The sequence below is a fragment of the Legionella worsleiensis genome, from assembly GCF_001467535.1.
In the GTDB taxonomy this organism is placed as follows: Bacteria; Pseudomonadota; Gammaproteobacteria; order Legionellales; family Legionellaceae; genus Legionella; species Legionella worsleiensis.
The window spans coordinates 57,672-115,342 of sequence record NZ_LNZC01000003.1 but is presented as its reverse complement, the minus strand read 5'-3'; the positions used below and the strand labels follow the sequence as shown (position 1 = coordinate 115,342).

The following is a 57,671-nucleotide window of genomic DNA, read 5'->3' as shown; positions in this document are numbered from 1 at the left end:
GGCGTAATCGTATTGAAATTATAGACGCAACCCAACTTCAGTAACCTATGACACACAAGGTATGATCTCCAATACCTGCCTGTTTCGCTCACTGCTAATTTGCCAAAACGCCATATGAATTTTCAGGTTCAGCATTTAAATCGCTTGGTAGTTGCTCTTTTTCTCGTCCCAAAAGCCTGAGCGCTTTCCCGGACAGGACATAATTTTCAATGTGTTCCAAACTCATATTTTTGGTTTCGGGCATATAAAAATAGGTATAAATCAGTCCAAGAAAACAAATGCCGGCATACAAAGCAAAAGTATAATCAATACCTAACAGTTTTTGTAGAACAGGAAAACTAAAAATAACCAAGGTGTTAAAAGTCCAATTACTCATAGCCGATAATCCCATACCCGCACCACGTACATGCAAAGGAAAAATCTCTGCCATTGCTATATGCGGTATAGGGCCAACGCTTATAGCAAAAGAAAAAATATACACGGTCAGGCACACTACAGACAAATAAGGCAACCACGCCACCTGATTTATGGAACACAGGCATAAGGCAACAAGACTGCAGCATGTTCCGGCAAAACCGGCGAGTAACAGCTTGCGACGCCCGACTTTATCAACACAAACAAGAGCAATGATCGTCACAAGCAGATTAACCAATCCTATACCCATAGTCGCTAATATCTGACCTGCTGTACTGTTTATCCCTAAATTTTTAAAAATTTCAGGAGCAAAGTAAATCACAACGTTGATACCGCTGAGCTGTTGCAGACAAAATAAGACCATTCCGAGCATTAACACGGGCAACAAAGGTTTCTTGAATAATAAAAGCCAACTTGTTTGCTTGGGCTCTTTTGCCAAGGTCTGTTCAATTTCCATAAGCTCATGCTCTATATCCAGACTCTGGCGCAGTTTTTTTAATGCCTTCACAGCACCATCACGTCGTCCTATGCTGTATAGCCAACGTGGCGATTCAGGCAGAAACAAAATACCAATACTCAACATCAAGGCAGGTACTGCGCTGGAAGCAAACATAATGCGCCAGGCCTGATGCTCAATCAACAAATAATTAACCGAATAGGAGCAAACGATGCCCACAGTCATCGCTAATTGGTACATTGCAACTACCGCTCCCCGAGCTTCAATCATTGCAGTTTCAGCCAGATACAAAGGGGTCATTACTGACGCCATGCCTATGGCAAGTCCAAGAATCAATCGAGATAAAACCAGAAAAGAGATTGAGCAGGCAAGTCCTGCACCCAAAGCACCAATGAAAAACAACAATCCGGCTACAGACAATAAAGAGCGTCGACCAAATCGCTTTGCTCCTTTTGATGCCATAAACATACCGATGAGCAAAGAGCCGAATAGTGCGCCACAAGGTAAAGCCGAAGCCATAATACCAATATGCGTGGCCGTCAAATCAAAATGATTTTGTACCAGATCCAGGGAACCGGCAATAATTCCCTCATCATAACCAAATAAAAATCCAGCCAAAGAACCAATAATTGCGACCATCCAAGCCATAACCCACTCCTTAAATCAATTTTTGCAATACGCCTGAAACGACATCAGTTTTTGCAAAGACACCATTAATGTCCTCTAAAGTCATCATCACCCTACCGAGCATCAGAAGCTGTTAACGAGAGGCATAATTGGGTGATATGCGACCATGCGTTATTCTCTATTGCCTCTTCTGGAACTACCCATGAGCCACCAACACAACGCACATTAGGTAAAGAAAGATAATCTCTATAATTCACCTCGTTGATACCACCTGTAGGACAAAAACAGGCCTCCGGGAATGGGCCATAGACAGCCCGTAACCATGAAACACCGCCCACCGCAGCAGCAGGAAATAATTTAAAATGACGATACCCCAATTCCCAACCGGCCATCAGCTCAGAAACACTGGCAACCCCTGGAATCAAAGGAATTGAGGATTGCTGTCCTGCGGCCAACAGCGCCTGCGTTTGTCCTGGGCTGATAGCAAAACACGCACCAGCCTGAGTAACTAAACGCAATTGTTCAGGGTGAATCACCGTCCCTGCGCCAATTAGGGCATCAGGAAAAGTTTGGGTCAATAATTCAATGGCATCCAAGGCAGCGGGAGTTCTTAACGTCACCTCCAATACCTTGATTCCGCCAGCCAGTAATGCAGAAGCCAAAGGTATGGCCTTATCCAAATTTTTTATCACAATGACAGGTATAACCGGTGAGGCAGAAAAAACCTGCTCTGCGGAACGATCATCACGAAACGACATCGTATTCTCCTTGGATTGAGTAACGCAAAGATGCGGCAGCTCCCAATATTCCGGGTTGTTCTGCGGTAATCACATAAGTAGGAATGAGGGCATTAAAAGCAGAAAAACGTCCTTTATCCTCAAAACACGTTCTAAAGTGACTGTGTTTCAGCAATGAAAGCAACCGGGGCACAATTCCACCCGCTAAATAAACCCCGCCAAACGCACCATATGTTAAAGCCAGATCACCAGCATAACGCCCCAAACAAATAAAAAATTGCTCCACTGTCGCCTGAGCAACTGGACAACTCTTGTTTAAAGCCAATGAAATAATGTCTGCAGCCTTTAAAGGCGCCTTATCCTGTCGGTGATAAGCCGCCAACGCATTGTACAAATTCTCCAAACCATGCCCAGAGATCAACCGCTCCAGTGATACGTGGGAATAATGATTTTTTAAATAAGTATAAATAAACCATTCTTGTTCCGAGGTTGCACCCCAATCCGCATGGCCTCCTTCACCGGCATAAGCGATATAAACTGAATGGTGAGGAACCAGGTAGGCAACGCCTAATCCGGTTCCTGCACCCAAAACCACACGGACTTTGTTCACATCCTGAAATCCTGCACCAATTTGCATCTGCTCATGAGCAGCCAAATAGGGTAAGCTCTGTGCTATGGCTGTAAAATCATTCATCACTTTAAGCTCAGTTAATTGCACGTTTTTTTTAAATTCAGCAATAGAAAATTGCCAATGACCATTGGTCATAGAAATAAAATCATCAAGCACAGGACAGGCAATAGCAATAGCAGCACGCTTAAGATGGCATAAAGCATGCTGCTTCTGATACGCAATAAATACAGACTCTGGGGTGGGAAAGGAAGCACAGGAATAAATTTCAATTTTATCCATCTGTAACGTCACTAAATTAACTCGACCAAATCGAGCAAAAGTGCCGCCAATATCCGCAACTATAGCGTAGGTGTTTAAATCATCAACGTTCATGGTGATACTGTTGTCCCTGAAACAAACTGCATGCCCCCTGCTCTGCTCCGGTAAACTGAGCCCTTAAACTACCAAAAAGCTCACGCCCCATCCCCTGCATGCTTTGCGGTGAAGAAGGCTTTGCATCCATTCGCATGGCTAAAACAGCATCATCAACCAACAGCTGCACAATACCCTGCTCACTATCGATTACCACCATATCACCTGTTTCTATTTTAGCAAGGAGCCCACCATCCAAAGCTTCTGGGGTTACATGAATGGCGGCAGGTACTTTACCCGATGCGCCTGACATTCGACCGTCTGTAATTAATGCCACGTGATATCCTCTGTCCATTAAAATCCCCATCCTGGGAGTTAATTGGTGCAGCTCCGGCATACCACAGGCTTTAGGCCCTTGAAATCGAACCACAACCACACAATCTTTGTTTAATAATCCTTCATGAAACAAACGCTCAAACTCTTCCTGGCTGGAACAAACAACAGCAGGCGCTTTAATGACGCCTTTACCTTGGGCTATTCCTGAAGTTTTGATTACAGCTCGTCCTATATTGCCGCTTAAAACGGTTAATCCCCCTTGAGGTTTGAATGGACGGGACACTGAAGTCAATACATCCGTATTGGCTGATTCTTCAGGGCCATCCACCCAAACGAGTTGATCATTATCTAAAAGGGGTTGTCGTGTGTACTTATCCAAACCAAAACCAACCACGGTATTCACGTCTTGGTGAATCAAACCAGCATCCAGCAACGTGCGGATAAAATACGCCATTCCACCAGCCTGTTGAAAATGATTAATATCTGCTTGACCATTGGGGTAAATCCGCGCAATTAAAGGAGTCACTTGCGAAAGTTGGGCAAAATCATCCCAATTAATGACATAACCCGCTGCAGAAGCAATAGCAACAAGGTGCATGGTATGATTTGTTGAACCTCCAGAAGCCAGTAAGCCTACTATCCCATTGACTATGCTCTTCGCATCAATCATTTGCCCTATAGGCATGTAGTTATTTGTTAAGTCGGTTATTTGCACCACCTGAGCTGCTGCGGCTTTAGTGAGTTCATCTCTGATTGAGGTACCAGGATTGACAAAAGAAGAACCAGGTAGTTGCAATCCCATCAGTTCAATAATTAATTGATTGGAATTGGCCGTTCCATAAAAAGTACAGGTTCCTGGAGAATGATAGGATTTGGCTTCTATATCCAATAATGCGCTCTTGTCTGCTTTTCCTTCAGCATACAACTGACGCACTCTGGCTTTTTCCTGATTGGGTACACCAGAGGGCATGGGCCCTGCTGGAACAAATACGAAAGGTAAATGCCCAAAACTTAAAGCAGCCATCAACAAACCGGGGACAATTTTGTCACATATGCCCAATAACAAACCGCCATCAAACATGTTGTGCGACAAAGCAATGGCGGCTGACATGGCAATGACATCTCGGCTTAGCAAGCTTAATTCCATGCCAGGCTGCCCCTGTGTAATGCCATCGCACATGGCAGGAACCCCACCAGCGAACTGAGCAACGCCACCAGAAGCCGCAACCGCATTTTTAATTATTTCAGGAAAAGAGACATAGGGCTGATGGGCGGACAATAAATCATTATAAGCAGAAATAATGGCAATATTGGCTTTTTTTAAACCTCTTAAATTGGTTTTATCCAATTTGGCACAGGCAGCAAATCCATGCGCCAGATTACCGCAATGAAGAGTGCTGCGGTGTGGTCCTTTAATTCGTGCCTTGGCAATTCGTTCCAGGTACATATCTCTGGTTTGCGTACTACGCTTTATTATATTTTGTGTAACCTGCCCTACAACATGGTGCATATCAGTTCCTTAACGAGGTGCATACATGACCTTAACTGTTACATTCTGATTATTAATAAAAGCACTTATTGGCATGACCTGCGGATCAGTATTGATCAATGCCTGGGTTAATACGGTACGTTTATTATCGCCAATCAGGTAAACAAAAATCATTCGGCTGTTTAACAATCGCTTTTTAGACAGGCTGATTCGCTGATGCGGTGCGGTTTTAGGATGAATCACCTGCACCGATTGCGCCTGTTCATCAAGCGCTGACGCCAACTCATCACTACAGGGAAATAATGATGCCGTGTGACCGTCTTCACCCATCCCTAAAATTACGGCATCAAAAGTCGGTAGCGCATCTATCTGAGCTGTTACAAAGCGAAGATTTTCTGCCAGGGAACTCTGTTCATCATACAAACTGATAAACCTTGCCTGATGCGCCTTTTCACGTAACAGCAGGTCAACCACCAATCGTTCATTACGAGAGGAATCATCACTAGCAACACAACGTTCATCCGCCAAAGTGATTATGACTTTATCCCAAGGTAGCTCTTTTTTTGCCAACAACTTAAAAAACGCAACTGGCGATTTACCGCCAGAAACCACAAGATAGGCTTTGCCCCTCAAAGCAATAGCCTGGCATAAAATCTGTTGAATTTTATCAGCCAAGTCATGGTTTAACAGGTTTTGATCGCTAAAACTATAAAATTCCATTCGTGTCATCCCAAATGTGTGCCTGCCCATCAAATAAGGCTCTTACTGCTTCAGGCCCCCACGTTCCCGACGGGTAAGGGTGTAATGGGACACGCACGGCATCCCATGAGTTTTTTATGGCGTCTATCCATTTCCAGGCTTGTTCTATTTCTTGACGACTGACAAATAAATACTGATTGCCTAACATCACTTCCAGAAGCAGCCTTTCATAAGCGTCTGCAATACGTGGGGTGTTAATGAACTGATTAAAATTCAGATCCAGTTTGCTTTCCGCCAAAGATAAATTTTCTTCAAGGCCGGGCACTTTGCTCATAATACGCAACTCAAGACCTTCGTCCGGCTGTAATCGTATAATCAACTGATTTGGCGGAACTTCCTTTTGAAATTGATTAAAAATATTGTGTGGTTGATGTTTAAAATAGATAACAACCTCACTTTGTTTTTTTGCCATTCGTTTACCAGTAAGTAAATAAAATGGGACACCAGACCAACGCCAGCTGTCAATGTAAGCCTTAATTGCCACAAAGGTTTCGGTGACCGAATGCGTGTCAGCGCCCGACTCCTCCAAATAGCCCTTGAGTATTTTATGATGCACTAAATTCCCGGTATATTGGCCACGCACTGTATGATCCAAGACATTAGTTGCATTGATTAATCGCAATGATTTCAACACTTTTAATTTTTCGCTGCGAATATCTTCAGAAGAAAGGCTCAATGGTGGTTCCATAGCGACCAAAGATAAAATTTGCAACACATGGTTTTGCAACATATCTCGTACTTGCCCGGAATGATTGTAATAGTCCCAGCGTCCCTCCACACCTATTTGTTCTGCTACAGTTATTTCAACTTTATCTATAACTCGATGATCCCAGTTAGATGAAAACATTGAATTAGCAAAGCGTAACACCAGAAGATTTAAAACAGTCTCTTTACCCAGATAATGATCGATACGATAAATTTGATCTTCAGAAAAAAACTGCGCCACCTGATCATGAATTTGCCGAGACGAGGCAAGATCATGGCCAATGGGTTTTTCTAACACGATTCGAGAGGACTGTTGGGTTAAACCAATGTGAGCCAATCCGTGACAAACCTGGGTATATAGAAACGGAGGGATAGCAAAATAGGAAATAACTGTTTTTAATGATGGGCTAATCAATTCTTTTAATTTTTGATAACCCTCGATTTCAGTTAAATCCAGGGAACAATAACTAAGTTTGGCGCTAAATCGAGTCCAGACCGCCTCATCTATCACTTCAGTTAACAGCGCTTCGACTCGATTGCGAAGTAAGGCAACACATTCTGCTGTCTGAAGTGGCTCTCGTCCACAGCCTATGATTCGGGTTTGGCGATGAAGCAAGCCCGCACACTCCAGGTGATACAGTGCTGGCAACAATTTTCGACAGGCAAGATCGCCCAAAACACCAAATAAAATTAAATCACAAGGGCTATGTGCCGCTGCATTTTCCTGCATGTGTTATCCTAAACATAATAATGACCTACTGTTCATATCAGGAGCAATCAAAACGTCACTAATTCATATCGTTTTGATTTATTGTGAACACTAGAGGCGTCCCTGGTAAAACAAAAAACCTCGGCATCACCATCCAGACCAGATGACTCGGAATGATAATCGAGACTTAACGAATTGCTTGATTGTACATTACTGTATTCATGCGTCAATCCTGAATCCCCTAATGTGAATCCAGACACATGCAGTCTAGTGCAATTTAATTACTGCCATCTCCAACGTGATGAAAAACTGCCAGAAATGATGCAGAGGAAAAAAAGGGAGCACATTGCAAAACACAAATTTTGTGCTATATCAAATAAATAGACTTTATTAATTAAATTTCAACATACTGAAAGCACCATAAACAGAAGATCATCATTAGGAGCAAATAATGCTTAATAAACGATTTTCAGAACGACTTAACAAAGAGCTTGATAGTATTGGAGTTCCTGAAGCTACCCCTGAACGCATAGAAGTTCTTGCCAAATTAATCAAAATACCCAAATTTAAAGCCGAGGCATTGCTGAACGGCATTACAAGCCCAGATGAACCGGTATTACAAATACTGGCTCAAGAGCTTGAGGTTAATGCGGACTGGTTGCTGGGTAAAAGCGATTCAAAATCAGGGGCACACTGAATACCTATCCGTGAAAACGATGGTTTAAGCTGATCGGTTTTGCGTGTTTTTCTATATATTCGATAATTTTGCCGGCAATGTTAATGCCAGTTGTCTTTTCTATGCCCTCAAGTCCAGGTGATGAGTTAATCTCCAAAACCAAGGGGCCATGGTTTGAACGAATCAAGTCTACACCTGCAACTTTTAAGCCCATGGTTTTTGCCGCACTGATGGCAATTGCTCGCTCCTGAGGGGATAATTTTACTTTAACACCTTTACCACCCTGGTGCACATTAGCACGGAACTCCCCTTCTTTTGCCTGACGCTTCATAGCGGCAACGACTTTTTCACCAATTACAAAGCAGCGTATGTCTGTTCCTCGAGATTCTTCTATAAATTCCTGAACCAGAATATTGGCATGCATTTCTTTAAAGGCATTAATAATACTCACCGCAGACTGGTGACTATCAGCCAGAATAACCCCCTTGCCCTGAGTACCTTCCAGTAATTTAATCACCAGAGGCGCACCACCAACCATATGGATTAAATCCTCAGTATCATCAGGCGATTGAGCAAAACTGGTTAAAGGCATGGGTATCCCTTTGCGTGCCAGAAGCTGTAAGGAGCGAAATTTATCTCTTGAGCGTGAAATCGCTATAGATTCATTCAGAGTGTACATGCCCATAGTTTCCATATGGCGCAAAACCGCCGTTCCATAATAAGTAGTTGATGCACCGATTCGTGGAATCACCGCATCAAACTGAGGAAGTGAAGCCCCCCCCCTATAGTGAACTTTAGGATTTGAAGCCGCAACATTCATATAACAATACAAGGGATTGATGATTTTAACTTCATGACCAGCCGCTTCCCCTTCCGTTTTTAAGCGCTTGTGCGAGTACAAATGTGGGTTAGTGGCTAAAATTGCAATTTTCATGAATCAATGGTTCCTCAATTATTTTTTTTAAATATTAAATAAAGCCTAGCTTAAATAGTTTAAATTCTCATCCCGATTTAACGAGACCAAAGAATGAAACAGAATACGCAGTGAATTTATCAGGCTGAACTGCTACATCAAAGATGTCTGTTATACCGCTAGGAGACTAACAACATATAGTCCCTAGCTAATAAGTTTGCATGATGTGGGGTGGTAAAAAAGGCGTTTAATTCACCCTGGGGATTAAACAGCATGACCGCTCCGCTATGTTGAATATCATAGTTAGCAGAATCACCACTGTCTTTGTTGATTATTTTTGCATACGCTATACCCATTTCTCGGGTCATGGATTTGATAGTAGCTTCGTCTCCTCGTGCGCCGTAGAATGAATGGTTAAACGAATGAACATAACCGCTCAATTTAGCCAGACTATCCCGTTCAGGATCTATGGAGATCATGACTACTTTAGGTAATTTCTTAACCCCTTTTTCCTCAAGAATGCGATACATTTTACCTAACTCAGCCATGGTCGTTGGGCAAAGATAACCGCAATTGGTAAACCCAAAAAAAATCAAAGTCCATTGACCTTGTAAGCTGTTGTTATCAAAAGGAGTATCATCCGTACCGGTCAAACTGAATTGATTGATGGGTCTGGGATTTTCAAGATAGGTTCCATGAAATTGAGCCACGTCAATTTTCTTCTTAAAATGCAGATGTTGTGAGACAAAAATACCAGTGAATAAACTGGCCAGGGCCAATAAAATGGTAACAGTTAAAGTAACACCTTTTATTTTAATACTCATTTTAACCCCTTAAAGATAGTGATCTATCAATAAAAAAACAAACAACACCATCAAGTACACAATAGAAAATCTAAAGGTTTGCATTGCAACGACAGGTTGCTCGGTATTATATAGTTTGTGTGCCCAAAACAAAAATCGAGCACCCAGCAATACGGCTCCTGCCAGATAGAAAAGACCGCTCATGCCTACAACAAAAGGCAAGATACTCACCACTAACAACAAAATTGTATACAAATAAACATTCAGTTTGGTGAATTGTATACCATGTGTTACAGGGAGCATAGGGATTTGAGCATGTTGGTATTCTTCATATCGATAAATCGCCAAAGCCCAAAAATGCGGTGGTGTCCAGGTAAATATAATCAATACCAGTAGAAGGGCTTGAGGATCGAGTTGATTGGTCACCGCAGTCCAGCCCAATAACGGAGGTGCAGCACCTGCTAAACCGCCTATTACTATGTTCTGTGATGTTGCCCGTTTTAAATATCCGGTATAGACACCGGCATAACCGATTAGCGTCACAAAAGTAAGTAGTGCGGTTAATTGATTGACAAAAAAACCTAAAACAGACAAACCCGTAACACCGATAATTACAGCAAATGCAAGTGCCTGAGCAACCGAAACACGGCCGTGAGCAACTGGTCTTTTCTTAGTTCTGGCCATAATGGAATCGATGTGTCTGTCCACCAAATGATTTATGGCTGCAGCACTCCCCGCACACAAACCAACGCCAACAAGCGTTAAGGCAACCAAAGACATTTCAATCCAACCAGGAGCAGCCAGGTACATACCAACAATTACTGTTAACAACATCAGTAGCACGACCCGCGGCTTACAAAGCTCTATATAATCACGCCAATCGGCACTTGGCTGGGTCACCAGCTCAGCAGTCATAATCCAACCCCTTTCGTGTAAAGTGCAACAAGTTAAAAACGGTAGCCAATAACAATGCTGCAACTCCATTATGAGCAACTGCCACCGACAAGGGCAGTAAGTACAGTACGTTCAAAACCCCAAGGCAAAATTGAACGGTCACCAAAACAATAAGAATCAAAGCGCCAATTTTCAAATATCGTGAATGGGACTTCAGCAAAATCAATAATGACAGCAGCATAATATAGGCGGCAGTCAGCACAGCCCCTATTCTATGAACAAACTGGATGCTTACCCTGACCTCATTATCCAGAACACCGCCTTGATAATTAGCACCAACAGGCGCAAATAAATTAAATCCCTGAGCAAAATGCAGCTCTGGAAACCACTGGCCATTACACATTGGAAATCCAATACACGAAATACCCGCATAATTCGAACTGACCCAGCCACCCAGAGCAATTTGGCAAAAGACAATCAGTGCTCCAAGACCAATCCAAAAACGCCACTGGGTCAAATCCTGCCCTCTAAAAGAGCTGATTTGCAAGCGAAACCGACACAAACAGGTAAAAATAAGCATGCCCCCTAAAAGGTGCCCCATTACGACCACAGGCAGAAGTTTCAAAGTAACTGTCCACATACCCAAGGCCGCTTGAAAAACAACCAAAAGCATCAAAATCAACGGAACATGCCAAGGAATGAATTCCCCTTGCATTTTTTTGCGCAGCACGCTTATCCCTATAAAAAATAACAGCAATGCCAGTGAACCCGCAGCGTAACGATGAGCCATTTCAGTCCATGCTTTCCCGGTCTCAATGGGCACTTGTGGAAATTGGGTTTGCGCTTCTTGCAATCCAGCCTGAGCAGAAGGTAAGACCAGCTTGCCATAGCATCCCGGCCAATCAGGACAACCAAGTCCCGCATCCGTTAACCGGGTGTAGGCACCGAGCATAACGACAAATAAAGCGAAAAAAATACTTACTGTAGCGGCAATTCGTATCAATTTAATGTTCATGAGTTGAGTCTCTCTTCTGTTCTGTTGTACTTAAGAGCAGTTTCAAATCTTTGTAAATATCGTCAGGATTTTGTCCCGTCTTATAACTTAAAATCACATAATTATCCGGATTGGCAATAAAGACCTTGGCATCAGAAGGCAGCGAAGCCAATTTAGCCATGTCTTTAGCAGGAAGTGTCGTCACATGAATATCCTGTTCTTTAAGCAGCGGCTCTAATGCCTCTGCCGCCCCAGATGATTGCTCATCCAAAACCAGCCATTCATCCACCTGATATAATTTGCGTCCCAAAGCCAAACGGACTCGAGCCAAAATATTTAATTGCTCCAGACAACTTTTTTTACAGCCATCAGGGCTGATCAGGAGCAGACGCCATTTTGATTCACCCTCGAATTGACTTAAGGCAATAGGCTGTGCCAATAAAGTCCCTTTGTTTACCTTGGATGATCCCAGCCAGGAAGGATGCTGATAAAAAAAATAGGCAGTGACCCCTGGCGCAGCAAACATAACCGTTAACAAAAACAAAACAAAATACTTAGTGACGTGCTTCTTCATTTTTTTTCTTCAGATTGAGTGCTACGAATATAATAAAGATAACCAATGCCATGGCAAACCATTGCAGCGCATAGGCTAAATGTCGCTGCGGAGGCATGGATACTATCGCCCATTCACGCACAAATCCATATGCGTCTTGCTTGTCGAGACGAATAATAAACGGATAGACCTTTTTTTGCAAAAGGTGGCTCACTAATTTTGCATTTAAAAGTTCAAGAATTATCATTCCATGCTCTTTTTTTTCAAATTCCGGCCCTAAAACCCATTGTTTTTTCCCGGGGTAATAAACACTGCCTCTCACCTCTATTTCGCCTTTAGGGGTTATAATTGCAGGAAAAGAACGTCGGGTAATGTCGCCTGCAATCCAACCCCGGTCAACCAAAATGACCGTTCCATCACTTCGTTGTAAAGGAGACAAAACATTGTAACCAAACTGGTGTTGATAATGCTGATTATCCAGTAAAAATACATCCGGCAAGTAAGTTCCGGATAGTTGAATACGTTGATATTGTTTGGGCATAGGACTATTTCCTTGCCAAGATAAAGGCTCTTGTTTGGCCAGAGCTTCCTGAGCCATCATCATGGCTGATTTTTCATTGGCTCTATCGATTTGCCACAAACCTAGCCAAACAAAAACAAACATAAAGAAACATGTTAGAACAATCATTAACCAATTTGGGGTGAAACGAAAGCGAAAACAGGTTAAACTTGGCATAATTAATCACTTGCTCACAAAGGTTGGCTAACTTCCGACTGAAGACAGCAAATACGGGAGTATAACAAATGATCACCAAACTCTTCATCATCTTTGTAATGATAATTATTGCCGGGTCTTTGGCCAGTGGCTTTTTTTTCCTGATTAACGATGCTGGAAACTCCAAACGTACCGTTAAAGCATTAACGCTGCGAATTGGTATCTCATTGTCCTTATTTCTTTTTTTGTTTGTTGCATTCCGCTTGGGTCTTATTGCGCCGCATGGTATTTAATCACTTAAAAGAGCATGCACTTATTCGAAAAAAGACACAACACCAACTATACTCTAAGTTAAATGAATACCAAGCGACAGGAACAATAATGATGATCCTGCTTTTCTTGCTTTATTTTTTTATTGGACTGCAAATCCTTTTTAAACCGACAAAGACCATACCCATCCAGTTTATGTTGTGTTTATTATTAACCTGCATCAGTTTTAATTACCACAGCAACCTGGTGCCCTTATGAACAGATACAAGACCTTGCATCTTTGGGGTAACAGCTTGGGTTTGTTGGTGATTTGCATTATTTTAATCTTTGCATTCGCAGATCAGCTTTTGCGGCATTCGTTACCCTGTCCTTTGTGTTTACTGCAAAGAATTTGCTTTGCCGGCATAGGATTATGCCTGATGATGAATCTACGCCTTGGCATAAGAGCCTCACATTATGGCTTGATGCTGCTGCAAGCCTTATTAGGTCTTGCCATAGCGACTCGTCAGATCTTTATTCATCTAGGACCTGATACCCCAGGTTATGGAGAACCTTTTCTTGGTATGTATTTTTACACTTGGTCTGCGCTTATTTTTCTCTTCATCATTGGTTTCATCGCTATCGCCCTTCTCTTCGAACAGGGCTTAGACAGGCAATTTAAAACAACCAACAAAGGGATAATTGCTTTGACTTACCTGTTTCTTATCTTGATTCTTGCCAATGGAATCAGTACATTCTTAGAATGTGGTCCGTATGTCTGCCCGGATAACCCGACTGTCTACTATTTTTTTAAGTGATCGCCCAAGAGTTTAAGGAAGCATTATGCGTTTTTTAATAATCAGTTTTATTCTTTTTTTCAACACTGTTTATGCAGATACGATAAACAATTACATGAATATCGCAAACAACATACCGCAAATGGAAATTAAAGCAGATCCTCAGGCCCAAGCCTGGGCTCGATCAGCTCGCCATGTCCTTAATATCACATGTGAAAGCATTGCCGAGACGTTAATTCAGGCTAATGAAACAGCAAAAAACCAGGGCAAACCTATTTTTTGTTTACCGCCCGGAAAACAGCTTAATTCCATAGTCATGAACGAACTGATTCAACAAACATATAAAGAACTATCCAGCCAGCGTAGTGACAAGGATACAATGACGGTCTCGCAAGTTGCTTTACTCGGTATAAGCAAACAATTCCCCTGCCAACAAAGCCCCGCAGACAAACAAATGGCGCATGTTGCCGCCTTATTATCGCACTAAATAACCGGCACAGGAGCACTCAAACGGCATTAAACCAACTCCTGTGCTCCTGAGGCAACATCATTTTAAGCTGGGCTTAAAATTACTTGCTAAACTCTTCAAAGGCCTCTAAAGCTTCTGCGGCATACATCAAAGATGGCCCGCCTCCCATATAAACTGCCATGCCCAACATTTCCAGTAATTCTGCTCTGGTCGTTTGTAATTTAATCAACGTTTGCGCATGAAAACCAATACATCCCGGGCATTGTTTTGCAACAGCCAGAGCCATGGCAATTAATTCTTTGGTTTTTTTATCCAACACACCGTCTTTTGTTGCTGCCTGCGATAAAGCACCAAATCCGGCCATCAATTCAGGCATTTCCTTACGCAACTTACCCAATTGAGTAGTGATATCCTGTGTAATATGAGTGTATTTATCTGACATTTAAGACGCTCCTTTTCTGTTTGTAATATTCCAGCGTCTTTAATTTACCGCAATACGACAGCAAGCAAAAGGCAATTTTAAACAAGAACAGGAAACCTGCGGCAAAACTACGGGCAAATAGCTGATGAAATACCAGCGAAACATAAAAAAGAGTAACACCACAGGTCATCCTGAACGCAGCGAGGGATGACCTGTGGTGTTACAAAAAAGAAAGAAACAACTACGGATAAAATACTACAGCACCGCTTGGCTTAAAGTTTCCCGAGCCAAGGTCAAACGCCGTTCAACCTCACCCAACTCAGCGTGCAAAGCCAAAATGGCCGCTGTATCGCCGCTTCGCTTCAAGTGCTCCAGCGAACGAGCCATGGCTTGTTGTTGTTGGGTCAAAACATGAATATCCTGCTCCAGACTTTGAATCCACTGTTGGCGAGTGCTTAACATTTTTACGCCAAAAGAGGCCTGTTGCTCCGGCTTTATTTTTCGGCTTTTTATTTGGCATAGGGAAACCAGCACATTAATTTTCTGTTTAATACGCTCCGCCAAAAACAAAGCGCTGCGTTCATTTTTTTGTTGAGACAAGGCCTGGATGTCGGCTTGAATTTCTTTAACACATTCAGCACCTGTCAATTCAAACCCGACTTTAAATAAACCGCGAGGCAAATTGCTAGTGGAAATAAACGAATTAAGTGTACTGATTTTCCATTCCAACTCAGGAAGCCGTGAACTCAACTCGTTTAATAATTCATCTACGTGGTTCATAGGTTGGCTGGCTTAAGCTGTGACTTCTGCATCTACAGCGTGTTTTTTTCCCCAGGAACTGATAAAAGGCGGTGCACACATTAAGAATAAACCAATAATCAAAGTCAATTCATAACGAGCAGTACTCCCTACATTAATCCCTTCAGGAGGAATAAAACTCACTGCCAGCGTGGTCAGAACGCCGATGATGCCAATTCCCGAAACAAACGATAACCCCATCATTCCGCCAGGAATTTTGAAAGGACGATGATGATTAGGCTGACTGATTCGCAATTTGATTGCAGCGATAAACATAATAAGATACATCAACATGTACAGTTGCGCTGCCAGCGCCGTCAACAACCAGTAAGATCCATTAACGCTGGGCATAAATAAAAACAAAGCGGACAAAACGGTGACTATCAGAGCTTGCGCAATCAACATAACCGCTGGGGCTCCTCTGCTGTTCGTGCGCTGAAATAATTCAGGTAAATTGCCATCCTCAGCAGCAACGAGCAGCCCTTTGGTCGGAGCAATAATCCAGTTACTCACGCCCCCAAGGCCACCCAAAACGAGCATGACCGCTACTACAGGCATCATCCAGCTCATGTTATATCGTGAAAAAAACGCCTCAAATGCCTGCATAATCCCTGCAACCAGATTAATATCTTTTCCGGGCAGCACCACCGCTATTGCCAAAGAACCAAGGATTAAGGTACTTAAAATAATTCCTACAGAATAAACCAAGGCTTTAGGAAAGGCATGTTGAGGATTATTTACGTCATTGGCATGTACAGTGGCAATTTCTATTCCACAAAAAGACATGATTATCGCTGTTAAAGAAACCCACATTGATTTATCAGCCAAGTGAGGAACAATACTGGGCATATCGAAGTTAATTTGTAGCGGGTTCCCCTGAGTGATCCATACAACACCAAGACCAATAATAAGTGACATGGGTAATAGCAATCCAGCAAGAGAGCAGAAACTGCTGAACATTGCAGAAGATTTCATGCCTCTTAAGTTAAGTACCGTAGCACCCCAAAAACAGGTGACAATGACGGCCCAAAGAAAAGAAGGATTACTGGTGAGGGCAGGATTAATTAAATAACCAATAGTTCCCGCAACAAAGGACAAAATAGTAGGATACCAAATAACATTTTCTATCCATTGCAACCATATGGCTAGAAAACCGGTTTTTTTGCCAAAAGCTTCTTTAACCCAAACATAAATACCGCCCTGCTTTGCCCAGCCGGAAGCCAATTCTGCGGACACCAGAGCCGTAGGAATCAAAAAAAATACAGCGCCCAACAGAAAATAAAAAATTAACTGGCTGCCAAACAAGGCAGTAGCAGGTAAATTTCGGATGCTGTCTACCGAACCAACGGTAATCATGGTCAAACTAAAAATGGTAAGTGAGTGCTTTTTATTGCTCATTGCATTCCTTCATTGCAGCTTATTTGGCATCAAAAGCTTATTATACAAAACCAAGCTTAAGGAAACCTTAATAATCGCATAAAAAATAAACAAAACCCAGCCCCAAATCGGCCAGAAAATTAAGTGTTACGCAACATGAATCAGATGTACAGCTCATGAATGGTTTCAGCACCAAAGTTCAGGCTTAAACGCAGATAACGCAGTTTCATAAGCCAAGTTGGTGATCTAAAAATCATCATAGCAGTTTTTTCACTGAAACAGAATCGGCTAAAGCCCCAATTTCAGAGCTGTCCCGTTAAAAAGGAGCACCATCTCACACAAAACAAGGAGTGCCTGAGATAGTGATCACACTCCACGCCAGAAATGACACCGACTGCTCATTAATGCTTGAACCTACACGATTCATGGGCTTAGTCATCACCATAAGGGCTGAAAAAAATTCACCCACCCTAAGTATGCTGCATGGAAACGCTTGACTGAATTTCATCTTGATTACCAGAATAATGCATAGAGACAGGATTAACAGCGTTTTTTTTAAAAAAATACACCTCTGACTGTGAGACTGAGCTGGGCTTCTGAATTGGTGCACATAGGCTTAATGCCCGGGTATTTGTTTTTTTCTCGAGCAGTTTAATAGCAAGATGATGATTATTTTTGTACGCATGATCAAGGGCATTCAACCCTTTTCTATCTCTTAGGGTTACAGAAGCCCCATGTGCCAAGAGTAAACGAAAAACTGCATGATAGTATGTCGTATTTGATGCCCTACATGCATACATTAAAGGCGTCCGCCCTTTACTGTCGACTGAGTTAATCGCAATTCCCTTTATACGCAACAAATCTTCCATAATGGCAAAGCCACTGTACTCGCATGCCAAATGAAGCAAGGTAACCTTGTTACATGCGATGACGGTATTAATCCTGTGAGCAATTAAAGGGAGCATCATTTTGAAAATATTATACCTGTTTAACTGCAGAGCAATCGCTATAGGGCAATTGCTGGTTAAGTATTTTTTAGCTAAAACAGGCCATTTCAATCTTAGGCATTGATGAACGGCATACATGTCACCCTGAAAAACAGCCAAGCCCAAAAAATAAACACGCTGTTCAAAAGACCATTTATGGCGAAAAGGAAATAGCGGAGGAACGGAAGTAGATAACTGTACAGTCAACCCGGATGAACTGTCTGATCCAATAAAATCAAGACTAAACGCTACTCGGTTTCCCGTAAGGTATTGAGAACTGGCTTGAAAAAACTCATCAACAAGTTGGCAGGTGTCTAATTCGAAATAGGGGTTTTGGGTGTCTTGTTCGTATAACTGGTTAATATCCATAAATTGCCACCGACGCCCTAACCGCTTAAATCCCATAGAATGGCCAATGGTATTGATAAGTACTGCCGTATTTTCACTTAAACCGCAGTGCACCAGGCGAGTAATATAGTCCATCATTTCCTGTCTGCCATTAAAAGCACACGTTTTATAAAAGACTCGTTTGACAGTTGAATGCTTGCCTCTAATGCGATTGATAATAGCATCTACGTCAGGCTGCTTGACCCGCTTGCCATAGTCTATTATGTACGATTCAGGATCCTGCGCCTTAGATATTTTGAGACATAATTCGGGTAAGGAAGAAATCAGTAATTCCTCTTCGGAAATAGAATCGCCAATCCTCTTTTTGTGAGCGATCCTGTCCAAAACCTGAGGTAAATCAAAATGATGAAGCCCTAACAAATGCAGCTTCCTGTAAAAAAGCGCTTCATTTCCTTCAGCTACAGCAAGAGCCCAGTTTAGCGTGAAGCCATAACACACTCCCGCATAATCCCTACGCAAAAGCTTTAATAGCAACGCAGCCAGATCATTATGACTTAAGGACTTGGAATGATGAGATTTGGATGAACGCTCATCCTCAGGATGAAGTAATAGAGCAATTATCTTCGTTAAAAACGTCAACTGCATGCGCAACAATAGGTAAAAAACAAGCAACATCGTTCAACTCAACAATTACTCTTATGGGATGCTCTGAGTATACCGCAGGGATTTAATTAACGAGTAAGAAAAAAATGGAACCAACCAGTAACCAGTCTGCCGCATCCCCAAAAAAGAAAGGAATCTTAAGGGTAAGCACTGAACCGTATTCGAGAGCGTTTACTACTTACTCGATACAGTCCAGGCTTCTGCTAATACTTTATTATCTGGTTCGGCAAGAACGTTGCGACTCATCTGAATCGACAGGTTCCTGATTCGCTCTCTCCATAGAACGAGTACCCAGCTTTGAACTTGTTGTCAAACGAGCAAAAGGAGCAGAATGATGCTGGACTTCTTCGGTCTGAGCAGAGGACTGGGATGCATCCGGTTTAGCCGGAAATAAAATGGCCTTAAGAGTATTTATGTTGGTGTCTCTTCGATCCCGTTCTTCGGTTTGTTTTAATTCAGTGGCACGCTCTTGCTCATCCTTTAAAGCCGCAGCGCTTGAATCAGAGGCGCTCATCATGAGGCTTCCGGCTAGCCCGCCAGTAACTCCGCCAACAATTACGCCAAGAGTAACACCTAGAAACACTGCAAGTGGCCCACCAAAAACCAAACCGCCAACCAAAGCACCGGTTAATATACCTAAAGCAATAGCCAAAATTACTGAACCAGCAATTATTGCAGCGCGAGCAATATCCACATTTTTTCTGCTTAACTGGATATCAATAGATACGGTGTTCACATGATATCCAGACTGAAAATTGGCTTTTGCTATTTTGGCTTTAAATTCCTCGGCTGTTTCATTTTTATACCATACCAAGGGTATATTTAAAAGATTCAAGGACTGATGCTCTGAGGATAGCTTACCCAGGTTCTTAAACTCGGGGTCTGCCTGATATATCACGGGAATGATAGGTAGTGTTGAATTGAAATTGTTAATTTTCAAAAATTGCTCAATCTGCGCACACAGTTGTGGTGAAGTTGTATCAAACTCATCTGCCGGGAAGCAGACAACAATTCCTGCTGGCTGGGTATGAGATGGGGAACTGGATTCCTGCGCAAAAGACACTGGTGTAACCGACAATTCACTGTTGATCGATTGGAAAACCTCGACTACCTCTTCGGCGTTTTCATGATTTAAAACAAATAATTCAGACATAATTTTTTTCTCCAAAAAAACGGTTAAACAGCTAAAACCCCAACAGCAGGATCATGTTCACCAGCTGCATGAGTTATTTCACTCAACATGTTCATTAATCCAATTCCGGCAAGCACAACCAGAGCTGGAACCAGCAAAATAATTGCCGCAATCATACACGTCCCTGATAGTAACCACAGTCCTAAAGTACCTAAATCCTGTTTTTTAACCTCCCAATACCCCTTCGTTGGCGTAAAAATAAAACTCATACCTCGTGTTCTGGAACGAAACTGCGCACAGTCGTCCTCCTTATTTTCCTCATAGACCACCAAGGGATCCATCAAGCGCAAAGGCCTTGGGGCAAGTGGTTTATCAGGGGTTCTATCCAAAGTCATACTGATGTTATTCTTGGTTTCAGCCTGCTTCAAAAATACTGTGTCAGCAGTTGCCATGGTCACGTGATCCGAGGTCATGCACATCAAAAACATACCGTCCAGAGTTGTATCACCGTGAATGCAACGTTTTTCAACGATCAAGGTATAACCGTAAAGAATTTGCACACCAATCATCTCCAGCTGCGTGTGCCGGTCATTCCATTTAGCCAGGGTTACAAATCCGCAACTATCGGGAGCAAGAGGCGTAATTGTTTGAGCAAACTGATGAAATTCAAGAAAGGCACCGCCCCCGGTCTTAACTTGCTCTTCAGCGTAATCTGTATCGTAATGATAGGTCACCGCACAATACTCATCGTCTATATGCAACTGCTCTGCGGTTATTTGAAAAGGCTTATCATTAGGAACCAGGCGGGCTTTAAAAGGGGATAAATCAAGGCCTACAGGGTTAAAAGACTTAAGCTTAATGTCTTCTACGCCCGCAATTTCCAAAATCCCGGAATTAGGAAACAAATTACCGCCAAAAACTGAAGAGCTTGGGTATTCAGCCATTTTGGCGCTGATTGTTTCCTTGTCAAAACCACTAAACCATTGTGCGTTTACTCGGGTTATCGCATCATTCGGAACCGCTTGGACGGGATTAGGTGTGGACGTACCCTGTTCATCAAGAGGATGTTGCGTGAATCGAGGTATGAAATTAGCGCCTATGTCTATGGTATACCGATACAGGTCGGAACGGTCTAAATCACCAAAATAATCAGCAGGACCAACCATACCCGCTCCAGGCCGCCCTCTGACTGCAACGAGATTGTTCATTTTTTCTTCAGAAAGCCAGGCATACTTACGTCTACCCCAAGGTCCGGTGTGTTGTGGCAAATACTGTGCATACAAAGGGTCATGGACTCTACACGCCAACGTCCCTGCTTCCCCTTTTAAACACAATAAATCGGGGGGTGAGCCTTTTTGAGCGTTCCTGGCATCATTTTTTGCAGCTTTGCTTTCAAAAAACGTAAAATTATTGGACATCAATTGGGTTCTTGTGCAATGTAAACGCCTTGATTGTACATAAATAAAGCACGGAGATCAAACCTTTTTAATACATAGTGTACAGGCAAAAACAGTCTGAATCGTTTTAAGACGAGCATACATACGACTGGGAAATGATGCAAAAAGGCATCTTTCCTTGGCCACCTGACTGGCAAGGCAGCTGCACCTGTTTAATACCCCCCCCCTCTTAGTCACAGAGGAATGTGAGAGGGTATAAACATACGCCAGGCGATTCTGTTAAATCAGCAGGTTTTTTTGTCATGAACTCAGGTCTATGCTATAGTTTCATTTTTTTGCGAGTGCTTGATTATTATGTTTGATAATTTAACCGAACGGTTGACCCGAACCTTTAAAAACCTGCGCGGACAGGGCCGATTAACTGAAGAAAATATTCAACAGGCTCTGCGTGAAGTCAGGTTATCGCTCATAGAAGCCGATGTGGCCTTACCGGTTATTAAAGAGTTTATCGAACAAGTAAAAGAAAAAGCGCTGGGCCAGGAGGTTATGGCCAGTTTAAATCCTGATCAGGCGTTTATAAAAACGGTACATGATGAACTGATTCATATCATGGGCGATGAGCGTGCCGAGCTTGATTTTAAAACCCAACCTCCCGCAGTATTCCTCATGGCAGGTTTGCAAGGCTCAGGTAAAACAACCAGCTCCGCCAAACTGGCTCGTTATTTAAAAGATACCGAAAACAAAAAAGTCATGCTGGTGAGTGTTGACGTCTACAGACCGGCCGCAATCGAGCAGCTCAAAGTTCTTGCCGAACAGGTTGGCGTTGCATTTTTTGCTGCTGAGGCTAACGAACAACCTATAGCCATTGCGCAAAAAGCATTAGATACGGCAAAAAAACAGTACATGGACGTGGTTATTATCGACACGGCCGGACGTCTGCACGTTGATGCAGAAATGATGGCTGAAATCAAAGGATTACACCAATCAGTCAAGCCAATTGAAACCTTGTTTGTTGTAGACAGCATGACGGGGCAAGACGCAGCAAACACGGCAAAAGCGTTCCATGAAGCACTGCCATTGACCGGTGTTATTTTAACCAAAACAGACGGTGACGCCCGAGGTGGGGCTGCGCTTTCAGTAAGGCAAATTACCGGGCAACCCATCAAGTTTATCGGGAGTGGGGAAAAAGTTGAAGCCTTGGAACCCTTTCATCCAGAGCGTATCGCCTCACGAATACTGGGTATGGGAGATATCCTGACTTTAATCGAGGAAGTCGAACGCAAAACAGACAAACAGGCCAGTGAAAAGCTGGCCAAAAAATTAAAAAAAGGCAAAGGATTTGATTTAGAAGATTTTAAACAGCAACTGCTGCAAATGAATAATATGGGCGGAATATCCGGGATGATGAGCAAGTTGCCAGGTATGGGGCAAATGCCTCAGCAGGCGTTACAACAGGTCAATGATAAAGCAATGGCACAAACTGTCGCCATTATCAATTCAATGACCCCCAAAGAAAGACGAATTCCTAAAATAATTGTCGGATCGCGAAAAAAACGCATCGCTCTGGGATCTGGAACGCAGATTCAAGATGTGAATCGTTTACTGAAACAATTTGAACAAATGCAAAAAATGATGAAGAAATTTTCCAAACCTGGCGGGATGCAAAAAATGATGCGAGGTTTAGGAGGAATGGCTGGAATCAAAGATATGTTTCCAGGTGATTTAAAGTAATTGTTTTTATTCCATTATTAATGACTGATGAATTGCAAACACCTTAAATTGTATTCATTCTCAGACAAAAATAATGGGTCAAAAAATAAATTAAAAGAATTACTTCCCATGTTGAGTTAATTTTCGTACAATACTCGGCATTTTTATGTAACCACTCTAAAGTAGAGGAAAACAATGGTCGTTATACGTTTATCACGAGGCGGCGCCAAAAAGCGTCCTTTTTATCACATGGTAGTAACTGACAGCCGCAAACGTCGCGATGGTAACTGCATTGAGCGTATTGGTTATTTCAACCCAGTAGCACGAGGACAAGAAGTTCGCCTGCATGTTGAAATGGAAAAACTGGCTCATTGGCAGAGTGTTGGCGCACAATTATCTGATCGTGTCAGCGCATTGATCAAAGAATTTAAAAAGAAATCTGAAACAGCTGCTTAATAAAGTGAATAATCAGGCAAACTGGGTTGTATTAGGTCGATTTGGCCGCTCTCATGGTATTAAAGGTTTTGTTACGGTTCACTCCTTCACAGAACCTCGAGATAATATTCTGAGATATACCGACTGGCATGCCTTTTTAAACCATCAGTGGCAACCGGTAAAGCTATTAAGCATTGAAGTACACAATAAAGCAATAATAGCGCAGGTAGACGGTTATCCTGATCGTGAGCTGGTTTCTCGGTTGACCAATTGCAATATTGCCGTTCAAAAAGATCAGCTTGCTGAATTGGAGCCTGGTGAATACTACTGGCACCAACTGATAGGCATGACCGTAATCAATCAACAAGGGGTTACTCTTGGCATGGTGACTGAGGTCTTGCCCACGGGTTCTAATGATGTGTTGGTAGTTCAAGGTGAAAAAAGGCATTTGATACCTTATTTGCCAGGGCAATTTGTAATGGATATTGATGACACCCAACAGGTTATTGCTGTTGATTGGGATGCGGATTTTTAAGTGGTTTTGCATCTGGGCGTAATCAGCCTGATTCCAGAAATAATGGATGGATTAAAATACGGGGTTACCGGCAGGGCAATAGAACAGGATCTGGTACATATTGCGCACTGGAATCCACGTGATTGGTCCTCCAGGCCCTACAGGCAGGTAGATGATAAGCCTTACGGTGGCGGACCAGGAATGGTCATGATGTACGAGCCGCTCCATGCGGCACTTGTGCATGCTAAAAGTCAGATGCCAAGTCATTGTAAAACGGTTTATTTGAGCCCTCAAGGCAAAGTAATCCGTCAGGCAGACCTGAACCAGGTAGCAAATGACAAGCAACCCTTGCTGTTTATCGCAGGGAGATATGAAGGAATTGATGAGCGCATCATCAGTCATCATGTTGATGAAGAATGGTCTCTCGGGGATTTTGTATTAAGTGGCGGTGAACTTGCCGCCATGGTGTTTATTGATGCCATAATTCGCTTGATACCCGGTAGCCTGGGACATGTGGGTTCGGCAGAGCAAGATTCATTTATGAATGGATTACTTGACTGCCCTCACTACACCAGACCTGCAACCGTTGACGGTATGGAGGTACCGCCAGTTTTACTGGGGGGTAATCATCGGGATATAGAGCGATGGCGTAGAAAACAATCCTTGGGGAAGACGTGGCTTAAACGCCCAGATTTACTGGAACACATGCAGTTGAACGAAACAGACATACAGCTGCTTGCCGAGTTTCAGAAAGAGCACTGTTTAATACCTAAGTAAAGGTAGAAAACACGCAGTTTTCAGAGCATCCATGAACAGATGCTGAATAGTTATAAATGCGAACACGGTGATTCCTGTTGAGGAGAAACCAATTTTAGGAGTAGTCCATGACTAATATTATTGACCAATTGAATGCTGAGCAAATGCAAGGCAAGGAAATTCCTGAGTTTAATCCAGGTGACACTGTTCTTGTTCAAGTTAAAGTAATTGAAGGTACTCGTGAACGGTTACAGGCTTTTGAAGGCATTGTAATTGCCAAGAGAAATCGTGGCTTAAACTCTGCGTTTACTGTTCGCAAAATTTCTCACAACGTGGGTGTTGAGCGTGTATTCCAAACCTATAGCCCAATTGTTGACAGCATCACTGTTAAACGTCGTGGTGATGTTCGCCGTGCAAAATTATACTATCTGCGTAATTTGGCAGGTCGTGCTGCTCGTATCAAAGAAAAATTAACAGCCAAAAAAGGCGATTAATTCTTGAATTCAATGCTCATCCTGTCTATTTTTTCTACCCCTTGGGGCAGACTTGAAGTAGCACACGATGAGCATTTTATTTTTAACTCTTCGTTTACGCAAAAATCAGAAACGACTCCCAATAGCGGTTTGGCTCATGTCATTAAAGACGAACTTGAAGCCTACAAGCACAATCCGCATCACCGATTTCAACTGCAATTAAAACCCAAAGGCAGTCCCTACCAATTGAACGTTTGGAACGAGCTGCTGGTCATTCCAGTAGGTCGCACATTAACTTATGGGGAATTAGCCCTTAAACTGCAAACCAGTCCCAGAGCTATTGGGCAGGCGTGTAAGCGCAATCCATTGGCATTGTTTATTCCCTGCCATCGTGTTGTTGGCAAAGATAATCTTGGCGGATATATGGGAAATCCAGCCTCCATTTCTTACAAAGAGCGCTTGCTGGCGCATGAAAAAGACCGATAAAAAAAATCACATTTTAGCCGATTTATCCAATGTCTCATCGGTGATACTGGGTAAGGTGCTTGGTTGCAGAATACTAAAAAACATTAACCCATAAGAAACAGCCATTTTCCATAAATTGGCGATAGAGGTGCCGGTAGACAGTGCATTAAGGTATTCTTCTTCAAAAGGAGCGGGATTCATTTCCCATAACCGTGCAACATACACCCCAATTTCTTCTTTAACTTGCTCTGTATATTCGGTTTGTTCTTTTAAATACTGTGCCAGACGCTTGATCAAGCTTAACCGTGATGGGTGTAACTGGTCGTTTGCAATTTGAGCGTGTTCGAGAACGGTAATGTACTCATCGGTTAAATAGCGTGGTTGAGTCATCGCATTAATTTGCTCATAAGTACCAATGACTAAATCTTTATCTAATGATTCTTTGTAACGCTGCAAGCGCCTGTTTTCTAATTCCAACTGTTCTGCAAAGTAGCATCCATCCAAAGCATCACCTTGCTCTCTTATCAATAGCGTAATATCCCGGGCAGTTACAGGTTCAGATTTTATAAGATTACGTTGCAAATTAGTACTCTGATAAACCATGCAGCTGGTCAAACTAATAGATAAAGAGGTGAATGCATAGGCCAACTCAGCTCTGATTGGGTTGGTATCTAAATCATAAACTGCAGTCAACAACGCCATGTGACGAATGTCCTCCTCGCAAAACCCATGATTTAACCACTCAAAGATGATCAAATTTATTGCTTCATCAGCGCCAATAGGATGGTCTTGCGTAGCATAATGCTGAACAATAAATTGCGGCCATTCTAAAAAACGCAAATAATGACCGTGTCGAAGTGCCTGAAGATAATCATGACTGGATGAAAGCATATTTACAGACCTTTTGATTCACCTTGTTCAATATATATCATTAAAATCAATAAAAATCTTGTGAAACATCATGTCTACCCCCCTCCCTCCTTGAGTTTGATATTTAACCTATACTTAAGTTAATAAATACAAATCGCCATTGGAGAAAAACATGAAGAATAAGGGATGTGTTTTTTTATTGTTATCAGTACTACCACTTAGTAGCGCATTCGCTTATTGCGATTTAACTCAATTTCGTTGGGATTGTGACTTACCGGTGCAAGTGAAATCCAAGCCCGGCGCAACCTCATTAGTCTATTGCGGCTCATCTTACGGGTATATTACAAAGCAGCAATACGATACCTTGGCACGCTACCAACGAGCCAGCGTCAATATGGTTTTAGAGATCAACGGCGAATACGTGGATAGTCCTTGCGAAGGAGCTGAGCGTTAGTCTTTGAGTGGAACATCTCTATCAAAAAGTATATAGCACGCATTGGAGGGTTATGGGTATAATCCTGTAACCAATCTCTCATTAATCTGCTTATGATCATCGAAATCGACGGTATTTCTATAGAAGTTTCCAAAAAGCCAATTAAACATATGAATCTTAAAATTTATCCCCCCGAAGGTTTGGTGAAAGTAAGCGCTCCATTAAGTTTTAGCGACCGTTTAATCAAACAGCATCTCCAGGAAAAAAGTAAATGGATTCAGATGCAGCGTGAACAAATGCGCAAGCGCTCAGCTTATCAGGAAGAGATCTTGGAAACAGGCGCAACAATTGCGTTTAAAGGAACAAACTATTTATTGGTCATTAAAGAACATCATGGCCCCAGTGCTGTAAGACTTGATGGCGAATTGTTGTTTTTATACAGCCAACCCCAAACAACACCTACTCAAAAACAAATGGTTCTTGATAAATGGTATAGAAAAGAGATGGAAGCACTCATTCCCAAATTGCTAAACCATTGGGAAGCCATTATCCAGGTACAAACAGCTGAATGGGGTATAAAAAAAATGAAAACCCGTTGGGGCTCTTGTAATACCCGAGCTCGCCGAATTTGGTTAAATCTGAATTTAATAAAAAAACCATTGGTTTGTCTTGAATACGTCCTGGTTCATGAACTGGTTCATTTGCATGAAGCAAGCCATAACTCACGTTTTTACCGGCTGATGACCCAATTTATGCCCGAATGGCGCCAATACCAGTACATGCTCGAAGGAACAATTTCCAGAAAATAATCCTGATGGAACAAAACAGCCCCCATACCAAACAATAAAGCACTGAACAAATAGGTGCCAGTGTCCAATGTTAATGGTGCCCGTATTCGTTCCGTGCTCTATTGTCCAGTACAGAGCAAAACAACCAGGGCAAACGCATCCAAACGTATCATCTAAGACCAAGATGCCTACGTTCTGCGCTTTATGCGCAGAATCCAGATCTTTGCCTGCACTAAGATCGCATAGATCCTGCGCATAAAGCGCAGGACGTAGGCAAAAGAGTGGAGATTTATGTTCATAATTTAGATGCGTTTACCCTGCAAAACAACCAGCAGGGCTTGCAAGAATTTTAAGTTGGCGTACAATCCGCCTCACAATCTGTAGCTGAGATAAATTCGTGCTTGATCCTGAATTAATAAGTCATAACATCAGTGTTCAAGGATATCACCTCATTGATGAATTCATTGCCCCGGAACACTATAAAGCATTAATCGCTTATTGTGAAAATCTGCAACAACAAGGGCTGTTTCGTAACGCTCGAATCGGGCATACAAACGAAACTCATCACAATAACGCCATCAGAACCGATGCCATATGCTGGCTGGAAGAACAAACAATAGAACCTTGCGTTCAGACCTATTTAAAACGAACTAATGAACTGGCGTGTCTATTAAACCGCACCCTCTTCTTAGGTCTGACTGAATTTGAAACACATTTTGCCGTCTATCAGCCCGGAACATATTACAAAAAACATATAGACCAGTTTGCCACCAAAAAAACACGCAAAATTTCGTGTGTTTATTATTTAAATGAAGCCTGGCAAGAAGAATTCGGCGGAGAATTGATTTTGTATTCCAAAGAAAACCATATTCTGCAAAAAGTATCGCCTAAGGGTAACCGCTTCATTTGTTTTGATAGTGAATTACCCCATGAGGTCTGCCTAACCCATCATACTCGCTACAGTATTACCGGATGGATGAAGACAGCTCCAACGAATCCACTTTGGGTTAGCCCTTTATATTCTGCCCAGGCTTAATGGGCGAAATTTTAGGAAAGAGAAGGCCAATCGGTATACCCTTTTGCCCCATTGCCATACCATGTCTCTCTTGGCGCCTCGACTAATTTGGCGCCTGTTTTCAATCGTGCAACCAAGTCTGGATTGGCAATAAACGGCCGGCCAAAACAAATCAAGTCAGCCAGATTGTTAGCTCGAGCGCTTAAAGCCAATTCCAGGTCATAGCCATTATTAGCCATATAAATTCCCTTATAAAGTGCACGTAATGCAGCGAAACTGAAATTATCGGGGATGTTACGAGGACCTATGGTTTCACCCTCAACACAATGAATATAGGACAAACCAAAATGGTTTAATTGTTGCACCACATAAGAAAAAGTTTCCATAGGTGTGCTGTCATCAATATCATTTGCATGACTGACTGGTGACAACCTGATCCCTACTCGCTCTGCTGGCCATACACCAGTCAAGGCCTCGACTACCTCAAGTAATAGACGAGCTCTATTTTCGATACTGCCACCATAACCATCGGTGCGTTTATTGGTTTTATCACTTAAAAATTGTTCCAGCAAATAACCATTCGCCGCATGAATTTCTATTCCATCAAAACCTGCTTTTTGAGCACAGCGTGCCGCATGGACATACTGTTCGATAATTCCGGGCAATTCATCAAGTGCCAATGCTCGAGGGGTGACAAAATCCTTAAATCCTGTTTCAGTAAATGCTTTTCCCAAAGGCTTAATTGCTGACGGAGCCACAGGAAACTGATTATCCGGTTGTAAATCAGGGTGAGAAATGCGCCCCACATGCCACAATTGCGCAAAGATCAAACCGCCTTGTTGATGAACCGCTTCAGTAACCAATTTCCAACCCGCTGTTTGCTGTTCTGAATAAATACCAGGCGTAAAAGCATATCCCTTCCCCTGAGGCGAAATTTGCGTTGCTTCAGAAATAATTAAACCTGCAGAGGCTCTTTGAGCATAGTATTCAGCGTTCATGGCTCCCTGAACATCACCCACTCCTGCACGACTACGAGTCAAAGGCGCCATAACAATTCGATTTGCCAAAGTAAGGGAACCGAGTTGCATGGGTAAAAATAAATCCGTATCCGTTTTGTCCTTTGCTCTCACACCGTCCTCCTTTATAGTGTTAATACTTCAGTATAAATAACTCTTGGGCGAGTTGACAAATTCCCCCCCCGCCTGCGTGCCTCGGCTTGTGCCAGGCATCCAAGAGCTGCTCAAATTAAAAATTCAGCTAAATTAAACCTATTAATCCGTTGATTAAAAAGGGTAGACTCATAATATAACGACCCTGAAACCAAGTATAAAACGAGTTTGGAATGACGAGACTTATGCTCCATGATGCGCTTTGGTGGAGGCTAAAAGGTATCATGCTACAACATAGGTTTTATGACAAGCCTACTCTTCGTTTAATCGGATCAACATCTGATGTGTTCAAACAGTTTGGGGAGCACAAAGATAAATTAATACCAAGGTTTACAAAAAATATAACGTAAACTTATTGAGTTTTAAGAGTAGCTGATATTAAATGAATCCCATCAGATTCCAAGGATCAGGATTGAACCATGCCATTAAGTGCGGAATTTTTAAATGCGTTTGAAGAGTTCGTAAACAATTACCAGGCAACGGGCGGCAGCTCCATACTTGGGTCTTTTGGATGGAAAAAGCAACAAAATCATAGCGGGATATGCGACTACCTGAGGGGAATATTAAAAACTTGTAAAAAAAACAAGGGTTCATTTCACGATACCAGCATTATAGAAAGTCTAACCATTCCAATTAATCTCTCAGCCAAAACCAATCCTTATTTACTCTCTTGCTGGAATGATTTTTTAAGTACCTACAATACGGCAAAGCTTGCCTATACCCCAATTAGTGCCATGAATACTCATTCGCCCGTGCACATCAAGATAGCGCCAGAGGGCAAATCTTCAGAACCAATAATAAGGGATTTGCGCAAGGCTTTGGACTCAACCCAGCAAGCTCAAAAATACGCACAGGTGGCTTATGATTTGGAACTGGAATCATTGAAAAGACAAAATGCTGAATTAAAAAAAGAAAACCTTCAACTTGCAGCAGAAAATCATGATTTAAGGGAACGAATTCTTAATGAACAGACATTTAGAGAACTCCAACCGCAAATTATAACCGCCAGGAGGGAATTGGCCTCTTTCGCGGATTTACTTGGCCTCATTCATGATCTGATCCAGGCAAAGCCAGAAAGTCTGGAGCACAGAGCGCATACACACGATTCCGAAATTACAAATGAAACACCGCCAGTTCTGCAAGCGCCCCCTGTACAACTCGATAGGCAAGATCAGGAATCAGAACTGAAGCAACCCAATAGCTCAAAAGCTGAACCATCGCCTCAAATTTGCGATATGCCAGCATCTTCCTCGGAACACGAAACACAACCAGCACTTGTGGAACCTCAGGTACCAAATAGCGAAGATACCTCATTGGCTATCCTCAGAATGCCTCCGCCACCGCCATCGTTAACATCCAGTACTCCGCCAAAACCTGGCCGGATATTCAACGGTGAAGGGTTTTTCAAAGAATTACAAGCGGAATTGGCGAAAAGAAATAACCCAATAAAAAATGCCTCCGCAGCGAGCAGTTCTCCAGTCTCCCATGAAAAAAAAAGCATACCGATGCTCCCTTGAAGAAGGCCTTACTGGACGCATTAGCCAGCCGCAGACAACAACTGAATCATTCTGCATCAGGTTCTGATTCTGAATCAGATTCCTGGGCTGCGGCTTTTAATTAATCCGCTATGCTTCACGCCATCAATACAGTTCTTCATACAAAAAAATGAAATGAAAGACCGCTGTCATATCCTGATAATCATGTATAATCACTTTTTTATCTCATCAAATGACTTATGCTTGCCCTAGACATTCAACAACTTTCTAAAACCTATGCCAACGGTGTTCAGGCGGTTAAAAGTATTGATCTCACCGTTAATACCGGCGATTTCTTTGCCTTGTTAGGCGCTAATGGCGCTGGCAAATCAACAACTATAGGCTTGATTACTACTTTAGTGAGTAAAACCTCGGGCAGCATTAAAATTCATGGTTATGATTTGGATAAAGAACCAGAACTCGCTAAATCATGCCTTGGGCTGGTTCCGCAAGAAGTCAATCTGAATATATTTGAAAATCCTGTCCAGATATTATTAAGTCAGGCAGGCTATTATGGAATTACACGAAAAGAAGCGTTGCCCAGAGCGGAATCATTGCTCCAGCAATTAGGGCTTTGGGATAAAAAAGAATCCATAGTGCGTCAACTGTCAGGCGGTATGAAACGGCGTTTAATGATAGCCCGGGCTTTAATTCATCAACCCAAAGTACTCATACTTGATGAACCCACAGCAGGTGTGGATATAGAAATTCGCAGAAGTATGTGGGAATTCTTAACCCGAACCAACGCTGAGGGAACAACAATCATTCTGACGACCCATTATCTCGAAGAAGCAGAGCAATTATGTAAAAACATTGCCATCATAGACAAAGGAATGATTATAAAAAATACCTCAATGAAAGCATTATTACAAACATTGCACCACCAGACCTTTATCTTTAATACGGTAACACCTATTGATACTCTACCGGATATCCCCTCGTTTAAAACAACATTAATTGATGCCAATTCTTTTGAACTAAGAGTTGATAACACATTCACATTAAATGAAGTATTTAATACGCTCAGCCAGCATGGCATTGTAGTCCATAGCTTGCGCAACAAAACCAACCGTCTGGAAGAGCTTTTTATGGATCTCATTAAAAATGGTCATTAAACAACAGCTTATTGCACTTTATACCTTGGTAAGACGTGAACTAGTACGTATGTTTCGTATTGCCAGCCAGGTTTTCTTACCTCCGGTTATAACAACCACACTTTATTTTCTCATCTTTGGCAGCCTGATAGGCGGGAGAATTGGTTCCATTCAAGGCATAAGTTATCCCATGTTTATTGCTCCTGGCCTCATCATGATGTCAGTCATTGTCAATGCCTATGGCAACGTCTCGTCCTCCTTGTTCAGTGTGCGATTTCAGAAAAGTATAGAAGAAATGCTCATTAGCCCTATGCACAACGGGCTGTTACTATTGGGTTATGTTCTGGGTGGCGTATGCCGGGGGTTAATCGTTGCGATTCTGGTCTTCCTTATTTCCAGCTTTTTCCTGACTATAGAAATGAATCACCTGCCCATGACTTTGTTTGTCGTTCTATTGGTTTCTGCGGTATTTTCACTTGCGGGCTTCACAAATGCTATGGTTGCTCGAAACTTTGATGACATTATGATAATTCCTACCTTTGTACTGACTCCTCTCACCTATCTGGGCGGTGTTTTCTATAGTATCGATATGTTGCCTTCATTCTGGCAACACATTTCCTATCTTAACCCTATTTTATATATGGTTAACGCACTAAGGCACGCCATGATAGGCCAGGAAGAAGTCAATATGACTCTAGCAATGATTATCATCTGTTCCATGTTGGTACTGTTAACGGTAATCAATTTAATCTTGCTTAAAAAAGGCGTTGGCTTACGTGAATAAGTAGCGATGATTCAAATGCAGCAATAATCCAAAGCACAAGGCGTTTAAAGAATTAATGAATGGGCATAGAAACCTATCTACTTTCGTTTAAATCCCAAAGCGGCCAGGCGTTGCTCCACTGATGGATGGGTTGAAAAAGCGCTGCTTAATGATTTAACGGGATCTATGTGGGATGGATCGAACAAATAAGATGCTTGTCTTACCTGCTCATGAGGTGTATCACCGTATGCTTTGGCGTATTGGTCGGCGTTTTGTTCATGGTCCTGGCTTATTTTTAATAACGCCCTGGCCATAGGTTCATTATCACGCATCAGCTCAACACAACCTGCATCAGCCATGTATTCTCTGGTACGGCTTAAAAACAAGGTTAATAGAACCGTAATAATAGGTAAAACATAGCGCAGTATAATAATAACCATTAATAATCTGTTGTCTTCTCTTTTATCACGTCGATAAACAACGGAGTAAAACAAAATATCAATCACGATCAATAAAATATTACTGAGCACGGCCACCATCAAGGTCAGTTTAATATCATGATGACGGATATGACTCAATTCATGCGCCATAACCGCCTGCAGCTCTGCTCGATCCAGTTTTTCCATTAAACCTCGGGTTATAGCGACCATAGCTGATTTTTCGCTGTAGCCACTGGCAAAGGCATTCATATAATCTGCCTCAATGATAAATACTTTAGGCATGAACTGTAATCCTGAGGCTACCTTCATTTCTTCAACCACATGATACAGTTGCTTTTCCTGGATGGTTTGCGCACTCTCAGGGGTAATTTCCTTATATTCTGTTCCCAGAAGCATAATCCTGTCATATAACGCATAGGTAATAAGCAAAGATACCGCAGCAAAGCCCAGCATGAGCAGTGTAGCAATAGGCACCACCTTCAAGGTGATCAACGCCCAAAAGCTCTGCTCCAGAGTAATCCGAGGATACATGGATTGAAGAACAAAAATATCGGCAATAAATCCAATCAGCAAATAAACCAGAAAAAAAAGCGCAATAACCCGATGAGTCTTGCGCTCATTCTGTTTTAACTGCGTTCGCCAATCTCCAGCCGTAGCATGGTAATCCGCTATACTCATTGTCTACTCTCAGAGTTTGACCGTGTACTCTTCTTTGGCTTGCACTTGTTCGTCAGAAAGCCCCCAATAAACAAATTCTTTATCCAAAGAGGCTGCAAAAAGAGATACCACTATGGATTCAAAAAAGGACTTTTTCTTGGCATTGTAACGCTCAATACTGTCATTATAAGCCTGTTTGGAGTAGGCCAGTTTATTTTCAGTATTCACAATCTCTTCCTGTAACTGCATCACATTTTGACTGGCTTTCAAATCAGGATACTGTTCAAATACCAGATTCAAACCCGAAGCAATTTTTGAAATACCATTTTCAGCATCCATACGAGCCTGCTCATTACCCGAAGCTTTTGCCTCCTGCGCCTGATTACGCAAGGCCACAACATCTTTCAAGGTGGTTTTTTCATAATCCATGTATTTTTTAACGGATTCGATCAGTGATTCAAACACTTTAAAACGTCTGTCGAGTTGAATATCAATTTGTTTTTTGTTGTTATTAATCGCTTCGATCAACCCTATCAAGGTATTATAAATACTGATAGCCCAGATAAATACAAGCGCAACAATAACCAATAAAACTATAAAAAAAGTACTCATTTTTTATCCTTTACAAGAATTCCTATACATAGTTATAGCTTGAAAATGGTGAAAATGAAATTCATTTTGATTTCTATTGAATCATAACTCCAAAAATTCTCCCTTCATTAATGCTTCTTGGCCAAAATAGGTTTTAAAAATTGCCCGGTGTAAGAACCTTTGCACTGCGCAACCGTCTCGGGAGTTCCTGTCGCAATAATTTGTCCACCTTTACTCCCCCCTTCAGGCCCAAGATCAATAATCCAATCGGCTGTTTTAATTACATCGAGATTATGCTCAATAATAACAATGGTATTGCCCTGCTCTCGTAAACGAAACAGTACCGTCAATAATTGTTTGGTGTCATGAAAATGCAAACCCGTTGTGGGTTCATCGAGAATGTATAGCGTATTCCCCGTATCTCTTTTGGACAGCTCACGGGCTAATTTTATTCGTTGCGCTTCTCCTCCCGAAAGGGTCGTGGCACTTTGTCCCAGCTTGATATAAGACAAACCAACATCCATCAACGTTTGACATTTGCGTGCCAAAACAGGAATTGCCGAAAAGAAGTGACACGCATCTTCAACCGTCATGTCCAAAATCTCATGGATGTTTTTGCCTTTATACTGAATTTCAAGGGTTTCTCGGTTGTAACGTTTCCCCTGACATACATCGCAAGAAACATAAATATCAGGCAAAAAGTGCATTTCAACCTTAATCAGTCCATCACCCTGGCACGCTTCACAACGACCACCACGCACATTAAAACTGAATCGACCGGGCTGATAACCTCGAGCACGTGATTCAGGGGTTCCTGAAAATAAATCTCTGATGTGTGTAAAAATACCTGTATAAGTCGCCGGATTGGAGCGAGGCGTTCGCCCTATTGGGCTTTGGTCTATATCGATTACCTTGTCACATAAATTCAAACCGGACAGCTCTTTCACTGCCCCAGGTGCAAATAAGCTGGCTCTATTCAATGTGTTAGCCGCTATAGGATACAAAGTATCGTTAATTAAACTGGACTTACCCGAACCCGAAACTCCAGTAACGCAAGTCAATAAACCTAAAGGAATACTCACATCCACATCCTGCAAATTATTACAGGTCACGCCTTTTAAATGCAGCATACGATCCGCTTGAACAGGCAAACGAGATTTGGGGATTTCGATTGATTGTTTTCCTGATAAATATTGGCCAGTTAAAGAAGAAGGGTTAGCCATAACCTCTGCCGGAGAGCCGCTGGCGACAACTTCTCCACCATGTATGCCCGCTCCCGGACCAATATCCAGAACAAAATCAGCGCTGCGAATGGCATCCTCGTCATGCTCCACAACGATTACCGTATTTCCCTGATTGCGCAAGTGCATTAAGGTATTTAACAGGCGATCGTTATCTCGTTGATGCAAGCCAATAGACGGCTCATCGAGGATGTACATCACCCCAACCAAACCTGAGCCAATTTGACTTGCCAGACGAATACGTTGTGCTTCGCCTCCCGACAAGGTTTCTGCGCTGCGGGTTAACGAAAGATAATCCAATCCCACATTAACCAAAAATCCCAGGCGCTCAACGATCTCTTTATTAATTTTGGCGGCAATTTCTCCCTTGTATCCTGGCAAACTCAATCCTTTAAAAAATTCATACGCTTTTTCTATGGAATAGCCACATAATTCTGGCAGATTTTTATTATCTATGAATACATTACGGGCTTCTTCACGTAAACGAGCTCCTTGACAGGTCTGGCAAGGACGAGAAGATAAATACCTGGCCAACTCTTCTCGTATCATCCCGGAATCCGATTCACGATAACGTCTTTGCATGTTAGGAATGATCCCCTCAAAACAATGCCGTTTCATCATATAACCGCCATTAGGCCTATGGTAGTTAAATTCAATCACTTCTGAGCCGCTACCATACAATACCACCCTCTTCATCTTTTCTGGCAAATCACAAAATGCCGTGCGGGTATCAAATCCATAATGTCTGGCAAGCGATTCGAGCATCCCAAAATAATAAGACGTTTTCTTATCCCAACCTCTTATTGCGCCCTCAGCAAGACTGGCCGTAGCATCATGAACAACCCGTTCCGGATCGAAAAACTGATCAACACCCAAACCATCGCAAGAAGCACAGGCACCAGCCGGATTATTAAAAGAAAACAGGCGTGGCTCTAATTCGCTTAAGCTATAACCGCACTCAGAGCAGGCAAATTTGGAAGAAAACAACAAATCGTCAAATTCCTGATCCATAGAAGACACTATAGCTACTCCATCAGCCAGATTCAGGGCGTTTTCAAAGGATTCACTCAACCGTTGCGCAATATCAGGCCGAACTTTAAAGCGATCGACAACGATTTCTATGGTGTGTTTGGTACGCAAACCCAATTTAGGAGGAGAGTCCAGCTCACAAAGCGCCCCATCAATTCGAGCTCTCACATATCCTTGAGCCTGCAATTGCTGCAACAATTGCACATGTTCTCCTTTACGATCCCGAACAACCGGAGCCAAAATCATGACTTTGCTGTCTGCTGGTAAAGCCAACACCTGATCGACCATTTGACTGATGGTCTGGGCATGCAAACTGATTTTATGAGTTGGGCAGCACGGCTCTCCTACCCGAGCAAAAAGCAAACGCAAATAGTCATAAATTTCGGTAATGGTTCCCACGGTTGACCGAGGATTATGAGATGTGGCCTTTTGTTCAATAGAAATCGCCGGCGACAACCCCTCAATAGAATCGACGTCCGGTTTTTCCATCATAGACAGAAATTGACGAGCATAAGCAGATAATGACTCAACATAACGTCGCTGTCCCTCAGCATATAACGTATCAAAAGCCAAAGAGGACTTCCCTGAGCCGGATAGTCCTGTAATCACGATTAACTGATCTCTGGGGAGATCCAGATCCAGATTTTTAAGATTGTGAGTTCTTGCGCCACGGATAGAAATAGTATGCATATAAAACAGTACACAGAATTGAAAAGACCCAAAGTATATCTCTGCTACACTAATATAACAAACGGTTCAGGCGATTAAAGCCCTGAGTAATGAACAGGGCAAACGCATCTAAATTATGAACATAAATCTCCACCCTTTTGCCTACGTCCTGCGCGTTATGCGCAGGATCCATGCGATCTTAGTGCAGGCAAAGATCTGGATTCTGCGCATAAAGCGCAGAACGTAGGCATCTTGGTCTTAGATAATACGTTTAGATGCGTTTGCCCTGGATTAATGAAGTTGATGAAATTATCCAGACCAAGCCCTATACTCTTACCTGACACACTCGATGAGAACAGAGATGAAGTGGCAGAACTGCACTCTTGCTCAGCAACACGATGACGGGTTGTTATGGTGTTTAAAAAATAATTTGTCAGTTATATTTTAAGGATAATCAATGAAAACCTTGACCCGTTTTAAATTTTTTCTCTGGTATTTTGGATGCTTTAAAGTGGCCATGATAGGCTATTTAAAACCTCGCCTTATTACTCTTACTGACCAGGATATAGTCATTTGTCTGCCGCTAAGAAGGCGCAGCCGCAATCATTTAAAATCCATGTATTTTGGTGCTCTGGCGGTGGGGGCTGATTTGGCCAGTGGTCTGCATGGCTTTTACCATGCCGAACAGGCGCAATGCAAACCCTCTCTTGTATTTAAATCATTTAAAGCCCAGTTTTTAAAAAGACCCGAGAGCGATGTCTATTTCGTTTGTACCGAGGGGGATGTGGTAAAAAAAATGATTGCGGATTCCCAAGCTTCTGGCGAGCGAATCAATAAACCCATTTCAGTTAAAGCCTATACCCATTACTTGACCCAACCCGAGGAAGTAGCCGACTTCATTCTGGAACTCTCCATCAAAGTAACTCCCTAGGGTCTGTTGTTGATTATGCGTTGCTGCAGAGGATGGGGATTCTTGCAACAATCCGAACAACATGACCGCATTATCTATTATAATGCACTACCACTGGGTCAGGGGATTAGATCAAAAACATTTCCTCAGCATCCAATACCTCAAGGTATTGGTGATAGGATAAAATTTTATCCAAACGGACATCAAACAGAACCGCACCTTGCACGTAAGCATAATAATAGGTTTCATCTGAAACAAATTTATGTGCAGGAACCAGGCAATCAGTCCATTCATTCCATTGCGGCGTTACCGAGTTGGACTGCCAAAAACAAGGAATTTTTTCACCACTGAGTAATTGATCCAAAACCTCCTCGCTGGCGCCATTATCCAGGGCTAAATCATAATGCAGGCGCATATCGGCTTCATTTTTCACAATTAAGAAACTGATATTGGCGTCATCATCCAACATAAAAAAACTACCGGAATTATCTGCCAGATAAAATTCCACTATCCCTTTCTTTTGACACAAATCCCAAAATAATTCCGCAAATTTTTTATCATGCAGACAGCTTGGCGAGGTAACCGATAACATGCGAACAACCATATCGGACATACTTTGAAAGTACTGTAATTGCAAATCGTGAATACTCTTGATGATAAGATTTGCCACATCGGGGTCGCTTTTTTTAATGTACCGATGAATTAACCCCTGGTTAAACGCTTCAATGGCAAGTTTTTCGTCAGCCTGACCTGTTAGCAGAATCTTTTTAATGTTGGTGTCTTCTATCCGTCGGCAAAACTCCAGACCATCCATTCCCGGCATGGCATAATCAACAATCACCACGGATATTTCCGAAAATCTTCTTGAATTATAAACTTCAGCATGAATTGCCGCCAAATCCAGGTTAATTGTGTGATTGGTCAAAGGGCAATTTTTGGCTTCTGTATATTCAGAAATGCAGCGCTGACTTAATAACTCCAACTCACAACGCTTTTTATCTATGCACTCCAGTGCATTAAAAGGGGAATCAAAGATGCGATAGGCCAAGCCTTCGTCAAGATGCAAAACAAAATTGAGCAAGAAATCGCGACTATCATCTACAAATACCGCCGTACTGGGAAAGTAACAGGTAGGTATAGAGAAATGTTGCATAGCTCCTCCTGAGCAAAACAAAATGAAAAACACATCCGACTGTAACACACCGTTTGTTACAAATTAAATCGCCACATATGCTAAAAACTGCTTACAAAATATCATAATTGACTAATTTAGCCAAATAAAACTTAAGACTTGTTCCAAGCCATAAAGCCATCAAGGCGATGCACCATCCTGTTCCAGCTCGGTCCAACACACCGTTTAAAGCCCTAAATAATCCGCAGAATCACGCAGATGAAGTTCTGCTACCGTTAGACAACCTCATTAAAATTAGTCTATAGTAAAGTGACTTCTTGTGTTGTTTCATCAACAATTGAAGTCATTGTGCTGGCACGAGTTATCATTTAATAAGGACATTTTATGGCTAATTCCAAAGACATGTACCAACCCATGGTTGGTGAACTAAAACGTAACTGGGGCTGGATTTTAGGACTAGGAATTCTCTTTCTCATTTTAGGCTGCATAGGCTTGGGCATGGTAGTAGGTTTAACCCTGGTGAGTATGTATTTTTTTGGCGCACTTTTAATCATCTCGGGTATAACTCATATTATCGATGTATTTAAGCATAAAGAATGGAAAGGAATTATCTGGCAGGCGTTAATAGCTGTGCTGTATATAGCCGCCGGATGCACCGTGTTTTACGACCCATTCCTGGCATCTACCTTAATCACTGCTATTTTAGCCGCCTTACTCATAGTCATTGGATTCACCCGAATTGTCATGGCTTTAGTGTTACGCGACGCAAAAGGCTGGGGTTGGTTAATGCTAGCGGGCATCACAGCAATAATTCTTGGTATTTTAATATTGGCACAATGGCCTATCAGCGGTTTATGGGTAATTGGACTGTTTATTGCGATTGAAATGATAGTCAATGGCTGGACCTATATTTTCATTGCGTTATCCTTACGCTCAGCAAAAGACTAACCACTAAAAAACGGCGTTATTTGCACTAACGCCGTTAGTTTGCTCCTGCGGGATTGAGTCAACTACAGGGAAACTCAAACTGAATAAAGCATATTCCCCTTCTTTTGCTTCACACACTATAGTTCCGCCAAAACCATTCATCACGAGTTTACAAAAAGAAAGTCCTATACCGGTACCCATGAAGGTGGTGGTATAAAAATGATTGAACAAACGAGACAGCTCTTGACTGGTCATTCCTTTTGCTGTGTCTTTAAAATGCAGGTAATTGAATTTATCCCTGTTTTCAGTCCAAATATAAATCTTACCCCTTTGAGTGGTAGCTATCATATATAACGCATTTTTTATTAAGTTAAACAAGACATGCTGCATCAGCAATTTTGAACCTTTAAACTGAAAATCGCCTTCCCAGGAAATTAAAGTCCGTTCTCTTGGTGATAAAAAAGGATAACGGGCAATGGCTTCATTTAAACATTGTGCCATGGAACACGTTTCCATGGTGCAATTCGTTATTGTATTTTCTCTACCCGCTTTTACTAAAAGCATATCAATGATGGTATTGGCGTAATCAATCTCACTGACAATTCGATCACTAACGCCCTCTAATTGCAACAATCGCCGCGCTTTCATAGGAGTGTCAATCAGCTGATGACTCTTGGCCAGTTGATAGCCTTGAATTAATCCTGGTAAGTAGTGAACTAATGCCTGAGCGCCACTTTTGATTCCCAGTAAAGGGGTTCTTAGTTCATGGGCTATCATTCCTGCTGCTGCCGCCATTCCGGCAAGACGTTGTTGCTGTGCCATGGCCGTTTTATAGTTTAAAGTAGAACCAGCTATTACGGTAAAGATGATAACCAAGGCCATTTCTATATGTTCCTCACCAAAATAAATCTGGGGCGATAAGCAGTAATACCCTACCAACGCCATACCTACACCCAAATTAAATACTATGGTCAAGCTCAACAAATCAACAAGCAAGACCAACAAAAAGACGCTACATAAAAGAGACATTGCTGAAATAACACTGGCTTGATTCATCAAAAAATGAAAGGTGAAAAAAAAGGGTAAAGTAAACAACAGAGTTAAAAACCAGTACCAGGATAAATAGTTCTTCAATTGGGTTGGCCAATAAGAGGTCAGCATTAATCCCAGCCCAAGCAAACTGCCAATAAGCCGCAATAACAGGCTTTCATAGGGCTGCGGAAAGCAATAAACCCAAATCAAATAAAAAAAAGGAAATCCCAGAAAAGCTATGGCACCCACGGCAACCAATTGATGAGCGGAGTTGGACAAGCTTCGCTGCATGGATTCATCCAGGTGCCGTACAATATTTCTAATTTGCCACATCGCTATGTCCTTATCGTTTGTATTCAATGAGGCTTACAAAGCTCATTACCACCTCAATTTTTGAGGACACCAGGAACCATTCTCTTAGCAGAATAAACGAATCAATGCTATGATCTGCGCTTATTTTACAAGTATCTGATTATCCATGAAGCAAAAAGTCATTCGCATCGCTACACGTCAAAGCCCTCTGGCTTTGTGGCAGGCTAACCATGTCAGAAAAATGCTATTAGAGCAATGGCCATCCTTGACCATAGAATTACTTCCCATGGTCACTTCCGGTGATAAATTTCTTAAAGATAAATTATTAGTAGCTGGAGGAAAAGGATTATTTGTTAAAGAGCTTGAAGAAGCCTTATTGGATAAAAGAGCAGATTTTGCAGTCCATTCTACCAAAGATATGCCAGCTGAACTTCCTGCCGGACTTAGTCTTACAGCTATTTGTAAAAGACATAATCCCTATGATGCCTTGGTCAGTTCAAAATTCACTCATTGTGATGGTCTTCCTTTAAATGCTGTTGTAGGAACTTCCAGCCTGCGGCGTCAATCTCAATTGCTGGCGTACAGACCGGATCTCCAGATCAAAACCCTTAGAGGAAATATTAATACCCGCCTTGCCAAACTCAAGGCAGGTGAATACGATGCAATTATCCTGGCGGCAGCAGGACTGGAGCGTATGGGACTAAAGCAATCGATTAGCGAGCTCTTGCCTGAGGAGATCATGTTACCGGCATGCGGTCAAGGTGCCTTATGCATAGAGAGCCGAGCGGATGATCACGATATTCACGATATAATCAAGGTATTAAACGATCCAGTATCCTCGCTATGTGTTCATACCGAACGAACAGTTAACGCTCAACTAGGTGGTAATTGTCACGTTCCCTTGGCTGTATTTTGTAACATGACCGCCAACTCCGAACTCCTGTTACAAGCCAGAATATTAAATCCGAATGGATCTCAAATCATTTACGATGCGCAAAAAGGTTCTACAGAACAGGCTCATCAGCTGGCGATGCACTGCGTTGAAAATCTGATGGCGAAAGGAGCAAAACAATTACTCAACACGCCAATAGCATGACTCAATCACTAAAAGGGTTGCGTGTCTTGAACACTCGCCCCAAAGAACAAGCGCACTCGCTTAACAACGCCATTACCAAAGCAGGTGGCATCGCCATTTCATGCCCCGCTCTGGAGCTGGTTGCATGTGATGCACTGTGGCTTGATTCATTACCCGACCTTAATAAGGTAAGCCACGCCCTGTTTGTCAGCGCTAATGCGGTACACTATTGTTTTACCCAATTACAACGCTACAATATTCCTTGGCCAAAGCATATTCATGTTATTGCTATTGGACATGGAAGTGCAAAAGAACTGAATCAGTTTAATATTGAGATCCATGAAATTCCAGACATTCCAGACAGCGAACATTTGTTAGCGCTTAAGAGTCTGCAACAACTAAACAATCAAACCGTGCTATTATTTAAAGGAATTGGCGGAAGGCAACTGATTGAACAAACACTGATAAACCGAGGCGCTAATTTACACAGCCTGGAAGTCTACCAAAGGGTAATGCCTAAAGTGGATTATCAATTAACTCATTCCTTATGGCAGGAAGATTTAGTCGATATTATACTGTTAACGAGTGAACAATCCATGCATAACCTGTTTGAGATGTTCTGCAAAGACGCTCATCACTGGCTTAAGCACAAGCCATTTATCGTGCTGAGTGAGCGGCTTGCAAACCTGGCTACTGCAAACGGCATTACCAAGACCCTGGTAAGCCATCCAGACAGGATAATGAGTACATTGTTTGATTACTATCAAGGATTAATTCATGGCAAATAGCAACGATAAAGAAAAAAAAGAAACCACGCAGCTCCAGGAAAAGATGAGTAATACGCCAAATTCACTAAAACAAAAAAAAAGTGAAGCGTCTGGTGCTAAAAGCAATGGATTAATCGCTAAAACAGCGCTCATTATTGCCATCCTGGCGGTAGCCACAACTTTTTATAACCAGCATGAGGCAAAAAAAATACAATCTCGACTGGTTGATGAAAATAAAAGCATGATGGCTCAATTAAAAAACTTTGCGCAAAACCAGGACACCGCACAAGAACAGTTTACTGCAATAGAAAAGAGCATTCTAAAAAAACAAAAAACACTGCACTACCGAATGGATGGTTTAAATAAAGAATTACGCACCGCTATAAAACAACGTCTTTATCAAAATCAGGATTGGCTGTTGCTTAAAGCGCAATATTATCTTGAATTAGCGCAAATCAATACCCACTGGAGCGATAATTTTAACACGTCTATAGCCCTGCTCCAGCAAGCCGATGCGTTGTTAAGTCAAATAAATACCCCTCAGATTTTTGCGGTCAGACAAATAATCGCTAAAGAAATTGCCCAGTTAAAAGCGACTCCAATTCAGGATATTCCGGGATTACTCAGCAAGCTCGATGCAGCACAAATCAGTGTCAGCAATCTCACCATTCAGTCACCACTGGAAAAAAATCAATTAAGCGCTACAAAAAATGATTTGGATTCATCCCGTTTTGCAACATGGAAAGCGCAATTCAAAAACAGCCTTAAATCACTGGAACAACTGGTAATTGTCCGCCGTACGGATGAAAACATCACACCATTGATGTCCCCGTTATTTGAATCCGCATTAAAAGAAACGATTCGTCTTAATCTGCAACAAGCGCAATGGGCAATACTCCATAAAAATAATGCAGTGTATCAACTGGCACTGCAACAAGCCTGTAACGCCATAAAAAGAGTATTTGATACAAAAGCTCAAGATACCGCCGCCTTGTTGCATCAGCTCACTGAATTACAAAACATTAAATTTATCCAGGAACAACCTGAAATAGGCACTGCCTTGCCCCAGCTTCATCAAATTATTGAAGACAACGAATTACACAACGCCCCGATAAACAACAGCGAGAAAGGAGTAAACTGATCATGATACGAATTCTCGTTGCATTTTTTGTCTTACTCGGCTCGGTATATCTGGGCATTCAGCTCAATCACGACCCGGGCTATGTATTAATCGCCATCAATCACTGGACTGTAGAGACCACTCTTTGGGTTATGCTTTTTAGTCTGTTGCTCCTGTTTCTGATCTTTCATTTTTTGTTACAGTTGTGTCATAAAGTAGCAAAAGCTCCCCGTGCTCTTTGTGAATGGAATTCAAAACGTCTTGCGCAAAAAGCCCAAGCAACAACCAGAAAAGGATTAATCGAATACAGTGAAGGCTATTGGCATAAAGCAAAAAACCATTTAATCCAGGCATTACCTAACACCGATACGCCCCTGCTCAACTATTTAACTGCTGCTCGGGCAGCGCAAAAGATGGGCGACAGTCAACAAAGAGATCATTATCTTCGTGAAGCACAGCACTGCATGCCAGAAGCCAAAATTGCCGTAGAACTAACCCAGGCTCAACTGCAACTGGCAAATCGCCAATGGGAGCAAGCGCTGGCGACATTAAGACATTTACAGGATTTGGCACCACGTCATCCTTATGTATTGAAGCTTTTGATGAACCTTTATGAAGAAGTGCGTGATTGGCCCCAGCTCATTGCCCTCCTGCCTGATTTAAAAAAATGTCAGGTGATTTCCGAACATGATTATGAACAATTACAAAAAAATACCTATCAACGTGCTATCATCGATTTAACCCGACAGCACCAAGACGAAGCCGTAACGAATCTGTTTCACTCTCTGCCCAAATCATTAGCTTATAATGCAGATATAGTCTCTGCATACGTTCGTTATTTGTACGAAAAACAGGAATACTCTGAAGCGGAAGCTTTATTAAGGCGCTGTTTACGTAAAGAGTTCGATGCTCAACTCATCGATCTTTATGGTTTGTTTTATAACAACGAGCAGCAATTATCCTTTGCTGAATCATTACTGAAAAAAAATCCCCATTCGGCGTCCCTCTATCTCTGTTTGGGAAGGCTTTGCGTAGCCCAACATTTATGGGGGAAAGCAAAACACTATTTGCAACAATCCAATGAATTAAATCCAACACCTTCTGCTTATAACGAACTGGGTAAACTCTACGAAAAACTAAATGACTCATTACAAGCATGCGAAAATTTCAGAAAAGGATTGGAACTCACAATAAACACAAATTAATGTACCAATACCCATATTCTGCGACCAGCCGATCTGCCAAACAAGGTGGTGTTGGGTTTTAATCATGCGGCACGATTAGGAAATGAATGGATGTCTCAACACGAACTAAACAGTTACTTGAATTTATGCACCCAATTTTATGATTTAATCAGGCCTAATCCACCCGCAGACGCTTATGCGTTTTATCGCTCTTACGCTATGAATGCCAATGGCCCCATTTTAGAACCTATGTGTGGTTCAGGCCGATTTTTGTTGCCTCTTCTAGCAGAACAGTGCCAAATTTCAGGGTTTGATGCCAGTAAGCAAATGCTTGAAGCCTTGAACGCCAAAGCAATAAGACAAAATCTCCAGCCGGAGGTGTGGCATGGATTTGTTGAGGATTTACATAAAGCACAAAAATACACGCTTATATTTATTCCCAGCGGCTCTTTTGGGCATCTTATTGATGTTGATTCAATAAAAAAAGCAGTACAGATTTTTTATGATCATTTGAATGAGGATGGCATATTATTATTCGAAGTAGAAACAGCTCAAACAATACCCGAACCACTGGACGTATGGCGAGGGCTTGTATGCCACAAACCAGATGGCAGTTATATTTTAGTCAACAGGCTCACAACGTACAAAAATAACGTATGCTATTCAATAGACCGATATGAACTGATAGAAAACGGACGAATTGTACAAACAGAAATGGAACAGTTTAATGTAAGAATCTACGATAATCCGCACATGTTAATCGACATTCTTACAGAAACAGGATTTAAAGAAATCAAACTCATAAAAGCCTTTGATAATACACGTCAACCCGAGCAAGGTGATACGAGCATAGTATTTGAATGCAGAAAATAACTCAGGGATTATTTAATTTATCATTGGATTTGTTATGACTAACCAGGTACTCAAATGGATTTCTGCACTACAAGCCATATCTCAAAATGGACTTACCTACACCAAAAATGAATTCGACCAAGAGCGATACCATCAACTTCATGATATCGCCATTCAAATGGCTGCCTATTTTTCTGGAAATGAAATGAATCAGGTTGAACATTTATTCTCATTAGAAAAGGGATATGCCACCCCCAAACTGGATGTGCGAGCTTTTGTATTAAAGGATGATTCCATCTTACTGGTAAAAGAGCGTTCGGATAATTTATGGACATTACCAGGAGGCTGGGTTGACATAAATGAATCGCCCTCGGAATCGGTTATCAGGGAGGTATTAGAAGAGACAGGATTCACTGTAAAAGTGACCCGACTATTAGCCTTGTGGGATAAGTTAAAACATGATCATCCACCGCAATGGCCTCATACCTACAAAATGTTTTTTCTCTGTGACCTTGTCTCCGGTCGAGCAAAGGAGAATCTTGAAATATCAGAAATCAATTTTTTTCCATGCAGCAAACTACCTGAGCTCTCAACACACAGAGTGACTCACAGCCAAATAATGCGTTTATATGATCTTTCTCTAAATACTGAAATCACAGTTTTTGACTAGATGGTGTCGTTATGAGACTCAATTTTTATAATTCTGCGACTCCATGATCATTGCCTTTCTCCTTACTTAGCTCGCTGGACAATGATTCTAAAATTAATCCTATCACAGCCCATCCTTTGTCTCACCTTATTTGCTTTTTTTGTTTAGGGTCTACACAATCAAAAGTCTGACGGCTCACTAAAAGCAGCTAAATTCAGATTTCTTTTTGCTTCAACCAAGTTAATAAGGTTTCATCAAATAGAACTGGCTCTTCTAGTTGTGGCGTATGGCCGCTTCGCTCAAAAACACGGATAGTTAATTGCTTGAAATAAAAGCGCATTGGCTCCCATAAATAGGGTGGATTCCAATAATCATAACGTCCCAAACCTAAGAAAATTGGGCATTGTAATTTATCGCTTTGTTTTGTGATATCAAGTTCAGGAAATACTCGCATCCAAACATGCTCAAACATTTCTGGAATAACCTCAACGCCTTCCCACAGCCAAGTTGCGTCATAATCAGGTTGATACCAAATCATGGGGGCAAATACTAACATACGGATAATAAAAGCACGCCTTGGATTGGCTAGGATTGCTTCTTCTAAGGTTGGATAGCTGTCATTAAGTAATTGCTTACGGAGAGGACAAACGGATTCTTCAAAGTAACGATTAGCCGCCGTAAAATTTTCGGCTCCTGCGCATGGGCTCATCGCCAATAAAATTAAATGGGATACTCGCTGGGGGTAGTATTTTGCGTATTCCAAAGCAATATAGCCATGACCGGAGTGCCCTAATAAAGCCATCGTCTCAAGACCTAAATGTTTGCGTAACGCTTCTATATCTTCTATTAATTTGGATAAAGAAAAATCCTCGTTTGTCACCGATCTCGATGTTGAACCAAAACCACGATGGTCCATACAAATTAATTGTACTTTTTCACGTAGAGCTTCTGAAAAAGTACGCGGATAGTAAAGATGACTACCAATCACGATTATTGGTATCCCCTGCCCTTCTATTTTGTAGTTTAGCGAAAAGCCATCTCGTTCAATTTTATTCATCTATCTTATCCAAAATGCCAATAGCATTTTGACTCCTCTCATAACTTGGCGCTTTAAAAGGAGGCAAGGCTATCAAGCACTATTTTTTTACTCAATATTTTCAATACATTATAATTCTTTTATCCATAACTGACGTTATGTTATATAGTGTGCATGAAGCTAGCAGAAAAATAAGCCATTGGGTTAATTATGGCCTTTTGGTTTTTCATTAATTTTCTTAGCTGCCTGTACGGCAGTGAACGGTAATGCTCACAAAGCAGATACTGTCTTTAAAGGTAAGCAAAATTTTCATTAAAAGGTTGCTTGCCTTTAAAGACAGTATCTACTTGGAATGAAGTTTTCAAGTTGTTTGGTTGTCCCTTATGCTATTAGATCCTTACAATAACAGTAGCCTGTATTAGACAACGTCGTAATACAGGTTCTAAGCTTGCCATAGACCCTTGAAATACTCTGAAAAATCCCTGTATTACGACGTTGTCTAATACAGGCTACAAGTGAACGGAACAAACCCTGTTGATTGGAGCCTTTAGGATTTTAACTGGAAGTGTTGAACAGCTCTTTATTATGGTAAACAGACGAATACCTTAGGTGCATGGTGAAAAGCATGAGAGGTAATGGTATTCATTCCGGCCTTGATATTTCATTTCTAAGCTGCTTATACGGCAGTGAACTCAAACACATCGAGCTTCTCATGCCTTTATTATTTCTAAGCTGCCTATACGGCAGTGAACCCGAATATCAAAACAAAAAATAAACTAACAAACAAGAAGTTAGCATAACATACCAATGTATTACCATTGTTATATTACACTGCTCTATCTTATTGATTTAATTATAATTTTAATGAACGTATAAAATAAAGGTTAAAAATCAGGTAAAGTTGATTCCGAACTTAAACCATAACAACTAAAAGCATTATTTATTAGTTTCGCAGATGATTCTTTACAAATAAAGAGCTTGATGGAAAAGTTCAGAAGTTGAAAAAACAATAGTGATGCGATTATAATAATTTTGGTTTTATTAGATACAGAATTTTATATGTCCTCAAACGCACTCATCCTTCGTAATTTGGGCCATCAAAAAAGTCGTTTGCGTAGCTCCACGCATTATGAAGCCCTTCAAGTATCTGAAACCACATCGTTTGAAGTAATACGCAGTGCCTATAGGCAGCAAATAAAGATTTTTCATAACGGAGTGAATGATGATAATACCGTGATGCATTATCAGGCTGTAATTTCAGCTTACCGGGTATTAAAAGATCCCCATAAGAGACAAGCATACGACACCAGACTTGCCAGAGAAAGAGCAGCGCAGAGAACAATATTTGTATCATTTTTATCAACTGTAAAACATGCACATGAGATGCTGTCCTCAATACCTTCTATCGAAGAACTGATAAAAAATTACAGAAATCCATTAATTCCTATATACGTGAGGTTGGGGCTAAGTGTTATCATAACGATAATAGGTCTTGGTGCTGAGTTTTTTTATCCAGAATCCATGCTGGCGGCATACTTATGTGTGGCCAATATTCTTGTATCATGTAACGCAGTTTATGAATCGGTTAAATATGCAAGAAAGCAGAATGTCACAAGACAGGAATTAACTAACGCAATGATTGAGACAATAAATTTCCAGATAGAAGTTGATCAACGTGTTGCCAGCACTATTGCTTATCATAGAGCGCGGACTCCGAAATTAACCTATAAACAGCACGAACCAAATACTGATGCAGTGTGTGCTTCAACAGTGGGAGAGCAAAGCTTTGGGATGGAGCCTCCTTCTGCTTGCGCAAGGCCATGATTTCACACTGTCGTGAGTGATATGCTCAGGAGTTTGAAGTCCAATGGTACGAAAACGTACATTAAGGGCATCAGCAAGATTTGAAATAGTCATTATCTTATGCGTTTTTTCTGAATAAGATTATGAATCTCATTTATCACTAAGTCTGGTGCTGTTCTGGCCACAATATTAAACTCTATATGCGATTAACCTTGCATTTACAATAATGTATTCACTTGCATGAAAGTTGGGTTCATATAGTTTTTTTAATTTGATTTAAAAACAATTAAATCAAATGGCATTTAAAATCAATAGGCCATTACTGGGCGTCAGGCTCCCGGCTGAACCCCTCTTTGATTTTCTTAATAAGCACAGTGAGGTCGACCCTCAAGTTAATTATAGAGCTGTGCATGCAATGAAATATGTTAGGATTTGATTTTTTTCCGTCAGAGCGTAAGTTCCGAGGCACCAGGCCAATCAAGGTATTTTGACAATTGGCTCATAACATTCACAGGCCACACCTAAAGTGCGGCACGTAGGGAGCGTGATTTGAGTGGATTGGATAGGAGACTCACCTGTCTGCAACATTCATGATAGCCTGCACGGCACACATGGATGATGCTCTTCGCTTGGAGCACTCCGCTCTCCTTGCAGATTTCTGCCAAAAAACAGCTTAAGCCCGTTGGTATTTGAAGTTTGGCTTTGCTGCGCTGTACCTGACGGTCTGGGTTGACTATCAGTAACAGCTTTTGCATCCTGGCGCTGAATCTCGGCAAACTGTTCCCTCAAACCAGCCGCATAGAGAGGATATTTAGCAATGATGAGATTCAAATCATATGAATTTTCTATCACACGTCTGAACTCCTCCGGCTGCTTCAACACACATTCAAGCAATAAATCCGCAGACTGGGGAATTATTCTGGCGATACGCACCAGCGTATCAGTGGATGAAAACCTTCTCCTGAAGAAGGCAGGCTGATTTCTGAAGATCGATTCAAACAGCATGCCCGCATACTGTGGTAATTCTTCGATTAGCTTTATCCAATCCTGTTCACAGGTCACTAGTCGAGCAAAATCAATCGGATTAGTTAAAACCCGCTCTATCAATTCATGCGCATGATGAGGTAATCTTTTAATGGCGTAAATCCAGCTATTCAGTGTAGCTGCCATCAGTTTCCTGAAATCAGCCGGATCATCTAAAACCCGTTCAAACCGCTCTCTGCTATAGTCTGGAAATTCACTAACTATATTGAAAAATTCAAAATAGAATAAACGATTTCTATTGGCAAGGCATAGAAATCCCTCATCACTGTTCCAACACCGGTCAAACAACGCTTGGGCATGATTTGGGAATTTTTTGACAAATCGAATAAAATTAGAAGCCCTACTAGAAACAAGATTTATGAACTGTGTATTACTGCGCCACAATCGCTCGAACAGTTTTTCGGCGTGCTCCGGGAAGTAATGGGTTGTCAGAAGAAAATTGTCGAGATCGTTCAATATCAATCGCTCGCAGTCTTTTGGGCTGTCCCAGACCCGCTCGAAGATCTCCGGTGTGCGCAGCGGAAAGCGTTGGGCCGCAGTACCCCAGTAATAGGTGTTTTTTGTAATCAGCTGTTGATAATATTCCTGTCTGTTCCATATCCGCTCAAACAATTCATCAGCATAATGCGGAAATTTATCGACTGTTTGCCAGAAGAGATGCCAGTTCCAACCTATCATGCGGCGGAAGATTTCTTCATCATTCAAAACACGTTCAATCAGCATGTCCGCATACATTGGAAATATTTGAGCCGTGTGAATCAGCAGATTGCTGGTACTGAAACAATTATTATTTTCGCTGATAATCAAATGCGAAAAATAAATGGGATTGTTCCAAAACAACCGAAACAGACTGTCCGAATGCTCCGGGATCAATACGGTTAAATGCTCCCAGCTCCTGGCGTTTTCCATAACCAGCCGTTCGAATTGATATTGGTTTGTCTGAACACGTTGATACAAAGCAAGCCTAAAGTCTGGGAAGTGCTCCAGTATCTTAATAAAATCTGTAGAACTGGATACCAGTTTTTTGAACTCCTCCTCATTACTCTTTAAAACCTGCTCCATTATCCCCTTCACCAGTGGACGAGGTTGTGCTGCGACCTTGAGCAAGTCCTCCGTGTTGCGTACCAACCGATTGAATTCGTTTCGATTATTCAATACCCGGTCTATGAGTCGCTCTGAAAAATCAGGGCACTCGGTAATTGCTCTAAACCACGCCTCAATATTGCGTATCAGCCGATGAAAATCCTCGTCGTTATTCAAAAGCCGCTCAAGCAACCTGTCCCTATGCTCTGGGAATTTTTTCACGGCAGTCAGCAAGGCATCATTGTGATTCAGGATGCGAGAAAAAAGGGCCTGATTACCCCAGACCAGTTCGAACAGTTGCTCCCTTTTCTCAGGAACAACAGTGGTCATACGCATCCAGCTATATATGTTTCTCAACACCAATTGATTAAAATCATCCTGATTACTCCATATCCGCTCAATCAGTCTGTCCTTATGCATTGGGAAAGCTTTGACTGTATCTGACCATACTTTTAAATCATACGTGACCAGCCGTTTGAACTCAGTCGGATTATTCCAGACCGGTTCAAACAATTTCGTCTGGTGCTGTGGAAAAGCTTTGGCCGTGTTGCGCCAGTCAAGATTACTTTCAAACACGAGACGCCGTGTGAGATCCGGAACACTCCAGACTTGATTAAACAGACGTTCCGCATGGTCGGGAAAACATGCAGCCGTACTTACCCATTCGTTGTTATTGCAAAACAACAGGCGCTGGGCTTCATCATGCCTGCTCAGAACCCATTCCAGCAGTCGGTCTGCGTGCTCAGGACACTGTCGGGCTAACTGACGTAAGCAAGAAGGATACCTTAACTGAGTCTTAAAATAATCCGGCCTACACAAAACCCAATTCAAAAGACTGTCAGCATATTTGGGGTAATGCTCGATCAGGTCATTCAGCTGAAACCTGCGGTCAAAGAGAAGCTTTATGCCATGCGGGGAACTTAATGCCATTTTAATCAGTGTTTTCTTGTATTGCGGCAGATGCTGTATTGCAATCCGGAAGGTGTCGGCATCGTGCATCACCATTCGGTTGAAATCCTCTGGATTTTCCATAACCCGTTTAACGAGTAACTCAAGCTGTTTGGGTAATTGACGGATGGTATTGAGCCAGGTGTATTTGTTTTCTAACACCAATCGCCTGAACGATTCCGGCTCATCGAAAACACAGCTCACCAGGAAATCAGTCTGTTCGGGGAATTGCTGAATGGTGCTGAGCCAGGTGTGATTACTCTGCTGTACCAGACGCCTGAAATCATTCGGGTTGTTGAAAATACACTCCGGCATTAACTCCACCTGCCGAGGCAATTGCCGAACAGTGTTGAGCCAGGCTCTGTTGTCACAGGTTATCAACCGCCTTATATCATCAGGCCTGCTTAAAACGAAACAAATCAGTGTGGCGGCAAAATGGGGTAATGATTTGATAGCCTCAATGAACTGGTAATTGTCTGCGATCAGTCGCTTGAACCGCTCAGGGCAATTTAGACCATAATCAAACAACCTGTCCGCTGATTTCGGTAATTGTGTGATGGCTTTGATCCATTGATAGCCTGCACCCTGTAAACGATTCCAGGCATCCTGATTACTCAAAAGCCTGTCAATCAACCTGACTTCATGAGCAGGAAACGCCCTTGCCATATTGATAAAGGAATCGAGGCTGCCATGCACTGTCCGTTCATAAGCTTCTGGACTGTTCCAGACTCGTTCAAACAGTTGCTCGCGTTGTTCAGAATAGTGTCTGATTGTTTTAAGCAGGGCATTCCCATCTGGCGACATGAGACGATTGAATTCGTCAGCGTTACTCCAGACCTGCTCAAACAGCCATTGTGAATGCTCCGGAAACTGTTGGGCGGCTCTCAGAAAGGTATTTTTGTTGTACATTACCATACGCTTAAAATCTATAGGGCTATTGCAAAGACGTACGAATATCTCATTCGCAACATCTGGAACATGGTCTGCTATGCTGCGCAGGGTATGAATGTCCTTAATGACCAATCGTGCGAACTCCCGCTCGCTGTTTAATATATATCGCATCACGCAATGCTTATAATTGCGTGCCTGCCTGACTATCTGGATCAAGATATAATGACTGCTCACCAGACGCCTGAAATTGTCCGGATCTTCCAGCAGACATTGAACCAGTTGTTCTTCATGCTGAGGAAACTGGTTAACGGTACCGAGCCAGGTATTGGCATTCTGCATCACCAGGTGCCAGAAATCTTCCTTGCTTTTCAGGACATACTCGATCAATCGATTCGATTGCGATGGTAGCTTTCTGGCGGTAAGGACCAATAGATAATGCGTATCCACCAGTCGCCTGAATGTGTCCGGCTGTTGCAACAGATGATCCACCAGATCGTCAGCAAATTCAGGCAATTGAATGGCCGTATTGAGCCAGGTTTCATGACTGTGCATCACCAGGTGTTGAAAATCTCTGGGGTTCTGTTCAACCTCTCTGAACAGTGGTTCCGCATGCTCCTTAAAGTACCGAATTGTCTTGAGCCAGGTGCTGTTTCGAGATTTTAACAAGTCATTAAAAACGGGAAGGTTGCCTCGAAGTTCTTTATACAGTCTATCCGCCTGCTCCGGAAACGTCTTGACAGTCCTGAAAAAGGCACAGCTGCTGTTGGCTATCAGTCGGTAGAAATCGTCTGTATTGGTCCACACTTGCTCAAACAGCTGTGCGGCATATTGCGGAAACAGGCCGACAGTATCGAGCCAGCTGTGATTATCTCTCAACACCAGCCGCCTGAAATCAGCGTAATTATCACAAAGTGAGGTGTATATATTTTCTTTGTGAAGCGGAAATGCCTTAACCAGTCGGATCAGATGCTCAGAGGATTTAATCATTCGTGTCAAATTCTTATTATCAGCACATAAGTATTCAATGAGATGATGTATACATAAGTGTTCAAATACACTCGACTCGTCAAATGCGTCAGTATTAATCCTGATTGTACTTGAGAAAATCTGGTTATGATAAACACTGTCCTCCAAAGCCTGTTTATCAAAAAGCGTTAATAACTGTCGTTTATCGGAGGCAATCAGCCAGGATAGAAACAGCTTACGAAAGGATTCATCATGCCATGGCAGTTTGCCTGCCAGCGCTAATTGCCGAGAAAGATCGTGCGACAGAAACAATAAAAACGCAACCCGAACGTCCAGTGCGAGCGTATCTAAACCGTTTTGAGATAAATGGGCGATTTGGACAAGAAAACGATGTGTCAGGCCACCGTTGTTCAGGAGCCTGTCGATTTCTTCCTGCGGTATATCATTTTTTTGCAGAATGGATTGAACACTGTTTTTAATGGCAGCGTTTAATGCTTTCCGCTCTGATTGAATACGCCTTATCCTCGATAACTCAAGGCGTTCCGTTTGGTCGTCCTGCTGTATCAGCCAGCAGAGCAAATGATAACACAGTGCCCGGGCATTGCTGGCATCAAAACCGCCTTCATTTTTTATCCACTGCTCGAATTGGGCCGCCTCTTTCGCTTCTTGAAAGACGTTGTTGATCACCTCAGCCAAAATATCCTTGAAAGACGGTTGAACGCCATTGGTTATGATATCAATGAGGCTTGTCCGTTGTTCATGCGACAAGTCTTCGGAAATTTCTTTCTGGAAGACTGGCAATATGCGTCTATGCATGGCAGGAGGCAGTTGCCTTCCCTCGACCAGATTAAATACGACTCTCCAGCCAGAGGAAGACATATTGTGACGCTTATCAGCTATCTTCAGAATCAGACTGAGCATCTGTCTGTCACTGCCGTCATAGCCATTCAACAATTCACTAAACGACAACCTGGATTGATAGGCCTTTTTTAAATAATCTGACACCGGTGTCAGAAAATCACCGCCGTTAGATGAGGCACTTAGTATATGGTTCTGGCGATACTGTTCAATACGGTCCAACAGGGTTTGAATGCGTTGCTGATTTTTGGCTCTGGCCAATTCTAATGCCTGGATTCGATTGGCTTCCTGATAATACAAGGTATAAAGGCATTTGGCCTTCTGGCGGATGCCCAGATGAGACAAATCATTCACCTCTGCCAGATGAGTCAACAGGTCAAACACATGCACACCGCATGACCATTCATCGCTTTGATGTGGGAACGGGAATGCAACAGACTGGAAGCTGTCACGGGTTTCCAGACACAACATATCCTGCAGTCGCTGCTTTGCTTCTGCGGTTATTGAGGCATTACCATTCGAGTCATAAAGAGCAACCGCATGAGCGGCCTCGCCTAAGGTAATCCATACGGCAATCTGATGATGGCTGGATGACTGAAATGAAAAAGCAACATGACGGTAGCCATCCTCTCGCAATGAGTCTAATGAGAATACAGCCTTTTCGCCTGACATCATCTCGATACCGGGAACATAAACCGATTGTTTCGATTCAAGTGCTGCCTGCAAGGCCAATTGCACCTGGTGTTGGGTGAAGCCACCATCGGCATTCTGGCAGATTTCCTGCAATTCCAGTTCAAAGCGAATATCATTGATTACTGCCTGCAATCCTCCCAATTGCCGCATGTGTGCATTCCAGAGCCTTTCCTCATGATGCTGCAAATCAGCAAGGGCACCCATCAGATCAGACCTGGATGCCGCGTCAATAACGAGCTTGCTGCCTACCGGATCATGCGAGACAAGAATACCTGGTATCCCGTCAAACAAACAAAACAAGCTGTCTGCGCTTTTGACTGGCAGTAGTTGCCGGCTATACAA

General features: G+C 42.2%; 56 protein-coding genes and 1 pseudogene (2 of these 57 cut by a window edge). 29 read left to right on the top strand and 28 right to left on the bottom strand.

Going from position 1 to position 57,671, the window contains the following annotated elements:
• Positions 1–44 carry the end of a sensor domain-containing diguanylate cyclase gene (locus Lwor_RS02470; protein WP_058492318.1) on the top strand. The gene continues 1,492 nt to the left of window position 1, outside the view, so only the last 44 of its 1,536 coding nucleotides appear in the window; its start codon lies off the left edge, out of view; it ends in the stop codon at positions 42–44.
• Positions 45–94: 50 nt separating this feature from the next.
• Here Lwor_RS02470 and Lwor_RS02465 read toward each other — a convergent pair whose 3' ends face one another.
• The 7 genes from Lwor_RS02465 to Lwor_RS13685 form a co-directional block, all read right to left on the bottom strand.
• Complete coding sequence (locus tag Lwor_RS02465; RefSeq protein ID WP_058492317.1) at positions 95–1,519, bottom strand: sugar porter family MFS transporter; 1,425 nt, start codon at positions 1,517–1,519, stop codon at positions 95–97.
• A 92-nt stretch (positions 1,520–1,611) separates the two neighbouring features.
• A complete protein-coding gene (locus Lwor_RS02460) occupies positions 1,612–2,256 on the bottom strand; it encodes a bifunctional 4-hydroxy-2-oxoglutarate aldolase/2-dehydro-3-deoxy-phosphogluconate aldolase (RefSeq protein WP_058492316.1) in 645 nt (214 codons plus the stop codon).
• Positions 2,243–3,238, bottom strand: coding sequence for a glucokinase (gene glk, locus Lwor_RS02455; RefSeq protein ID WP_058492315.1), 996 nt, complete (start codon positions 3,236–3,238; stop codon positions 2,243–2,245). The genes Lwor_RS02460 and glk overlap by 14 nt, the downstream gene beginning before the upstream one ends.
• The gene (edd, locus tag Lwor_RS02450; RefSeq protein ID WP_058492314.1) at positions 3,228–5,063 is read right to left on the bottom strand and encodes a phosphogluconate dehydratase; all 1,836 of its coding nucleotides are present in this window, start codon (positions 5,061–5,063) and stop codon (positions 3,228–3,230) included. The genes glk and edd overlap by 11 nt, the downstream gene beginning before the upstream one ends.
• A 9-nt stretch (positions 5,064–5,072) precedes the next feature.
• The gene (gene pgl, locus Lwor_RS02445) at positions 5,073–5,762 is read right to left on the bottom strand and encodes a 6-phosphogluconolactonase (protein ID WP_058492313.1); all 690 of its coding nucleotides are present in this window, start codon (positions 5,760–5,762) and stop codon (positions 5,073–5,075) included.
• Positions 5,749–7,236 carry a glucose-6-phosphate dehydrogenase gene (zwf, locus tag Lwor_RS02440; RefSeq protein ID WP_058492312.1) on the bottom strand — a complete coding sequence of 496 codons (1,488 nt, stop codon included), beginning with the start codon at positions 7,234–7,236 and terminating at the stop codon, positions 5,749–5,751. Before zwf ends, pgl begins: the two co-directional genes overlap by 14 nt.
• A gap of 47 nt (positions 7,237–7,283) precedes the next feature.
• Positions 7,284–7,475 (bottom strand): hypothetical protein, encoded by a 192-nt coding sequence (locus Lwor_RS13685; protein ID WP_147279856.1) that lies wholly within the window; start codon positions 7,473–7,475, stop codon positions 7,284–7,286.
• Between the two features lie 191 nt (positions 7,476–7,666).
• On the opposite strand from Lwor_RS13685, the gene Lwor_RS02435 reads away from it, so the two are divergent.
• Positions 7,667–7,912, top strand: coding sequence for a hypothetical protein (locus tag Lwor_RS02435; protein ID WP_058492311.1), 246 nt, complete (start codon positions 7,667–7,669; stop codon positions 7,910–7,912).
• A gap of 4 nt (positions 7,913–7,916) precedes the next feature.
• On the opposite strand, the gene rimK is transcribed toward Lwor_RS02435, so the two are convergent.
• The 6 genes from rimK to Lwor_RS02405 form a co-directional block, all read right to left on the bottom strand.
• Entirely contained in the window at positions 7,917–8,825 is a 909-nt protein-coding gene (rimK, locus tag Lwor_RS02430; protein WP_058492310.1) for a 30S ribosomal protein S6--L-glutamate ligase, read from the bottom strand.
• Positions 8,826–8,983: 158 nt separating this feature from the next.
• Complete coding sequence (locus Lwor_RS02425) at positions 8,984–9,628, bottom strand: SCO family protein (RefSeq protein ID WP_058492309.1); 645 nt, start codon at positions 9,626–9,628, stop codon at positions 8,984–8,986.
• A 9-nt stretch (positions 9,629–9,637) separates the two neighbouring features.
• Positions 9,638–10,522 carry a heme o synthase gene (gene cyoE / locus Lwor_RS02420; RefSeq protein ID WP_058492308.1) on the bottom strand — a complete coding sequence of 295 codons (885 nt, stop codon included), beginning with the start codon at positions 10,520–10,522 and terminating at the stop codon, positions 9,638–9,640.
• A complete protein-coding gene (locus Lwor_RS02415) occupies positions 10,512–11,516 on the bottom strand; it encodes a COX15/CtaA family protein (protein ID WP_058492307.1) in 1,005 nt (334 codons plus the stop codon). Before Lwor_RS02415 ends, cyoE begins: the two co-directional genes overlap by 11 nt.
• Entirely contained in the window at positions 11,506–12,069 is a 564-nt protein-coding gene (locus Lwor_RS02410) for a PTS sugar transporter subunit IIB (RefSeq protein ID WP_058492306.1), read from the bottom strand. The genes Lwor_RS02415 and Lwor_RS02410 overlap by 11 nt, the downstream gene beginning before the upstream one ends.
• Positions 12,050–12,784, bottom strand: coding sequence for an SURF1 family protein (locus Lwor_RS02405; protein WP_083501559.1), 735 nt, complete (start codon positions 12,782–12,784; stop codon positions 12,050–12,052). The genes Lwor_RS02410 and Lwor_RS02405 overlap by 20 nt, the downstream gene beginning before the upstream one ends.
• 68 nt (positions 12,785–12,852) lie before the next feature.
• Between Lwor_RS02405 and Lwor_RS02400 the strand changes: the two genes are divergently transcribed.
• The 4 genes from Lwor_RS02400 to Lwor_RS02390 are packed head-to-tail and all read left to right on the top strand — an operon-like array spanning position 12,853 to position 14,296.
• On the top strand, positions 12,853–13,056 hold the full coding sequence (locus Lwor_RS02400) for a twin transmembrane helix small protein (protein WP_058492304.1): 204 nt from the start codon (positions 12,853–12,855) through the stop codon (positions 13,054–13,056).
• A complete protein-coding gene (locus tag Lwor_RS14290) occupies positions 13,046–13,291 on the top strand; it encodes a DUF5993 family protein (protein WP_415582882.1) in 246 nt (81 codons plus the stop codon). Before Lwor_RS02400 ends, Lwor_RS14290 begins: the two co-directional genes overlap by 11 nt.
• On the top strand, positions 13,288–13,830 hold the full coding sequence (locus Lwor_RS02395) for a disulfide bond formation protein B (RefSeq protein WP_058492303.1): 543 nt from the start codon (positions 13,288–13,290) through the stop codon (positions 13,828–13,830). Before Lwor_RS14290 ends, Lwor_RS02395 begins: the two co-directional genes overlap by 4 nt.
• 25 nt (positions 13,831–13,855) lie before the next feature.
• Positions 13,856–14,296, top strand: a complete 441-nt coding sequence (locus Lwor_RS02390) for a hypothetical protein (protein WP_058492302.1) — start codon at positions 13,856–13,858, stop codon at positions 14,294–14,296.
• Between the two features lie 82 nt (positions 14,297–14,378).
• Here Lwor_RS02390 and Lwor_RS02385 read toward each other — a convergent pair whose 3' ends face one another.
• From Lwor_RS02385 to Lwor_RS02360, 6 genes are all read right to left on the bottom strand, one after another.
• Complete coding sequence (locus tag Lwor_RS02385) at positions 14,379–14,720, bottom strand: carboxymuconolactone decarboxylase family protein (RefSeq protein ID WP_058492301.1); 342 nt, start codon at positions 14,718–14,720, stop codon at positions 14,379–14,381.
• A 234-nt stretch (positions 14,721–14,954) separates the two neighbouring features.
• Positions 14,955–15,479, bottom strand: coding sequence for a primosomal replication protein PriC (gene priC, locus Lwor_RS02380; RefSeq protein WP_058492300.1), 525 nt, complete (start codon positions 15,477–15,479; stop codon positions 14,955–14,957).
• 12 nt (positions 15,480–15,491) lie between these two features.
• Positions 15,492–16,895, bottom strand: a complete 1,404-nt coding sequence (locus Lwor_RS02375; protein ID WP_058492299.1) for an APC family permease — start codon at positions 16,893–16,895, stop codon at positions 15,492–15,494.
• A gap of 449 nt (positions 16,896–17,344) precedes the next feature.
• A complete protein-coding gene (locus Lwor_RS02370) occupies positions 17,345–18,883 on the bottom strand; it encodes an ankyrin repeat domain-containing protein (protein WP_058492298.1) in 1,539 nt (512 codons plus the stop codon).
• A gap of 202 nt (positions 18,884–19,085) precedes the next feature.
• Complete coding sequence (locus Lwor_RS02365; RefSeq protein ID WP_058492297.1) at positions 19,086–20,024, bottom strand: hypothetical protein; 939 nt, start codon at positions 20,022–20,024, stop codon at positions 19,086–19,088.
• Positions 20,025–20,047: 23 nt separating this feature from the next.
• Positions 20,048–21,421, bottom strand: a complete 1,374-nt coding sequence (locus Lwor_RS02360) for a hypothetical protein (protein WP_058492296.1) — start codon at positions 21,419–21,421, stop codon at positions 20,048–20,050.
• A 333-nt stretch (positions 21,422–21,754) separates the two neighbouring features.
• Between Lwor_RS02360 and ffh the strand changes: the two genes are divergently transcribed.
• From ffh to Lwor_RS02330, 6 genes are all read left to right on the top strand, one after another.
• Entirely contained in the window at positions 21,755–23,131 is a 1,377-nt protein-coding gene (ffh, locus tag Lwor_RS02355) for a signal recognition particle protein (protein WP_058492295.1), read from the top strand.
• A 174-nt stretch (positions 23,132–23,305) separates the two neighbouring features.
• A complete protein-coding gene (gene rpsP / locus Lwor_RS02350; RefSeq protein WP_058492294.1) occupies positions 23,306–23,566 on the top strand; it encodes a 30S ribosomal protein S16 in 261 nt (86 codons plus the stop codon).
• Between the two features lie 4 nt (positions 23,567–23,570).
• Complete coding sequence (rimM, locus tag Lwor_RS02345) at positions 23,571–24,080, top strand: ribosome maturation factor RimM (RefSeq protein WP_058492293.1); 510 nt, start codon at positions 23,571–23,573, stop codon at positions 24,078–24,080.
• Entirely contained in the window at positions 24,081–24,836 is a 756-nt protein-coding gene (gene trmD / locus Lwor_RS02340; RefSeq protein ID WP_058492292.1) for a tRNA (guanosine(37)-N1)-methyltransferase TrmD, read from the top strand.
• Positions 24,837–24,943: 107 nt separating this feature from the next.
• Positions 24,944–25,309 carry a 50S ribosomal protein L19 gene (rplS, locus tag Lwor_RS02335; RefSeq protein ID WP_058492291.1) on the top strand — a complete coding sequence of 122 codons (366 nt, stop codon included), beginning with the start codon at positions 24,944–24,946 and terminating at the stop codon, positions 25,307–25,309.
• A gap of 12 nt (positions 25,310–25,321) precedes the next feature.
• Positions 25,322–25,774: a methylated-DNA--[protein]-cysteine S-methyltransferase gene (locus tag Lwor_RS02330; RefSeq protein WP_058492290.1), complete on the top strand. Its 453-nt coding sequence runs from the start codon at positions 25,322–25,324 to the stop codon at positions 25,772–25,774.
• Between the two features lie 6 nt (positions 25,775–25,780).
• Here Lwor_RS02330 and Lwor_RS02325 read toward each other — a convergent pair whose 3' ends face one another.
• On the bottom strand, positions 25,781–26,644 hold the full coding sequence (locus tag Lwor_RS02325) for a helical bundle domain-containing protein (protein WP_058492289.1): 864 nt from the start codon (positions 26,642–26,644) through the stop codon (positions 25,781–25,783).
• Positions 26,645–26,795: 151 nt separating this feature from the next.
• On the opposite strand from Lwor_RS02325, the gene Lwor_RS02320 reads away from it, so the two are divergent.
• From Lwor_RS02320 to Lwor_RS02310, 3 genes are all read left to right on the top strand, one after another.
• The gene (locus Lwor_RS02320; protein ID WP_058492288.1) at positions 26,796–27,077 is read left to right on the top strand and encodes a hypothetical protein; all 282 of its coding nucleotides are present in this window, start codon (positions 26,796–26,798) and stop codon (positions 27,075–27,077) included.
• A gap of 92 nt (positions 27,078–27,169) precedes the next feature.
• Entirely contained in the window at positions 27,170–27,865 is a 696-nt protein-coding gene (locus tag Lwor_RS02315; protein WP_058492287.1) for a M48 family metallopeptidase, read from the top strand.
• 376 nt (positions 27,866–28,241) lie between these two features.
• Positions 28,242–28,880, top strand: a complete 639-nt coding sequence (locus Lwor_RS02310) for a 2OG-Fe(II) oxygenase (RefSeq protein WP_058492286.1) — start codon at positions 28,242–28,244, stop codon at positions 28,878–28,880.
• 11 nt (positions 28,881–28,891) lie between these two features.
• Here the strand turns inward: Lwor_RS02310 and Lwor_RS02305 are convergent, their stop codons facing one another.
• Positions 28,892–29,989 (bottom strand): alkene reductase, encoded by a 1,098-nt coding sequence (locus Lwor_RS02305; protein WP_274519223.1) that lies wholly within the window; start codon positions 29,987–29,989, stop codon positions 28,892–28,894.
• Positions 29,990–30,201: 212 nt separating this feature from the next.
• Between Lwor_RS02305 and Lwor_RS14045 the strand changes: the two are divergent.
• The 4 genes and pseudogenes from Lwor_RS14045 to Lwor_RS02290 form a co-directional block, all read left to right on the top strand.
• Positions 30,202–30,297: pseudogene (locus Lwor_RS14045) on the top strand (IS5/IS1182 family transposase); the annotation flags it as partial.
• Positions 30,298–30,447: 150 nt separating this feature from the next.
• Positions 30,448–31,545, top strand: coding sequence for a coiled-coil domain-containing protein (locus Lwor_RS02300; protein WP_058492285.1), 1,098 nt, complete (start codon positions 30,448–30,450; stop codon positions 31,543–31,545).
• Between the two features lie 218 nt (positions 31,546–31,763).
• Positions 31,764–32,678 (top strand): ABC transporter ATP-binding protein, encoded by a 915-nt coding sequence (locus Lwor_RS02295; protein WP_058492284.1) that lies wholly within the window; start codon positions 31,764–31,766, stop codon positions 32,676–32,678.
• On the top strand, positions 32,668–33,441 hold the full coding sequence (locus tag Lwor_RS02290; RefSeq protein ID WP_058492283.1) for an ABC transporter permease: 774 nt from the start codon (positions 32,668–32,670) through the stop codon (positions 33,439–33,441). Before Lwor_RS02295 ends, Lwor_RS02290 begins: the two co-directional genes overlap by 11 nt.
• 77 nt (positions 33,442–33,518) lie before the next feature.
• Here Lwor_RS02290 and htpX read toward each other — a convergent pair whose 3' ends face one another.
• The 3 genes from htpX to uvrA form a co-directional block, all read right to left on the bottom strand.
• The gene (htpX, locus tag Lwor_RS02285) at positions 33,519–34,538 is read right to left on the bottom strand and encodes a zinc metalloprotease HtpX (protein WP_058492282.1); all 1,020 of its coding nucleotides are present in this window, start codon (positions 34,536–34,538) and stop codon (positions 33,519–33,521) included.
• A gap of 9 nt (positions 34,539–34,547) precedes the next feature.
• Complete coding sequence (locus Lwor_RS02280) at positions 34,548–35,129, bottom strand: LemA family protein (RefSeq protein ID WP_058492281.1); 582 nt, start codon at positions 35,127–35,129, stop codon at positions 34,548–34,550.
• 107 nt (positions 35,130–35,236) lie between these two features.
• Complete coding sequence (gene uvrA, locus Lwor_RS02275; protein ID WP_058492280.1) at positions 35,237–38,068, bottom strand: excinuclease ABC subunit UvrA; 2,832 nt, start codon at positions 38,066–38,068, stop codon at positions 35,237–35,239.
• 436 nt (positions 38,069–38,504) lie between these two features.
• Between uvrA and Lwor_RS02270 the strand changes: the two genes are divergently transcribed.
• Positions 38,505–38,978 carry a PaaI family thioesterase gene (locus tag Lwor_RS02270; protein WP_058492279.1) on the top strand — a complete coding sequence of 158 codons (474 nt, stop codon included), beginning with the start codon at positions 38,505–38,507 and terminating at the stop codon, positions 38,976–38,978.
• A gap of 106 nt (positions 38,979–39,084) precedes the next feature.
• Here Lwor_RS02270 and Lwor_RS02265 read toward each other — a convergent pair whose 3' ends face one another.
• A complete protein-coding gene (locus Lwor_RS02265; protein WP_058492278.1) occupies positions 39,085–40,110 on the bottom strand; it encodes a response regulator in 1,026 nt (341 codons plus the stop codon).
• A gap of 363 nt (positions 40,111–40,473) precedes the next feature.
• Between Lwor_RS02265 and Lwor_RS02260 the strand changes: the two genes are divergently transcribed.
• On the top strand, positions 40,474–41,037 hold the full coding sequence (locus Lwor_RS02260) for an HdeD family acid-resistance protein (RefSeq protein WP_058492277.1): 564 nt from the start codon (positions 40,474–40,476) through the stop codon (positions 41,035–41,037).
• Between the two features lie 3 nt (positions 41,038–41,040).
• Here Lwor_RS02260 and Lwor_RS02255 read toward each other — a convergent pair whose 3' ends face one another.
• The gene (locus Lwor_RS02255) at positions 41,041–42,381 is read right to left on the bottom strand and encodes a sensor histidine kinase (protein WP_058492276.1); all 1,341 of its coding nucleotides are present in this window, start codon (positions 42,379–42,381) and stop codon (positions 41,041–41,043) included.
• Between the two features lie 145 nt (positions 42,382–42,526).
• Between Lwor_RS02255 and hemC the strand changes: the two genes are divergently transcribed.
• From hemC to Lwor_RS02225, 6 genes are all read left to right on the top strand, one after another.
• Positions 42,527–43,456, top strand: a complete 930-nt coding sequence (gene hemC / locus Lwor_RS02250; protein ID WP_058492275.1) for a hydroxymethylbilane synthase — start codon at positions 42,527–42,529, stop codon at positions 43,454–43,456.
• On the top strand, positions 43,453–44,223 hold the full coding sequence (locus tag Lwor_RS02245; RefSeq protein ID WP_058492274.1) for a uroporphyrinogen-III synthase: 771 nt from the start codon (positions 43,453–43,455) through the stop codon (positions 44,221–44,223). The genes hemC and Lwor_RS02245 overlap by 4 nt, the downstream gene beginning before the upstream one ends.
• Entirely contained in the window at positions 44,213–45,343 is a 1,131-nt protein-coding gene (locus Lwor_RS02240) for a uroporphyrinogen-III C-methyltransferase (protein ID WP_058492273.1), read from the top strand. Before Lwor_RS02245 ends, Lwor_RS02240 begins: the two co-directional genes overlap by 11 nt.
• A gap of 2 nt (positions 45,344–45,345) precedes the next feature.
• On the top strand, positions 45,346–46,527 hold the full coding sequence (locus tag Lwor_RS02235) for a heme biosynthesis HemY N-terminal domain-containing protein (protein ID WP_058492272.1): 1,182 nt from the start codon (positions 45,346–45,348) through the stop codon (positions 46,525–46,527).
• Positions 46,528–46,617: 90 nt separating this feature from the next.
• Positions 46,618–47,379 carry a class I SAM-dependent methyltransferase gene (locus tag Lwor_RS02230; protein ID WP_058492271.1) on the top strand — a complete coding sequence of 254 codons (762 nt, stop codon included), beginning with the start codon at positions 46,618–46,620 and terminating at the stop codon, positions 47,377–47,379.
• A 34-nt stretch (positions 47,380–47,413) separates the two neighbouring features.
• Positions 47,414–48,028 carry an NUDIX hydrolase gene (locus Lwor_RS02225; RefSeq protein ID WP_058492270.1) on the top strand — a complete coding sequence of 205 codons (615 nt, stop codon included), beginning with the start codon at positions 47,414–47,416 and terminating at the stop codon, positions 48,026–48,028.
• 193 nt (positions 48,029–48,221) lie between these two features.
• On the opposite strand, the gene Lwor_RS02220 is transcribed toward Lwor_RS02225, so the two are convergent.
• Entirely contained in the window at positions 48,222–49,064 is an 843-nt protein-coding gene (locus Lwor_RS02220; protein ID WP_058492269.1) for an alpha/beta fold hydrolase, read from the bottom strand.
• Positions 49,065–49,668: 604 nt separating this feature from the next.
• Here Lwor_RS02220 and Lwor_RS13680 point away from each other — a divergent pair.
• Both Lwor_RS13680 and Lwor_RS02215 read left to right on the top strand, forming a co-directional pair.
• Positions 49,669–49,818: a hypothetical protein gene (locus Lwor_RS13680; RefSeq protein WP_157063120.1), complete on the top strand. Its 150-nt coding sequence runs from the start codon at positions 49,669–49,671 to the stop codon at positions 49,816–49,818.
• 257 nt (positions 49,819–50,075) lie between these two features.
• Positions 50,076–50,867 (top strand): J domain-containing protein, encoded by a 792-nt coding sequence (locus Lwor_RS02215; protein ID WP_157063119.1) that lies wholly within the window; start codon positions 50,076–50,078, stop codon positions 50,865–50,867.
• A 567-nt stretch (positions 50,868–51,434) separates the two neighbouring features.
• Here the strand turns inward: Lwor_RS02215 and Lwor_RS02210 are convergent.
• A protein-coding gene (locus Lwor_RS02210) for a hypothetical protein (RefSeq protein WP_058492267.1) crosses the window boundary here: on the bottom strand, positions 51,435–57,671 show its 3' portion. The gene runs 834 nt beyond the window's last position; the window shows 6,237 of its 7,071 coding nt (coding positions 835–7,071); its start codon lies beyond the right edge, outside the window — the gene reads right to left on this strand; it ends in the stop codon at positions 51,435–51,437.

Bases quoted from the DNA above. Each gene is read 5' to 3' on its own strand.
- Lwor_RS02465 (WP_058492317.1), bottom strand. From the start codon at position 1,519: ATGGCTTGGATGGTCGCAATTATTGGTTCTTTGGCTGGATTTTTATTT.
- Lwor_RS02460 (WP_058492316.1), bottom strand. From the start codon at position 2,256: ATGTCGTTTCGTGATGATCGTTCCGCAGAGCAGGTTTTTTCTGCCTCA.
- glk (WP_058492315.1), bottom strand. From the start codon at position 3,238: ATGAACGTTGATGATTTAAACACCTACGCTATAGTTGCGGATATTGGC.
- edd (WP_058492314.1), bottom strand. From the start codon at position 5,063: ATGCACCATGTTGTAGGGCAGGTTACACAAAATATAATAAAGCGTAGT.
- pgl (WP_058492313.1), bottom strand. From the start codon at position 5,762: ATGGAATTTTATAGTTTTAGCGATCAAAACCTGTTAAACCATGACTTG.
- zwf (WP_058492312.1), bottom strand. From the start codon at position 7,236: ATGCAGGAAAATGCAGCGGCACATAGCCCTTGTGATTTAATTTTATTT.
- Lwor_RS02435 (WP_058492311.1), top strand. From the start codon at position 7,667: ATGCTTAATAAACGATTTTCAGAACGACTTAACAAAGAGCTTGATAGT.
- rimK (WP_058492310.1), bottom strand. From the start codon at position 8,825: ATGAAAATTGCAATTTTAGCCACTAACCCACATTTGTACTCGCACAAG.
- Lwor_RS02425 (WP_058492309.1), bottom strand. From the start codon at position 9,628: ATGAGTATTAAAATAAAAGGTGTTACTTTAACTGTTACCATTTTATTG.
- cyoE (WP_058492308.1), bottom strand. From the start codon at position 10,522: ATGACTGCTGAGCTGGTGACCCAGCCAAGTGCCGATTGGCGTGATTAT.
- Lwor_RS02415 (WP_058492307.1), bottom strand. From the start codon at position 11,516: ATGAACATTAAATTGATACGAATTGCCGCTACAGTAAGTATTTTTTTC.
- Lwor_RS02410 (WP_058492306.1), bottom strand. From the start codon at position 12,069: ATGAAGAAGCACGTCACTAAGTATTTTGTTTTGTTTTTGTTAACGGTT.
- Lwor_RS02405 (WP_083501559.1), bottom strand. From the start codon at position 12,784: ATGCCAAGTTTAACCTGTTTTCGCTTTCGTTTCACCCCAAATTGGTTA.
- Lwor_RS02400 (WP_058492304.1), top strand. From the start codon at position 12,853: ATGATCACCAAACTCTTCATCATCTTTGTAATGATAATTATTGCCGGG.
- Lwor_RS14290 (WP_415582882.1), top strand. From the start codon at position 13,046: ATGGTATTTAATCACTTAAAAGAGCATGCACTTATTCGAAAAAAGACA.
- Lwor_RS02395 (WP_058492303.1), top strand. From the start codon at position 13,288: ATGAACAGATACAAGACCTTGCATCTTTGGGGTAACAGCTTGGGTTTG.
- Lwor_RS02390 (WP_058492302.1), top strand. From the start codon at position 13,856: ATGCGTTTTTTAATAATCAGTTTTATTCTTTTTTTCAACACTGTTTAT.
- Lwor_RS02385 (WP_058492301.1), bottom strand. From the start codon at position 14,720: ATGTCAGATAAATACACTCATATTACACAGGATATCACTACTCAATTG.
- priC (WP_058492300.1), bottom strand. From the start codon at position 15,479: ATGAACCACGTAGATGAATTATTAAACGAGTTGAGTTCACGGCTTCCT.
- Lwor_RS02375 (WP_058492299.1), bottom strand. From the start codon at position 16,895: ATGAGCAATAAAAAGCACTCACTTACCATTTTTAGTTTGACCATGATT.
- Lwor_RS02370 (WP_058492298.1), bottom strand. From the start codon at position 18,883: ATGTTGCTTGTTTTTTACCTATTGTTGCGCATGCAGTTGACGTTTTTA.
- Lwor_RS02365 (WP_058492297.1), bottom strand. From the start codon at position 20,024: ATGTCTGAATTATTTGTTTTAAATCATGAAAACGCCGAAGAGGTAGTC.
- Lwor_RS02360 (WP_058492296.1), bottom strand. From the start codon at position 21,421: ATGTCCAATAATTTTACGTTTTTTGAAAGCAAAGCTGCAAAAAATGAT.
- ffh (WP_058492295.1), top strand. From the start codon at position 21,755: ATGTTTGATAATTTAACCGAACGGTTGACCCGAACCTTTAAAAACCTG.
- rpsP (WP_058492294.1), top strand. From the start codon at position 23,306: ATGGTCGTTATACGTTTATCACGAGGCGGCGCCAAAAAGCGTCCTTTT.
- rplS (WP_058492291.1), top strand. From the start codon at position 24,944: ATGACTAATATTATTGACCAATTGAATGCTGAGCAAATGCAAGGCAAG.
- Lwor_RS02330 (WP_058492290.1), top strand. From the start codon at position 25,322: ATGCTCATCCTGTCTATTTTTTCTACCCCTTGGGGCAGACTTGAAGTA.
- Lwor_RS02325 (WP_058492289.1), bottom strand. From the start codon at position 26,644: ATGCTTTCATCCAGTCATGATTATCTTCAGGCACTTCGACACGGTCAT.
- Lwor_RS02320 (WP_058492288.1), top strand. From the start codon at position 26,796: ATGAAGAATAAGGGATGTGTTTTTTTATTGTTATCAGTACTACCACTT.
- Lwor_RS02315 (WP_058492287.1), top strand. From the start codon at position 27,170: ATGATCATCGAAATCGACGGTATTTCTATAGAAGTTTCCAAAAAGCCA.
- Lwor_RS02300 (WP_058492285.1), top strand. From the start codon at position 30,448: ATGCCATTAAGTGCGGAATTTTTAAATGCGTTTGAAGAGTTCGTAAAC.
- Lwor_RS02295 (WP_058492284.1), top strand. From the start codon at position 31,764: ATGCTTGCCCTAGACATTCAACAACTTTCTAAAACCTATGCCAACGGT.
- Lwor_RS02290 (WP_058492283.1), top strand. From the start codon at position 32,668: ATGGTCATTAAACAACAGCTTATTGCACTTTATACCTTGGTAAGACGT.
- htpX (WP_058492282.1), bottom strand. From the start codon at position 34,538: ATGAGTATAGCGGATTACCATGCTACGGCTGGAGATTGGCGAACGCAG.
- Lwor_RS02280 (WP_058492281.1), bottom strand. From the start codon at position 35,129: ATGAGTACTTTTTTTATAGTTTTATTGGTTATTGTTGCGCTTGTATTT.
- uvrA (WP_058492280.1), bottom strand. From the start codon at position 38,068: ATGCATACTATTTCTATCCGTGGCGCAAGAACTCACAATCTTAAAAAT.
- Lwor_RS02270 (WP_058492279.1), top strand. From the start codon at position 38,505: ATGAAAACCTTGACCCGTTTTAAATTTTTTCTCTGGTATTTTGGATGC.
- Lwor_RS02265 (WP_058492278.1), bottom strand. From the start codon at position 40,110: ATGCAACATTTCTCTATACCTACCTGTTACTTTCCCAGTACGGCGGTA.
- Lwor_RS02260 (WP_058492277.1), top strand. From the start codon at position 40,474: ATGGCTAATTCCAAAGACATGTACCAACCCATGGTTGGTGAACTAAAA.
- Lwor_RS02255 (WP_058492276.1), bottom strand. From the start codon at position 42,381: ATGTGGCAAATTAGAAATATTGTACGGCACCTGGATGAATCCATGCAG.
- hemC (WP_058492275.1), top strand. From the start codon at position 42,527: ATGAAGCAAAAAGTCATTCGCATCGCTACACGTCAAAGCCCTCTGGCT.
- Lwor_RS02245 (WP_058492274.1), top strand. From the start codon at position 43,453: ATGACTCAATCACTAAAAGGGTTGCGTGTCTTGAACACTCGCCCCAAA.
- Lwor_RS02240 (WP_058492273.1), top strand. From the start codon at position 44,213: ATGGCAAATAGCAACGATAAAGAAAAAAAAGAAACCACGCAGCTCCAG.
- Lwor_RS02235 (WP_058492272.1), top strand. From the start codon at position 45,346: ATGATACGAATTCTCGTTGCATTTTTTGTCTTACTCGGCTCGGTATAT.
- Lwor_RS02230 (WP_058492271.1), top strand. From the start codon at position 46,618: ATGTCTCAACACGAACTAAACAGTTACTTGAATTTATGCACCCAATTT.
- Lwor_RS02225 (WP_058492270.1), top strand. From the start codon at position 47,414: ATGACTAACCAGGTACTCAAATGGATTTCTGCACTACAAGCCATATCT.
- Lwor_RS02220 (WP_058492269.1), bottom strand. From the start codon at position 49,064: ATGAATAAAATTGAACGAGATGGCTTTTCGCTAAACTACAAAATAGAA.
- Lwor_RS13680 (WP_157063120.1), top strand. From the start codon at position 49,669: ATGAGAGGTAATGGTATTCATTCCGGCCTTGATATTTCATTTCTAAGC.